Here is a 56,771-nt window from a genome sequence, read left to right on the forward strand (position 1 = left end):
ACTGTCAAGTGATTATTTTCAGAAGTTTTTTGAAGATTTCTTCAACAACTTCAACCACTTGCGCTTCCGATCTCTCGTTAGCGGGAGGCGAATTCTACAGCGTTACACGCTGCTGTCAACACCTCTTTTTCTCCGCTTTCGACCGAGAAGATCGAACCGTCAAAAGAGCCAAACATCTCTGCCCTTTCAACTCCTTCCAGGCTTCGATGAACTGAAGCAAGCCGCTGTCGAAAACTGCGTAACTCATTGAATCTCAAGGAGTTTTCCGTTTCGACTGCGCCGGAAGTGGGGCGAATTATAGACTTCCTGAATCTGCCGTCAACCGTTAATTTCAGTTTTATTGCAAAACCTGCTTTTTAGTCAGCAAACGCGGGATGCGACGCGCGACGGCAGGCACACGCAGCAGCAACAGCACTGCACCTATAAAGGCGTAGATCGCCCACTCCTTGAGATCAGCACGCACGATCCACAGCATATGCAGCAATCCCAACCCCAGAATCACGTACACCAACCGATGCAGTTTCTTCCAGCGCACACCCAAACGGCGCTGACTGTAGCGATTGGACGTTACTGCCAACGCCAACAGACCGAGAAAGCCCAGCGTACCGACAATAATGTATGGCCGCTTACGCAATTCCATACCCAACTGCGACCAGTCGAAACCAAGGATGAACGCCATATAGCTGAACAGGTGCAGAACCACATAAGCAAAACACCAGAGTCCCAACTGACGGCGCACAGCAATCCACCCCGCCCACCCCGTCAATTTCTGCAACGGCGTCATGCTCAATGTGATCAACAGCAATACCAGCGTCCCCAGCCCCCACCGATCAACCAGCACCTTGCCCGGATCCGGGCCGAGCAAATCGGCAAACGCCTGATAAAACCAAAGCAATGGCCAGATCGCTGCTGCAATGAAAACGCCTACACGCCAGAACGGATATCGCATCAATAGTTCTTCCGCAGATCGAGCCCTGTATATAAGGAAGCAACTTCATCCGCGTAGCCGTTGAACATCTGCGTATCACGCACATTCGGCTTGAACAGGCTGTTCGGCAGACGCCGTTCCCGCGCCTGAGTCCAGCGCGGATGATCGACCGTCGGATTCACATTGGCATAAAACCCGTATTCATCTGCCGCGATGCTCTGCCAAGTGGTCTTGGGCTGCTCACTGACCAGACTGATCCGCACAATGGACTTCACACTTTTGAAGCCATACTTCCACGGCACCACCAGGCGCAGCGGCGCACCGTTCTGATTCGGCAATTCGCGTCCATACATACCAACCGCCATAATCGCCAACGGGTTCATCGCCTCATCCAGACGCAAGCCTTCTACATAAGGCCAATCGATCAGGGCGAACCCCGAACGCTGGCCTGACATGGTCTTGGGATCCTGCAGCGTTTCGAAGCGAATGTATTTGGCCTTAGAAGTCGGTTCGACCTGCTTGAGTAGCGCAGAAATCGGAAAACCGATCCACGGGATGACCATCGACCACGCCTCAACACAGCGAAGGCGATAGATACGCTCCTCCAATTGGTACGGTTTCATGAAGTCTTCCAGCGCGTAACGCCCGGGCTTGCCCACTTCCCCATCGACGACAACGCTCCACGGCTCGGTTTTCAGCGAACCGGCATTGGCCGCCGGATCGCCCTTGTCGGTGCCGAACTCATAGAAGTTGTTGTAATGAGTCGCGTCTTTATAAGGCGTAATCGCCTCATCCTTGACGTTGACTGCGCCCCACTTGATAGAAGGGAGTTTCTCGGCAAACCAGGCAGGCGCCTTGCTTGGCTCGACATCGGCATAACGCACCGCGTTTTCGGCGCTGGCCCAACGCGGCAGGCTGCTCACGGCGATACCGGCCGCGGTAGCTCCGAGCAATTGGCGACGGGAGAGATAGATGGATTCAGGCGTGACGTCCGACTCATGGCAGTCGGACGCTTTGGGGATTTTGATCAGCATGGCAACTCCGCAGCTTTGGAGGACAGATGCACCCATAGACTGCGGAGTATGCGGGAAATTACATCACTCGACGTTTTTGCGCCGACGAAGATGCAACAGGTACTGCACCGGGCCAGAAGCTGCATAGGCAAGGAACACCAGCAGCAGAATGCGCGGTGGATCACTGAACACTACGGCGAACACCAGAACCACGGCGAGGATCGCCACGAAAGGCACACGACCCTTCAAATCCAGCTCCTTGAAGCTGTTGTACTTGATGTTGCTGACCATCAGCATGCCGGCAGCCGCCACCATCAGCGCGACCAGGAACGACATCTTCGAACCCTGAATGCCGTAATCGCTGAAGGCCCAGACGATACCCGCGACCACGCCGGCAGCTGCCGGGCTGGCCAGACCGATGAAGTAGCGCTTGTCAGCCGTACCGACCTGAGTATTGAAACGCGCCAGACGCAATGCCGCGCCGGCTACATAGATGAAGGCAACCATCCAGCCGACCTTGCCCATGTCGCCCAATGCCCAGCCAAAGGCCAGCAGCGCCGGTGCGACACCGAAAGCGACCATGTCGGATAGCGAGTCATACTCGGCGCCAAAGGCACTTTGCGTATTGGTCATGCGTGCAACACGGCCATCGAGACCGTCGAGCACCATGGCTACGAAGATCGCGATCGCGGCGAAGGCGAAATACTTGCTCGCATTCGCAGAGTCACCAGCGCTCAACGCAGCCTGGGCGCTCATCGAGTTGATGATGGAATAAAACCCTGCAAACAGGTTCGCAGTGGTGAACAGATTCGGCAGCAGATAGATACCACGATGCCGGACTTTACGACCTTCTGCGTCGTGCCCTTCCTCGACATGTTCATCGATGGGCAGCAGGCTTTCGGCGTCAGAAGCCTGGTTCGGCTCTTCGGGACGTTCGCTCATGGACATTACCTTGCAACGGTTTGGAAAAAATTCGACAGGTGCCTGTGACGACGGTTCGGCCACAAACGATGCAGCTTTATACCAGAACCATCGGTTTCAAACGAAAAAACGCGGCCGAGGCCGCGTTTTTCGTACAAGGATGACGACTTAGTTTTTGGCTTTGTCGACGATCTTGTTGGCACCGATCCACGGCATCATGGAGCGCAGTTGCTCGCCGATGATTTCGATACCGTGAGCGGCGTTGTTACGACGCTTGGCGGTCATCGAAGGGTAGCCGGTTGCGCCTTCGCTGATGAACATTTTGGCATATTCGCCGTCCTGAATGCGTTTCAGGGCATTGCGCATGGCCTGACGGGATTCGGCGTTGATCACTTCCGGACCGGTCACGTACTCGCCGTATTCAGCGTTGTTGGAGATCGAGTAGTTCATGTTGGCGATACCGCCTTCGTACATGAGGTCAACGATCAGTTTCAGTTCGTGCAGGCACTCGAAGTAGGCCATTTCCGGCGCGTAGCCAGCTTCAACCAGGGTTTCGAAACCGGCTTTGACCAGTTCGACGGTACCGCCGCACAGTACGGCTTGCTCGCCGAACAGGTCGGTTTCGGTCTCGTCCTTGAAGGTGGTTTCGATGATGCCGGTACGACCGCCACCGACACCAGCTGCGTAGGACAGCGCAACGTTTTTGGCGTTGCCCGAGGCGTCCTGGTAGATCGCGATCAGGTCAGGAATACCGCCGCCCTTCACGAACTCGGAACGCACGGTGTGGCCCGGAGCTTTCGGCGCGATCATGATCACGTCGAGGTCGGCACGCGGAACAACCTGGTTGTAGTGGATCGCGAAGCCGTGGGAGAAGGCCAGGGTGGCGCCTTTCTTGATGTTCGGCTCGATTTCGTTCTTGTACAGCTGGGACTGGAATTCGTCCGGGGTCAGGATCATGACCAGGTCGGCGCCGGCAACAGCCGCGGCCACGTCGGTCACCTTCAGGCCGTGGGCTTCGGCTTTGGCAACGGTAGCCGAACCTTTACGCAGACCGACGGTAACGTCGACACCGGAGTCTTTCAGGTTGCACGCCTGGGCGTGGCCCTGGGAACCGTAACCGATGATGGCAACTTTCTTGCCCTGGATGATCGACAGGTCGCAGTCTTTATCGTAGAAAACTTTCATGAATTTCCCCTATATATCCAGGCCGTTCAGGCCATTCGCTAATTTGGTTTAGATGCTGAGTACTTTGTCGCCGCGGGCAATCCCGGTCACGCCGCTACGGACGGTTTCCAGAATCGATGCGGTGCCGATGGACTGAATGAAGCTGTCGAGCTTGTCGCTGGTACCGGTCAGTTGAACGGTATACACGCTGGCACTGACATCGACGATCTGTCCACGGTAAATATCGGTGGTGCGTTTGATCTCGGCGCGCTGGGCGCCAGTGGCCTTGACCTTGACCAGCATCAGCTCGCGCTCGATGTGAGCGCTTTCCGACAGGTCCACCAGCTTGACCACTTCGATCAGCTTGTTCAGGTTTTTGGTGATCTGCTCGATGATTTCATCGTGGCCCACGGTGGTCAGCGTCAGACGCGACAGTGTCGGGTCTTCGGTTGGCGCCACGGTCAGGCTTTCAATGTTGTAGTTGCGCTGCGAGAACAGGCCGACTACGCGAGACAAAGCGCCGGGTTCGTTTTCCAGAAGCAGGGAAATAATGTGCCGCATGATTAAGTACGCTCCGTCTTGCTCAGCCACATATCGCGCATGGAGCCGTCTTTGATCTGCATCGGATAGACGTGCTCGCTGGTATCGACCGAAATATCGATCACCACCAGACGATCTTTCATGGCGAACGCTTCTTCCATCTTCGACTTCAAATCTTTCGAATCGGTGATGCGCACGCCGACGTGACCGTAGGCTTCAGCCAGTTTGACGAAGTCAGGCAGCGACTCCATATACGAGTGCGAGTGACGGCTGCCGTAGCTCATGTCCTGCCACTGACGCACCATCCCCAGTACACCGTTGTTGAGGATGACGATTTTCACTGGCAAGCCATATTGCAGGCAGGTCGACAGCTCCTGGATGTTCATCTGGATGCTGCCTTCGCCGGTGACGCAGGCAACGTCGTCATCCGGGAAGCTCAACTTGATGCCCATGGCCGCCGGGAAACCGAAGCCCATGGTGCCCAGACCACCGGAGTTGATCCAGCGGTTCGGCTTGTTGAACGTGTAGTACTGCGCCGCGAACATCTGGTGCTGGCCCACGTCGGAGGTGATGAAGGCATCGCCCTTGGTCACTTCGCACAGGGTCTCGATCACGGTCTGCGGCTTGATCAGGCTGCCGTCGCCCTTTTCATAAGGGAACAGGCCGCGATCACCGCGCCATTCATCGACTTGCTTCCACCAGCTGGCAACGGACTCCTTGTTCGGGGTCTCGCCGATTTCCTTGAGGATCGCGACCATTTCGGTCAGGACGCTCTCCACCGGACCAACGATTGGCACGTCGGCCTTGATGGTCTTGGAGATCGAAGCCGGGTCGATGTCGATGTGGATGATCTTGGCGTTCGGGCAGAACTTCGCCGCGCCGTTGATCACACGGTCATCGAAACGCGCACCGACAGCCAGAATCACGTCAGCATGGTGCATCGCCAGGTTGGCGGTGTAGCTGCCGTGCATACCCAGCATGCCGATGAACTGCCGGTCGGTGCCAGGGAAACCGCCCAGGCCCATCAAGGTGTTGGTCACTGGCAGGTTGAGCATTTTCGCCAGTTCGGTCAGCGGTGCGGAACCGTTGCCCAGAATCACCCCACCACCGGAATAGAGCACAGGGCGCTTGGCCGCCAGGAGCATTTCTGCCGCCTTGCGGATCTGCCCGGAGTGACCGCGAACGGCCGGGCTGTAGGAACGCAGCTTGGCTTTTTTCGGGAAAACGTATTCGAACTTCTCGGCCGGGTTGGTCATGTCTTTCGGGATATCGACCACGACCGGACCCGGACGACCGGATTGCGCCAGGTAGAAAGCCTTCTTCATGACTTCCGGGATTTCCGAGGCGTGCTTGATCATGAAGCTGTGCTTCACGATCGGCCGGGAGATACCGATCATGTCGGTTTCCTGGAACGCGTCGGTGCCGACCATGGTGCTTGGCACCTGACCGGAAATGATCACCATTGGAATCGAATCCATATAGGCGGTGGCGATACCGGTGATGGCGTTTGTGGCGCCAGGACCGGAAGTCACCAATACCACGCCGGCTTTACCGGTGGCACGGGCGTAGCCGTCAGCCATATGGGTTGCCGCTTGTTCGTGACGAACCAGGATGTGAGTCACTTCCGGTTCTTTGAACAGGGCATCGTAAACATGAAGGAGAGCACCACCCGGGTACCCGTAGATATATTTGACGCCTTCGTCACGCAAGAAGCGGACGAGCATCTCACCGCCAGATAAAAGCTCCACGTTGTTCACCTCTAAAACGCCAGAATACCGTCCACAAAAAAAGGGGCGGGTCTTAATAGGTTTACTTCTCGGCAGAGCATGAGCGACGGTGGTCGCCGACTACGTCAGCACTGACTGAGCAAGTATTGGGATCGTCCCAAGTGTTGCGGGCCTTTCCCACCCAGCGCGAGGTAACGCGTTGCGGGTGTAACAGGTCGACGCGGATATGCGCCTCATGATCTACCGAGTGGGTCTGCTTCTGGCAGTCCCTCTACAGCGGACTTTGGATTCTTCTGTTTCGCCCTCTCCAAGTCAAGCCGTCAATGTGCTTAATTGTGGGTAAGCACATGAGAACGCAAGAAAAAACCTGAAAACAGCTACTCTGTTAGCGTCAATTGCGCAATTTTGCCAAGGAATCAGCATGCGAACGCTTCTGTTAACTCTGCTGATCGGCCTCAGTCCATGGTGCATGGCCGGTCAGATCTACAAATGGGTCGATGCCCAGGGCGTCACTCACTTCGATGCGCAGCCACCGCGAGGTTTGCCCGCAACGACCGTGCAGACACCCTCCTCACCCCCACCGAAACCTGCAGCCATGCCTGGCAGCGGCGCGCTGGGCGATCAGAAAGCCATCGACGACAAGGTCAAGAAACAGGTAGCCGAACAGCAGTCGCAGCTCAAGGCGTTTTGCGAACAGGCACGAACGAATCTGGCGCAGTTGCAGAACAATCCGCGGTTGAGGGAGGAAGTGGATGGGCAATTGCGGCGACTGGATGATGCGCAGCGTCAGGAGCGCATTGTCGAAGCACAGAAGCAGATTGCGCAGAACTGCGAATAAGCACCTGTAGGAGCTGCCGCAGGCTCGGGCCGCGATCGGACGATCTTTTGATCTTTGAAAGCAAGATCAAAAGATCGCAGCCTGCGGCAGCTCCTACAGGGAGATCGGCGCTAGCGGGAAGCGGTGATCAGCAGGTCGAACTCTTTGAGCAGTACCTGCAACTGTCGATCCTTGCCTTGCAGATTGCGCTGGGCGAAGACCATTTCGGCCATTTCCTGAATGCCCGAAGCATTGGGCAGCGGCAAGTCCTGCTCGAGGATCATCTTCATCCGTGGCAGGAAGATCCATTGCAGCCACTGCTCGAAATCCAGCGTGTCGACCGAAAACGGTTCGACACTGCTCAAGGCCTCGGCCGACGGCTGAACTTCATCCCACCAGCCCTGCGTGCGCAATTCACGCTCGATCAGCAGCAACTGATCGGCGATTTTCGGGAAACGGGAATCCATCACAGCGAAACCTTGGCCTTCTGACGAGCTAAAGCGGCGCCGGCGGAATCGCCCTGCTTCTCACGGGACTGCGCGATGATTTCCCACAGGTTGGCCTGCAAATCCGGGCGGCCGTTGGCCATGGTCAGCGCACGACGGGCGAACTGCTCGGCCTGCGGTGCATCACCTTGCGCCATGCGCACTTGCGCCAGACGATAAAGCACTTGCGGCTCACGCGGGGCTACGCGCTGCGCGCGCTCCAGGCTGGAGGACGCGCCATTGAGGTCGCCACCGGCCTGTTGCTGTTGCGCGGTGGTCAGCAAGGCGAGCACCGGGCCATCCAGTTGCTCATCCGCCGACAGACCACCGCCATTGCTGGCCGAAGGAATCCCGCTTGGCGTCGAAGGCATGCTGTAGCTGCCGGTGTTGACCGGTGCCGACTCGACCGGCGAAGGATTGTACGGACCCGCCGTAATCCCGCCGGAGGCCGGACCAGGAACGATCGGCGAGGAGCTGATCGGCGCCGATGTTGTGGCGCCACCACCCGGCACCATCACCACCACACCGGTATCGCCTTGCGGGATGGCCTGGGACTGCGCCTGGCCCTGGACTGGGCGTTTGACTGTCGTCTTGCGGAAACCGCCGTTGGCCGACAGACGTTCGCTATTGGACACGGCCGTGCCGGAGTCCACCACCGGGATCGAACCACGCTGTACGGTAGAGCAGCCACTGAGCAAAGCCACGGCAGTCACCGCTGGAATCAACCACTTGTTCACTTGAAACCCTCTTTGCTTAATTCATCCAGCCCTTGACCCAATCCATCACCGACTCCGGCGAGGCAGGCGTTTCGCTTGCACACGCGGCGCCGGGTGGCGGTTCGCTGCCGCGAATATACGGCATCTGCACCGCCCCCGGACAGTTGGCATCGGAGCCTTGCCCGGTACGCGAATCGACCCACGCCTGCACGATGTTGTCCGGCTGCGGCATGTCCAGCGGCAGCGGATCGGCCTTGCGCATGAAACTGGTCCAGACCTGCAGCGCACCGGTCGCCCCGGTGAACGGGGTCTTGCCGTTGTCGTCACGACCCAGCCAGACCACCGCCAGCAGGTCCTGACTGAAACCGGCGAACCAGCTGTCACGCGAATCGTTACTGGTACCGGTCTTGCCGGCCAGCGTCAGGGTCTTGGGCAGCACGTTGTAAACCGAGCTGCCGGTACCTTCACGCATCACCCGCTGCATGGCGTTCTGGATCAGGTAGATGGACGCCGGATCAAATCGCTGCTCGATCTGGAACGGATAACGCTTGAGCGGTTCGCCCTCGGCGGTCAGCACACTGCGAATCCCGCGCATCGGCGTATTGAAACCACCGTTGGCAAGGGTCTGATACATAGTTGCCACTTCGATCGGGGTCATGCCACCAGCACCCAGCAACATCGACGGGAACGCCGGGAATTCTCGGGTCACGCCCAGACGCGCAAGGGTCTTGAGCACATTCGGCACACCGACTTCCAGCCCCAGACGCGAGGTCGACAGGTTGTACGAATGCGCCAGTCCTTGATAAAGGAACACTGTGCCATGGGAGCGACGGTCGTAGTTCTGCGGCTTCCACACCTGGCCGTCCGCGCCCTTGATCGACAGCGGATCATCCGACAGCCAACTGGTCAGTGTGTAATGGCTCGGTTTTTCCAGCGCAGTCAGATACACCGCTGGCTTGACCAGGGAACCGATCGGCCGCACGGCGTCCAGCGCCCGGTTGAAACCGGCGTAACTGGCCTGACGGCTACCGATCATCGCCTGCACTTCGCCGGTTTCCGGATTGGTCACGACCATCGCCGCTTCCACATCATCGGAGCCCTTGCGTCCAGCCAGGCGTTTAAAGGTGTCGTTGACCGACGCCTCGGCTTTCATCTGCAGAATCGGGTCGAAACTGGTGAAGATGCGCAGGCCTTCTTCGGTCAAGTCTTCGTCGCGATAGTCTTCACGCAACTGGCGTTTGACCAGATCGATGAAGCCCGGGAACGAGCTGTCGGCGAGCTTGCCGCGCGTGGTTACACCCAGGGGCATTTTCTTCGCCGCTTCGACCTGTTCGGCAGTTGCCACGCCTTGCTGTTCAAGCACGTCGAGCACCAGGTTACGCCGCTCCAGCGCACGCTCGGGATTGCGGCGCGGGTTGTAGTAGGACGGACCTTTGACCATGCCGACCAGCAACGCAACCTGATGCAGTTTCAGCTCGGACAATGGCTGGCCGAAGAAGAACTGGCTGGCCAGACCGAAACCGTGCACCGCACGCTGGCCGTCCTGCCCGACGAAGACTTCGTTGAGGTAGGCCTCAAGGATTTCCTTCTTGTCGTAATGCAACTCCAGCAACATCGCCATCATCGCTTCGGTGAGCTTGCGACTCAGGCTGCGTTCGTTGGTGAGGTAGAAGTTCTTCACCAACTGCTGGGTCAGCGTACTGCCGCCCTGGGTCATCTTGCCGCCAGAGGTGTTGACCCAGATCGCCCGGGCAATCGATTTCGGCGACACGCCCCAGTGGCTGTAATAGTCGCGGTCTTCAACCGCGACCAGGGTGTCGAGCAGATACGGTGGCACCTGATCGAGCTTGATCAGGATGCGGTCTTCAAGATTTTTCGGGTAAATGCCGCCGATCATCAGCGGCTCGAGGCGCACCACGGACAACTTCCCGCCGTTGAGCCCGGAGAGTTCGGCCACATAGTCGCCAGAAAAACGCACGCGCACCGGCTGCGGTTTCTCCAGGCCTTCATAGAACTGGAAGCCGCGAGTATTCAGATCGACGGTATTGCCGTTGACGGCGGCGGCACCGGGGCCATTGCTCACGGCTTCACGGCGATAGCCCAAGGCATCGAGTTCGGTGAGGAAATCGTCCTTGCTCAGCTTTTGTCCGACGAACAGCTCCAGCGGGCGCGCGTATACCTTGGCCGGGATGGTCCAGCGCTTGCCGGAGAACTTCTCCTGCACCACGGCATCGAGGTAAACAGCGAAGCCGGCCAACACCACAAGGCCGACCAGGCTGAGTTTAATGGCCCAGCTCAACCATGGGCTGAGGCCCTTGGAGACTGGTTTTTTCTTGGTACGGGGGGATCGAGTTCGAGTCATGGCGGCGGATTATACGCACTTTATTCATACTCAACAGGAGCGCTCCGAGGTTTGCGTCAGGCTGGCGAGCGGCCATAATGACGACCTCGAATTTCCCAGTCTCTGAAGGATCGCCCGTGAGCCAGTCCCTGATCGCTGCCCTGCAAAACCCGGCCCTCTACCCGCACCCCGTCGAAGGGTTCCAGGTCATCGAAACCCATATCTCGTGGGTGATCCTCACCGGCCCGTTTGCCTATAAAGTGAAGAAGCCGGTGAATTTCGGCTTTCTCGACTTCACGGGCCTCGAATCCCGCGCACATTTCTGTGCTGAAGAGCTGCGCCTGAACCAGCGTCTGACCGACGATTTGTATCTGGACGTGTTGCCGGTGACCGGCAGCGTCGAGGCGCCACAACTGGGCGGCGACGGCCCGGTGATCGACTATGTGCTGAAAATGCGTCAATTCCCGCAGACCGGCCTGCTCAGCACCCTGCAGGCCAACGGTGAGCTGACCACCCAGCACATTGATGAAATGGCCGAGCAGATCGCCAGATTCCACCTCAGTGCGCCAAAAGTCCCGGCCGAACACGAGGCCGGTACCCCGGACAGCGTGATGGCCCCGGTGCGCCAGAACTTCGAACAGATTCTGCCGTTCCTTAGCGACAAAAACGACCTGCTGCAACTCGAGGCACTGAAAGCCTGGGCCGAGAGCAGCTACGATCGTCTCAAGCCACTGTTCGCCCAGCGCAAGGCCGAGGGTTTCACCCGCGAATGCCACGGCGACATCCACCTGGGCAACGCCACCGTCATCGACGGCAAAGTGGTGATCTTCGACTGCATCGAGTTCAACGAACCATTCCGCTTCACTGACGTCTGGGCCGACACCGGTTTCCTGGCGATGGACCTGGAAGACCGCGGCCTGAAATCCCTGGCCCGTCGTTTCATCAGTCAATACCTGGAACTGACCGGCGACTATCAAGGCCTGGAAGTGCTGAATTTCTACAAAGCCTACCGCGCCCTGGTTCGCGCCAAAGTTGCACTGTTCAGCATGCCGGCGGACGCCACCCCGGTGCAGCGCGCCACCACCCTGCGCCAGTACCGCAACTACGCCAACCTGGCGGAAAGCTACAGCACCATTCCTTCGCGCTTCATGGCCATCACCCACGGCGTATCGGCTGTCGGCAAGAGCCACGTGGCCATGCGTCTGGTCGAGGCGCTGGGCGCGATTCGCCTACGTTCCGATGTCGAGCGCAAGCGCCTGTTCGGTGAGCAGACCGTAGCCAACGACGTGCAGGCCGGGATTTACAGCGCCGACGCCAGCGCTGCCACCTATGCCCGTCTGCATGAGATTGCCGGCGTGATCCTGCACGCCGGTTTCCCGGTAGTGATCGATGCGACTTACCTCAAGCGCGATCAGCGCGACAACGCCGCTCAAGTGGCCGAAGCCACCGGCACGCCGTTCCTGATCCTCGACTGCAACGCACCGCAAGCCGTGATCGAAAGCTGGCTAGCGATTCGTCAGGCTGACAAGAAGGATCCTTCCGACGCCACGCTGGCGGTCATCGAGGCCCAGCAGGCCAGCCGCGAAGCACTGACGCCAGAAGAGATTCTGCGCAGCAAACGCGTGCAGACCAATGAAAGCGGGACCCTCGACACCGTAGTCGCACAGATCCGTCAGCGCCTGCCAGGCCTGTAAGAAACTATTTCGGCCGTGAAGCCCTCGCTGGCTTCACGGCCGTCAAATAGTGGCACTATACTGGCGTCATAAAACCAACAGGTGATGTGACATGAGCCAGCCGAAACTTCTCGACACCCCTCTTTATGCCTTGCTGCACAAAGACGACATCGCAGGCTTCAACAAGGAACGCCCGAACGACGGCCCGATCGACATGGTCGGTGGCGACTTCCGTGGTCTCGACTTGCGTGAACTGAACGCCGATGGCGTGGATTTCCGGGACGCCTACTTCCGCTCTGCCGATTTGCGTGGCATCGATTTCCGTAATTCATCGCTCGAAGGCGCAAGCCTGGCGCATGCACAGATTTCCGGAGCGTACTTCCCGCCGGAACTGAGTGCCGACGAGATCCTGATGTCGATGAATTTTGGCACCCGCCTGCGCTATCGCACTCGCTGATACTTTTTATCTTTCTCTGACCCGACGCCTTTCCCCTGTGGGAGCAAGCTCGCTCCCACATTGTTTCAGCGTTTCTTCCCTCCTTTCTGCGCTCGCAGCCCCTTTCTTAGAAGCGTTTGCGTCTAATCCGACCAAACAACCACGCTTTTCCTACTGATGGCTACACTCCTGAGAAGATCGCCCACGCACCATTCGGCCGTCGCAAGGAGGCTTGATGAATGATGAACTGCAACACCTGAAGAATCTTGGCAAGACGTCGGCGCAATGGCTGCATGCCGTGGGTATCCACAGCGCCTCGGACTTGCGTCGCCTGGGGGCGGTGGACGCCTATCGGGCGGTGCGTACCCGCGGGTTTCGCGCATCGAAGGTGTTGTTGTATGCGATCGAGGGGGCGCTGATGGATGTGCACTGGAACGACATCCCGGCCGAACGCAAAGACGCCTTGAACAAGCAGCTCGAAGCCATCTCCTCGCGTCACAAGAACTGAACGGGCGCTGACTGCCATGTATCTGCTCGGGGAACAAACGGCACAGGTCGATGCACTGATCAATCGCTTGCAGAGTTTGCCTGAGCGCTGGCTGGAAGGCCTTGCGCCGTGCGGGCCAGCCTTTGAGCCAGAAATCTCTGACGACCTGATGGTACAGCTCCCACACGATCAGCTGTTTCTGCTGACAGAGGGCGTGATCCACGGCCATATCGGCGGTCGTGCGCTGTTTTACTGGCAGGAGGGCGATCTGATCGGTCTGCTGCAAGGTGACGCCTGGGCCGATTGCCAACTGCACAACGACGGGCCAGTGCGCTTGCTGCCCTATCGGCGAACCGAGCTGTTCCAGCATTTGTATGCCGAGCCTGACCGCGCCGAGCAATGGCTTGAGTATCTGCTGGGGCAAATGGCGCTGCTGGCCCACGCGGTGGCCGAACTGAAGCCACGGGAGTTTCGCAGCACCAATGGCTTTAAACGCGTCGAGAGCGGTGAGGTGTTGATCCAGCAGGGCGATGCCGCCGATCACGTCTTCGTGATCATCGATGGACATGCCGAAGCCTTTGTTGATGGACACAAGGTTGGCGAAGTGCCCAAGGACGAGATTTTCGGCGCCATGGCCGTGTTCACAGGTGAGCCGCGTAACGCTACGGTCATCGCGCGCGAGCCGAGCACGGTGATGCTGATTCCCGGCGAGCAGTTTCTGAACATGACCCGCAACAATCCAAAGATTGCCCACAGCCTGATTGAGAGCATGGCCCGGCGCATCGGCCAGCTCAATCAAAAGATCACGCAACTCAGCGCTGTGAAAGCTGCGCGTTAAGCCCCATTTTTCCGGGGCATTCCGGCCATTTACCCGACTAAATCAGGCGAATGGAAAAACAGTGGTTGACTCGCTAATGAGAATCGCTATGATTATCACAACTGATCGCGAGATCAGTCGATATTCTGAAAAGCCCTTGGTTCGGACTCTCAGATTATCTCCTCATCAGGCTAATCACGGTTATTTGACCCGGTTTTTTACCGGGTCTTTTTTTGCCTGTGGAAAAGTCATTGGCCGAACTGTTTGCGCATCTCGGCGCAGTAATCCGGTTTCCGTGTGGCCGGCGTGAACCAGACATAATCGGCCATGGCCGCCGTGACCTCGCTGCCCTGCTCCGCCAGCATCAGCACCGTCGGCGCTTCGGGCGCGCCCAGATCCATCACATGCAGCGGCACACCAACATCCTTGCGCGCATGGAACGCACCAGCGAACAACAACGCCGGCGCAGGCGCCGCCATCAATCGTGCAGCCATCCGCCGATCCCGTTGCTGCTGCACCGCCAGCATCGCCGGCATTTGCGATTGGGGCAGCAAGCCGCAGTGAGAATCGTTGATCTGCCCGGCCAGCTCGTTTTTCACCGACTCGGCGTTGCTGCGATCCCCCTTCAATACCGGAGGGTCGCGATAGAACGCACGAATTTCAATGTTATCGAGATTGGCCGCCAACAGTGGATACGGTTGCGTGAAAGCAAACCGCACAATCGGCCCGTAGAGTTTCCAGTCCCAACCGTCCTGCCACGCCAGCTCGACCGGAAGATCAACAGGAGGCTTTTGGGAATGGTGTACGTCATCAACCCGCGATTGTTGATCGGGTGTCAGCATTTCAAGCAGGAGACTGCCTTGGGGACGCTCTTCGCCCAGCGTCTGCAACAGCCACAATTGCACGGCATGATGATCGGCGTTGTCATGTTGCTCACCGACGATCACCCGTGCCGGCTTGCCCAGACGCGTCAGCAATTCGTGCGGGGTAATCAGTGTTCCGCTGCGCAAGTCGCGAATCTCGCCAGTGACCGGTGGCGGAGTGACATGTTGGCAACCGCCAAGCAACAACACCGCAAACAGCAAAATCCCACGCATGCTTTCACCTCGATGACGAAATCAGCGGGCGATGATCAGCGGATGCCCGCGCTCCGGGTGCGGCTGCACCAGTACTTCGAGACCGAAAACGGCTTTGAGCGTATCCGGTCGCAATACTTGCTGCGGGGTATCCAGCGCCACCGGACGCCCGCCTTCGAGCAGCAACACCCGATCACAATAGCGCGCCGCCAGATTCAGATCATGCAGGATGACCAGCACTGCCGCGCCACGGTCGGCAAATTCGCGCACCGCTTGCAGCGTCGTATGTTGATGCAGCGGATCGAGCATCGAGGTCGGCTCGTCCAGCAACAGGGTTTGCCCGGCCTGCCCCGGCCACAACTGCGCCAGCACCCGCGCCAGATGCACGCGCTGACGCTCGCCACCCGACAGCGCCAGATAACTGCGCCCGCCCAGGTGCCCGGCATCCGCCGCGTCCAGCGCCGCAGCGACGATCTCGTCATCGCGCACGCGGCCGCTCTGATACGGCAACCGGCCCATGCCGACCACTTCTTCGACACGAAAGGCAAAATCCAGCGTCGAGACCTGCGGCAACACCGCCAGACGCTGAGCGCGCTGCGTACCTGTCCAGTGATTCAGCGCCTTGTCGTCGAGCAACACCTCGCCTTCACTGGCCGCCAGCTCACCGCACAAGGCCCCGAGCAAGGTACTTTTGCCGGCACCGTTCGGCCCGAGTACACCCAGCACCTCGCCGGGTTCAAGTTGCAACGTGACGTCGCTGAGGACGGTCTTGCGCCCGCGACGGATCTGCAGATTGTGCGCACGCAACATCAGGCACGTCCTCGCAGCAGCAGATAAAGGAAGAACGGCGCGCCGATAAATGCAGTGACAATGCCAATCGGCAACTCTGCCGGCGCCAGCGCCAGCCGCGCCACCAGATCCGCCAGCAATAACAGACTGGCACCCGCCAGTACCGACGCTGGCAGCAACACCCGGTGATCAGGCCCGGCCAATAAACGCACCAGATGCGGCACCACCAGCCCGACGAAACCGATCATACCCGCCGCCGCCACGGCCGCACCGACGCCCAGCGCAGTGCAAAACACCAATTCGCGCTTGAGCCGCTCGACATCGATCCCCAGGTGCCCGGCTTCGGACTCCCCGAGCAACAACGCATTTAGTGCCTTGGCGCGTCTCGGTAACCACAGCGCAACGCCAGTGCTGATAATCAGCAACGGCCACAAACGCGCGTAACTGGCACCATTGAGGCTGCCCAGATTCCAGAACGTCAGCGTGCGCAAAGTCGCGTCATCTGCCAGATAGGTGAACAACCCGACTGCCGAGCTGGCCAGCGCCGTCAGGGCAATCCCTGCCAGCAGCATGGTCGCGACATTGGTCTGGCCGTTGCGTCGCCCGAGTCGATAGACCAGCGCCGTCACCCCCAGCCCACCGAGAAATGCGCACGCCGACAACAGATACGGCCCGAACCACTCTGGCAAACCGCCAAAAAACGAACCGCCGACAATCGCAATCGCTGCGCCAAGTGCCGCACCGCTGGACACCCCGACCAGCCCGGGATCGGCCAGCGGGTTGCGAAACAAGCCCTGCATCGCCACACCGGACAACGCCAGCACGCCGCCCACGGCCAGACCGAGCAAGGTGCGCGGCAAGCGAATCTGCCCGAGGATCAGTTCAGCCTGCTCCAGACCATCCGGCGCCAGCGGCACGCCGAGCATGCGCAGAGCCGCGCGCAACGTATCGAACAGCGGCAGACTCACCGGCCCCAGCGCCAACGAAAGCCAGATGGCCAGCAAACACAGGAGCGTCAGGCCGATAAACAGGCTTCGTGGTTTGACCAGCGTGGTCATTGGCTGCTCGTAGTCGGGTAGAAACCGTCGGACAAACTTTTCATTGCCACCGGCAGGCGCGGCCCGAGTCCACCGACCAGCAGCGTCGGATCCAGCTCCAGCACTCGGCCGGACTTGGCCGCGCGGCTGGATTGGAGAATCGGGTTTTCCTTGAACAGCGCAGCTTTCGCCGCCTCGCCGGTCAACGCTCGATCAGCAAATACCAGCACTTCAGGATCCAGCCCCGCCAGCGACTCCACGGAAAACGGCTTGTAGCCGGTGTGCGTCGCCAGGTTTTGCCCGCCGGCCTGTTGCAGCAACCAGTCGGCGGCGGTGTCCTTGCCGGCAATCAACGGCTTGCCGCCAGCATGCCCGATCAGCACCAGCACACCGGGCGCCTTTTGTTTGGTCTGCAACTCGACGACTCGGGCTTTCTGCGCGGTGAGCTGCTGTTGATAACTTTCCAGCAACTGCGCCGCCTGCGCTTGCGCGCCCAGCAACTGCCCCAGATGCGTGACGTTTTTTTCCAGGGTCGGCAGATCCGACTGTGCCGAGAACAGTTCGACCCGCACCTTCGCGCTCTTCACCTGGGCGATGACCGGCGGCGGGCCCATTTCCTCGCTGCCGATGAGGATATCCGGGCGCAGACTGAGAATGCCTTCCGCCGAAAGGCTGCGTTGATAGCCGATGCTGGGCAGCTTCTTCAGCGATTGCGGATGCTGGCTGGTGGTGTCGACGCCCACCAGTTTGGATTCGCCGCCCAACGCGCTCACCCACTCCGATAGCGCGCCACCGGCACTGACCCAACGTTGTGGCAAATCAGCCGCTACCGCTTGCAGGCTCGCAAGCAGTCCGACACACAGCACAACAACGCGGGTACTCAGGCGCATACGCAGCTTTCCTTGAACAGGTTTCCCAGGCAGCGAACCGGCAGGCCAAGTATCCTTGGCGGCGGTTGCGCACAGTGGGCGAAGGCGGCCATTTGATAATTGTTTGCATTTAAACGTCAAGCTCGGACATTTCCTGAAACGAGCCGACACTTGAGGATAGCCATGAAGTTTTTATGCGCCGGCACCGATCTCACTGAGGCCAGCAGCCGTGGATTCGACATTGACGGCAACAAACTGTTTGCCGTGCGCCGCAATGGCCAGGCCTATGTTTATCTCAACCGTTGCCCGCATCGTGGCGTCAGCCTGGAATGGCACCCCGACCAGTTTCTAGACCCGAGCAACAGCCTGATCCAGTGCGCCACCCACGGCGCACTGTTTCTGATCGAGGACGGCGAATGCGTCGCCGGGCCCTGCGCCGGGCAATCCCTGACCGCCATTCCCTGCCGCGAAGACGCACAGGGGCTGTGGATAGATGTTTAACCGTTGAGCAAAACGTCCAGCCGCCGGTCGATCACCATCTCTTCGTGGTTCAAACGCACGCCGTAGGCCAACACCTCGACCCCGCACGCCACCGCTTCGTGCAGGGCATCCGCGTAGGCCGAATCGATTTCCTCGGCCGGACGCACCGCCTCGATCCCGCTGAGATTGACGCAATACAGCTGCACCGCACGAATACCGTCACGGGCGAGGTGTGCCAGCTCCCGCAGATGCTTGGCGCCACGCTGGGTGACCGCGTCGGGAAACGCCGCGACGTTCGTCCCGTCGAACCCCAAAGTGACACTCTTCACTTCCACATAAGCCGGCCCGCTCGGGTATTCAAGGCGGAAATCGATACGGCTTTTTTCCTGACCGTATGCCACTTCGCGTTTAAGCGCCGTGAAGCCGTTCAACTCGCTGATGACACCGGCCTGCAGCGCCTCTTCAACGAGGGCGTTGGCGCGGCCGGTGTTCACGCAGAACAGTCGACCCTGCGGCGTTTCCCCGATTTCCCAAGTGCCGGGCAGTTTGCGCTTCGGGTCGTTTGAGCGACTGAACCACACTTGCCCGCCTTCAACCTGACAGTTGAGCATCGAACCGGTGTTCGGACAGTGTAGGGTCAACAACTCGCCGTTGACCGTTTCAACATCTGCCAAAAAACGTTTGTAGCGACGGATCAGCCGCGCCTCTTCCAGAGCCGGATAAAAGCGCATCAGCCTTGCCAGCTCTTCAGGCCGCGAGCGATACGCTCCACCGCTTCCTGTAAGCGAGGGAGGTTTTGCGTGTAGGCAAAACGCACATGGTGGCTGGCCTGATAACGGCCGAAATCCAGACCCGGGGTGAAGGCTACGTGCTCGGTTTCGAGGAAATGTCGGCAGAACGCGAAGGCATCACCGCCGAACTGGCTGATATCGGCGTACAAATAGAACGCCCCTTCCGGCTCGACGGCGATGTTGAAACCCAACTCGCGCAACGCCGGCAGGAGGAAGTCGCGACGGCGGCCAAATTCGGCGCGGCGCTCTTCGAGAATGCTGATGGTGTCCGGCTCGAAACAGGCCAATGCGGCGTACTGCGCCATGCTCGGGGCGCTGATATAGAGGTTCTGCGCAAGCTTTTCCAGCTCACTGACCGCCGCATCCGGCGCCACCAGCCAGCCGAGGCGCCAACCGGTCATGCCGAAATACTTGGAGAAACTGTTGAGGACAAAAGCGCTGTCATCGACTTCCAGCACGCTGGCGGCATCGGTGCCGTAAGTCAGGCCGTGGTAGATCTCGTCCACCACCAGATGCCCGTGGCGCGCCTTGATCGCGGTGGATAACCCGGCCATTTCGTCACGGGTCAGGATGGTGCCGGTCGGGTTGGCCGGCGACGCCACCAACGCTCCCACGCTATCGTGATCCCAGTGACGCGCCACCAGATCCGGGGTCAGTTGATAACGCACCTCCGGCCCGACCGGCACCAGTTGCGCCGCGCCTTCGACCAGACGCAGGAAGTGCCGGTTGCACGGGTAACCCGGGTCGGCCAGCAGCCAGTGCTTACCCGGATCGACCAGCAAGGCACTGGCCAGCAACAGCGCGCCGGAGCCACCCGGCGTGATCAGGATCCGTCGCGGATCGATGTTCAGGCCATAACGCGCCTGATAGAACCCGGAAATCGCCTCGCGCAGTTCAGGAATACCGCGCGCCGCGGTGTAGCGGGTCTTGCCCGCCGTCAGCGCCGCTTGCCCGGCCCGGATGATCGGCTCGGCCGTGGTGAAGTCCGGCTCGCCGATTTCCAGGTGGATCACGTCGTGGCCTTCGGCCTGCAGTTCGTTGGCCCGCGCCAGCAGCGCCATCACATGGAACGGTTCGATCGCACGACTGCGCGCACTGTAAGGCTGAGCCATTGGTTTTCCTTCGACGGGGAAAAAGAGACGATTCTACCCATCTGCCGGAACGAGCGAGAACCCGTCGCGGTCACAGCCTCAAGAACGCTGGACTGTAACGATATGAGCGTACGCTCCAGGATTGACTAAAATCAGTGATTGTACAGGCTTTCATCAGCGCCAGACACGGCTTGCCAAACATCTGCAAGCGCCACCCGCCGGGGCCTCGACATCCGGGAGTAGCGCGGGCCGAATTGATCTGGTAAGTTCGCCCGCTTGCAGCCGCAGGGCCGGCAGGTGTCGGTGATGGAGCAATCCTGCGCAATGGATTACAAGAGTAGAGGCGGTCCATTTCATGCCCACCCAAGCAAAGCAACAGCAGCAAGCGACGATCAGCGGCTTCGAACCTTATGTTCCGAAGGCCGGCGAAGAGTACATGGGCGCCCCCATGCGCGCGCACTTCACCAAGATCCTGAACAAGTGGAAACAGGACTTGATGCAGGAAGTCGACCGTACTGTTGATCACATGAAAGACGAAGCGGCCAACTTCCCTGATCCGGCCGACCGTGCCAGCCAGGAAGAAGAATTCGCCCTCGAGCTGCGCGCCCGCGACCGCGAGCGCAAGTTGATCAAGAAGATCGACAAGACCCTCGAACTGATCCAGGACGAAGAGTACGGCTGGTGCGAGTCCTGCGGCATCGAGATCGGCGTCAAGCGCCTCGAGGCCCGTCCTACCGCCGATCTGTGCATCGACTGCAAGACCCTGGCGGAAATCAAGGAAAAGCAGGTCGGCAAGTAATCTCGACCTGAACGAAAAACGGAGCGTGCGAACGCTCCGTTTTTGTTTCTGCCTTTTGCTTTTGTGTAGGAGTGAGCCTGCTCGCGATAGCGGTTTGATATTCAATATCAATGATGACTGACTCACCCCCATCGCGAGCAGGCTCACTCCTACAAGTTGACCTGCGCACGCCCTGAAAAGTAGTTTGACCCATGACTGCCAAAACTGCCCCCGCCTACATCGGCCGCTTCGCCCCCACTCCCAGTGGCCACCTGCACTTCGGTTCGCTGGTCGCCGCGCTCGCCTCTTACCTCGACGCGCGCGCGGTCGGCGGACGCTGGCTGGTGCGCATGGAAGACCTCGATCCGCCTCGGGAAGAACCCGGCGCACAGGCGGCGATTCTCAAGGCGCTGGAAAGCTACGGTTTCGAATGGGACGGCGAGATGGTGCGCCAGAGTGACCGGCACGCTGCCTACGCCGAAGTCCTCAACAGTCTGTTCAATCACGGCCTCGCTTATGCGTGCACCTGTTCGCGCAAGCAGCTGGAGCCGTATCACGGGATATATCCGGGGCTGTGCCGCAATGCCGGGCATGAACAGCAAGGCGCGGCGATCCGCCTGCGCGTGCCGGAACTGGAATACCACTTCATCGACCGGGTGCAAGGCGAATTTCGCCAGCACCTGGGGCGTGATGTCGGCGATTTCGTGATTCGCCGCCGCGACGGCCTCTACGCCTATCAACTGGCCGTGGTACTGGATGACGCCTGGCAAGGCATCACTGACATCGTGCGCGGCGCCGACTTGCTCGACTCCACCCCGCGCCAGCTCTACCTGCAGGAATTGTTGGGCTTGCGTCAGCCGCGCTACCTGCACCTGCCGCTGATCACGCAACCGGACGGCAACAAACTCGGCAAATCCTACCGCTCGCCACCGCTTGAGGCCGACCAGGCCACGCCGCTGCTGTTGCGAGCCCTGCGTTCACTGGGCCAAAACCCCGGCGCCCAACTGGCCCACGCTTCACCGCAGGAATTGCTCAAATGGGGCGCAGCCCACTGGGATGCGACAAAGATCCCGCGCACACTGAGCCTGCCCGAAGCGCAACTGCAATGACGGCACTTGCAGTGGCGCGCCCATCCGTTACCATCGCCGCACGTTTTCGGGCACGCGCATAAAAAAGAGAGGCCGGGATGTACATCTATCGCTTGGTCCTGCTTCTGGTCGTGGGAATCTATCTGTTTTCGCCAGCCATCATGGATTGGTGGATCGACGCCACGGGCGCCTGGTATCGGCCGTATCTGCTCTGGTTGATCCTGATTGTCGTGACCTTCATCCTGCAGAGCCAAAAAGATGCCGATGAGCTTTAGCCTGACCCAGATGATCCTGATCAGCGCCGCGTACCTGGCGGTGCTGTTCGGCGTCGCCTGGATCAGCGAACGGGGCATGATCCCGCGGGCGATCATTCGCCACCCGCTGACCTACACCCTGTCGCTGGGGGTCTACGCCAGTGCCTGGGCGTTTTATGGCACGGTGGGCCTGGCCTATCAGTACGGCTACGGGTTTCTGTCCAGTTATCTCGGGGTGTCTGGAGCGTTTTTGCTGGCGCCGGTGCTGCTGTACCCGATCCTGAAAATCACTCGCACTTATCAACTGTCGTCGCTGGCGGACCTGTTCGCTTTCCGCTTTCGCAGCACCTGGGCCGGCGCGCTGACCACGATCTTCATGCTGATCGGCGTACTGCCGCTGCTGGCGTTGCAGATTCAGGCGGTGGCCGACTCCATCGGCATCCTCACCGGCGAGCCGATCCAGAGCCGCGTCGCGCTGGCGTTCTGCGCATTGATCATCCTGTTCACGATTTTCTTCGGTTCCCGACATATCGCCACCCGCGAGAAACACGAAGGGCTGGTGTTCGCGATTGCCTTCGAGTCGGTGATCAAGTTGATCGCCCTCGGCGGCGTCGGCCTCTATGCGCTGTACGGCGTGTTCGACGGCCCGCAACAGCTGGAGTTATGGCTACTGCAGAACCAGACCGCCCTCGCCGCGCTGCATACGCCGCTGCAGGAAGGCCCGTGGCGCACGCTGTTGCTGGTGTTCTTCGCCTCGGCGATCGTGATGCCGCACATGTATCACATGACCTTCACCGAAAACCTCAATCCGCGCTCGCTGGTCAGCGCCAGTTGGGGCCTGCCGCTGTTCCTGCTGCTGATGAGCCTGGCGGTGCCGCTGATTCTCTGGGCCGGCCTGAAGCTCGGCGCCACCACTGACCCGGAATATTTCACCCTCGGCATCGGCATCGCTGCCAACAGCAAACCGCTGGCCTTGCTGGCGTACGTCGGTGGATTATCGGCGGCCAGTGGCCTGATCATCGTCACCACCCTGGCACTGTCGGGCATGGCGCTGAACCACTTGGTGCTGCCGCTCTATCAGCCACCGGCTGAAGGCAACATCTATCGCTGGCTGAAGTGGACCCGCCGGGCGCTGATCGTCGCGATCATCATGGCCGGTTTCTGCTTTTACCTGATGCTCGGCGCCGGACAGGATCTGGCCAACCTCGGCATCGTCGCCTTCGTCGCCACCCTGCAATTCCTGCCCGGCGTGCTCTCGGTGCTGTACTGGCCGACCGCCAACCGTCGCGGGTTTATCGCCGGCTTGCTGGCGGGGATTCTGGTTTGGGTGGTGACCATGCTGTTGCCGCTGGTCGGCAACCTGCAGGGTTTCTACATTCCCCTGTTGAACATGATTTACGTGCTGGACGACACCAGTTGGCACATGGCGGCCATCGCCTCGCTGGCGGCCAACGTATTGATGTTCACCCTGATCTCGCTGTTCACCAACGCCAGCCCTGAAGAAGCCAGCGCCGCCGAAGCCTGCGCGGTGGATAACGTGCGTCGCCCGCAACGCCGTGAACTGCATGCGGCCTCGCCCCAGGAGTTCGCCACGCAACTGGCCAAACCGCTGGGCGCCAAGGCGGCACAGAAAGAAGTCGAGCAGGCGCTGCGCGATCTCTATCTGCCGTTCGACGAACGCCGTCCTTATGCATTGCGTCGTCTACGCGATCGCATTGAAGCCAACCTCTCCGGCCTGATGGGCCCGAGCGTGGCGCAGGACATGGTCGAAACCTTCCTGCCGTACAAGGCCGGTGGCGAAAACTACGTCACCGAAGACATCCACTTCATCGAAAGCCGTCTCGAGGATTACCACTCGCGCCTCACCGGGCTGGCCGCCGAACTCGATGCCCTGCGCCGCTACCACCGCCAGACCTTGCAGGAATTGCCGATGGGCGTCTGCTCGCTGGCCAAGGACCAGGAGATTCTGATGTGGAACAAGGCCATGGAAGAACTCACCGGCATCGCCGCGCAACGGGTGGTGGGTTCGCGCCTGAGCACCATCGCCAATCCGTGGAAGCAATTGCTGCAAGGCTTCATCAACCTGCCCGACGAACACTTGCACAAACAGCACCTGGCCCTCGACGGCCAGACCCGCTGGCTCAATCTGCACAAAGCAGCGATCGACGAACCGTTGGCACCGGGCAACAGCGGCCTGGTGCTGCTAGTGGAAGACCTGACCGAAACGCAGATGCTCGAAGACAAACTGGTGCATTCCGAACGCCTGGCGAGCATCGGCCGTCTCGCGGCAGGCGTAGCCCATGAAATCGGCAATCCGATCACCGGCATCGCCTGTCTGGCGCAGAACCTGCGCGAAGAGCGCGAAGAAGACGGTGAACTGACGGAAATCAGCGGGCAGATTCTCGAACAGACCAAGCGAGTGTCACGCATCGTGCAGTCGCTGATGAGCTTCGCCCACGCCGGCAGCCATCAGCACAGCGACGAACCGGTTTGTCTGGCGGAAGTGGCGCAGGACGCCATCGGCCTGCTGGCGCTGAACCGGCGCAATTTCGAAGTGCAGTTCTACAACCTGTGCGATCCGGATCACTGGGTCGAAGGCGATCCGCAGCGGCTCGCCCAGGTGTTGATCAATCTGCTCTCCAACGCCCGTGATGCCTCGCCTGCGGGCAGTGCGGTGCGGGTCAAGAGTGAAGCCGGCGAACACACGGTCGATCTGATCGTCGAAGACGAAGGCAGTGGTATTCCGCAGAACATCATGGACCGATTGTTCGAACCTTTCTTCACCACCAAGGACCCTGGCGAAGGTACCGGTCTGGGCCTTGCACTGGTCTATTCCATCGTTGAAGAGCATTATGGACAAATCACCATCGACAGCCCGGCTGATGTTCAAAGCCAGCGCGGCACCCGTATCCGGGTGACCTTACCGCGTCATGTCGAAGCGACGTCCGCTGTGAACTGAGACCGTCGAGAGTATCGAATCAATGCCGCACATTTTGATCGTCGAAGACGAAACCATTATCCGCTCCGCCTTGCGCCGCCTGCTGGAACGTAACCAGTATCAGGTCAGCGAAGCCGGTTCTGTGCAGGAAGCACAAGAACGCTTCAGTATTCCCACATTCGATCTGATCGTCAGCGACCTGCGCCTGCCTGGCGCCCCCGGCACCGAGCTGATCAAGCTTGGCCAGGGCAAACCGGTGCTGATCATGACCAGCTACGCCAGTCTGCGCTCGGCGGTCGACTCGATGAAGATGGGCGCGGTGGACTACATCGCCAAGCCTTTCGATCACGATGAAATGCTTCAGGCCGTCGCGCGGATCCTGCGTGATCACCAGTCGGCACCTGCCGCCGGCGAAGTGCCTGCCGGCAAAGCAGCCAATGGCAGCGGCAAACCGTCTGTCGACAACAGCAACGGCGAAATCGGCATCATTGGCTCGTGCCCGCCGATGCAGGATCTGTACAGCAAGATCCGCAAAGTCGCACCGACCGATTCCAATGTCCTGATCCAGGGCGAGTCCGGCACCGGTAAAGAGCTGGTGGCCCGCGCTCTGCACAACCTGTCCAAGCGCGCCAAGGCACCGATGATTTCGGTGAACTGCGCGGCCATTCCGGAAAGCCTGATCGAGTCCGAACTGTTCGGCCACGAAAAAGGCGCGTTCACTGGCGCCAGCGCCGGTCGCGCCGGTCTGGTGGAAGCGGCGGACGGCGGCACGCTGTTCCTCGACGAGATTGGCGAATTGCCGCTGGAAGCCCAGGCCCGACTGCTGCGCGTGCTGCAGGAAGGCGAGATTCGCCGCGTGGGTTCGGTGCAGTCGCAAAAGGTCGATGTGCGCCTGATCGCCGCGACCCACCGCGACCTCAAGAGCCTGGCGAAAATCGGCCAGTTCCGTGAAGACTTGTATTACCGACTGCACGTGATTGCCCTGAAACTGCCGGCGTTGCGCGAACGTGGCGCCGACGTCAACGAAATCGCCACCGCGTTCCTCGCCCGTCAAAGTGCGCGCATCAACCGTACCGACCTGAAATTTGCCGCCGATGCCGAACAGGCCATCCGGCATTATTCCTGGCCGGGTAACGTGCGCGAGCTGGAAAACGCGGTGGAGCGCGCAGTGATCCTGAGCGAAAGCCCGGAAATCTCTGCCGATTTGCTGGGCATCGACATCGAGCTGAGCGACCTGGAAGACGACGAGTTCATCGGTCTGCCGCCACAAACGCCGGGTAACGCCAGCAACAGCAGTCATGAACCGACTGAAGACCTGTCGCTGGAAGACTACTTCCAGCACTTCGTTCTCGAGCATCAGGACCACATGACCGAGACCGAACTGGCGCGCAAACTGGGCGTCAGCCGCAAGTGCCTGTGGGAACGCCGTCAGCGCCTGGGCATTCCACGGCGCAAGACCGGGGTGACCAGCGAGAGCTGAACGTTACCTGTCGAGTGCGCGGGTAACGCTTGAAGACGTGAAAAAACTGTTACCTCAGTCCTTTCACGTAACAGAAGCCGGGGTTATCGGTAACGAAACCCCGGCTTTTTTTGGCCCCGAGAAAACGGTTATAACGACCTAACCCCTTGTTTTATTGGGCCTCGCAAAAGTTGGCACGGCACCTGCTATATGTTTGGTACAAGAACAATAACAAGCAATGCACAAGACAATAAAAATAAGACGAATCGACTCACGCACAATAAAAACAAGACGGCGAGAGGCGCAGCTAACTGATTCTTTTGGAGAGGCGTTGTATTTGGGGCTAGCCCCACGACCAGGCCGAGAACAACAAAAACTGTCCTAAGACAGAGCCTGTACTGGTTGGATCGCAAGATCACTGCAACACAGCGACCAAAGCAATCCGTTTGCTCTTGGCTCCCGATTGGGAGGGTCATGAAGGAAAAGCTTCATGGCGAGGGCACTCAACAAAAACAAGAAGCCCGAATCAATAATAAAAAGAGCACGCAACTACTTCTTGGGGAGCTTCGGCTCCCCTTGTAGTTTCTCCCGTTCGGAAAATCCTGCTGTTTTACCCTCCTCGACCCTTGCAGCTTGCGGCTTACAGCGCAAATCTGCTGCGTCCTACACCATCCCCCGACTAAATGCTAGAATCTGCGCCCATCATGCGGTCATTCTTTGGTATGGCCGAACATTCCTTCAAACAGTGCATCCCATGCTGAAGAAGCTGTTCCAGTCATTCCGAACTCCTGTGCGTCGTACGCAACACATCCGCAGCACCCCTGAAGTGCTCAACAGCGGCCAACATTCGCTGCAAAAGGGGCAATTCAGCCGCTATGCGGTGAATATCGTCGAACGCCTGCAAGGTGCCGGTTACCAGGCCTATCTGGTCGGTGGTTGCGTGCGTGACATGCTCCTGGGCATCACGCCCAAGGATTTCGACGTCGCCACCAGCGCCACCCCCGAGCAAGTCCGGGCCGAATTCCGCAATGCGCGGATCATCGGGCGCCGCTTCAAACTGGTGCATATCCATTTCGGTCGCGAAATCATCGAAGTCGCGACCTTCCGCGCCAATCACCCGGTCAATGAAGACGACGAAGACAGCAACCAGTCTTCGCGTAACGAGAGCGGGCGGATTCTGCGTGACAACGTCTACGGCACCCTGGAAGAAGACGCGCAACGCCGCGACTTCACCATCAACGCCTTGTATTACGATCCGGTCAGCGAGCGCATTCTCGATTACGCCAACGGCGTGCACGACATCCGCAATCACCTGATCCGCCTGATCGGCGATCCGAAGCAGCGTTACCAGGAAGACCCGGTGCGCATGCTGCGGGCCGTGCGTTTCGCCGCCAAGTTGAATTTCGGCATCGAGAAGCACACCGTGCAGCCGATCCGCGAACTGGCGCCGATGCTGCGCGAGATCCCGTCGGCCCGTCTGTTCGAGGAAGTGCTCAAGCTGTTCCTCTCCGGCCACGGCGCGATCACTTTCGAGATGCTGGTCGATCTGCAACTGTTCGCCCCGCTGTTCCCGGCCAGTGCCGACGCACTCGAACACAACCCGGAATACACCCACACGCTGATCAGCGAAGCGCTGACCAACACCGACCTGCGCATCAAGCAGAACAAACCGGTAACGCCGGCGTTCCTGTTTGCCGCGCTGCTGTGGCCTGCCCTGCCGGCGCGCGTGCTGCGTCTGCAGGAACGTGGCATGCCGCCAATTCCGGCCATGCAGGAAGGTGCACACGAGCTGATCGCCGAACAGTGCCAGCGCATCGCCATTCCAAAGCGTTTCACCATGCCGATCCGCGAGATCTGGGACATGCAGGAACGCCTGCCACGCCGCAGCGGCAAACGCGCCGACCTGCTGCTGGACAATCCACGCTTCCGCGCCGGCTACGACTTCCTGCTGCTTCGTGAAAGCGCTGGTGAGCAGACCGACGGTCTGGGTGAATGGTGGACGGACTATCAGGACGCCAACGACAGCGAGCGTCGCGAGATGATTCGCGAACTCAGCGGCAAGGGTGATGACGCCAGTGGCGCACCGCGCAAACGTCGCCGCAGCAGCGGTTCCAAGCGCAAGCGCGCCGGGGCGCCGAGCGCATCGGGCGAATAAGGCATGGAGCGCATCTATATCGGCCTGGGCAGCAACCTCGCTGACCCGGCCGAACAATTGCGCAGCGCGCTCGACGCGCTGGAGCAATTGCCGCAAACCACCCTCGCCGGCGTCTCGGCGTTCTATCAAAGCGACTCGCTGCTGCCGGGGCAACCGCGTTACACCAACGCAGTTGCTGCCCTCGACAGCGACCTCGCGCCGCTGGACTTGCTCAATGCGCTGCAAGCCATCGAGAACGATCAGGGTCGCGAGCGCCTCGAACGCTGGGGCCCACGCACGCTCGATCTGGACATTCTGTTGTTCGGCGATCGCCTGATCGACGAACCGCGTCTGAAAGTCCCGCACTACCAGATTCAGGAACGAGCGTTCGTGCTCTATCCTCTTGCCGAACTGGCCCCGCAGGATTTGCGTCTCGCCGACGGCCGCAGCCTGCCCGACCTGCTCGCTGCCTGCCCGTTTGTCGGCCTCGAACGCCTTCCCCACGCCTGACAAAAATCTCTCTGTGGATGGGGCCTCTGTGGCGAGGGGATTCATCCCCTCGCCACAAAGCTCTGCCACTACAAGGTTTTTTGTCGGACAAAAACGCCCCGATCAAGCCCTGCCGCAGCGCTGAATCGCATCAGTAACGCCGGTAACACTCCCCTCGTAACAATGCGGTAACACACGCAATTGACTTCCTAGGTTCTCCTCACGACTATAGGCGTCCCGCTGCCGCCAACCCGGCACATACGGGCGCAATCCAGGCCTTATAAGCACGACAAAAGAGCGTGCGCCTGAGTAGACGAAGAATCACGCGCGTTACTCGCAGTAGTTTCCAGAGCGCCTGAACGAGGATTTTTTACATGCCAGCCATCACCCTGACCACGCTCCAGAGCCTCAAGCAGAAAGGTGAAAAGATCACCATGCTGACCTGCTATGACGCGACCTTCGCCCACGCCTGCAACGAGGCCGGTGTCGAAGTGCTGCTGGTGGGCGACTCCCTCGGCATGGTTCTGCAAGGGCACGACAGCACCTTGCCGGTGACCATTGCAGAAATGGCCTATCACACCGCCTGCGTCAAACGCGGCAACAGCGACGCCCTGATCCTGGCTGACCTGCCGTTCATGGCCAACGCTACGATCGAGCAAACCCTGACCAACAGCGCGATGCTGATGCAGGCCGGCGCGCACATGATCAAGGTCGAAGGTGCGCTGTGGCTGGCGGAGTCGATCCGCCTGCTGGCCGAGCGCGGTGTGCCGGTCTGCGCACACATGGGCTTGACCCCACAAGCCGTGAACATTCTTGGCGGCTATAAAGTGCAGGGCCGCAACGAGAACCAGGCGCGGCAGATGCGTGCCGACGCGATCTCGCTCGAGCAGGCTGGCGCCGCCATGCTGCTGCTCGAATGCGTGCCGAGCGAACTGGCCGCCGAAATCAGTCAGGCCGTGAAGATTCCGGTCATCGGCATCGGCGCCGGTAGCGAGACCGACGGTCAGGTACTGGTGCTGCACGACATGCTCGGCCTGTCGATCACCGGCCGCGTACCGAAGTTCGTCAAGAACTTCATGCAGGGTCAGGACAGCATCCAGTCCGCACTGAAGGCCTACGTCAACGAAGTCAAAGGCGTTACTTTCCCTGGGATCGAACACGGATTCTCTGCATGAACACTGTTAAAACCGTACGCGAATTGCGCGCCGCCGTGGCGCGCGCCCGCAGTGAAGGCAAGCGCATCGGCTTCGTGCCGACCATGGGCAACCTGCACAGCGGCCATATCGCGCTGATCACCAAAGCCACTCAGCGCGTGGACTTCGTGGTCGCGAGCATTTTCGTCAACCCGCTGCAGTTCGGCGCCGGCGAAGACCTCGACAAGTACCCGCGCACCCTGGCGGCAGATCAGGAAAAACTGCTGCAAGCCGGCTGTCATTTGCTGTTCGCTCCGACCGTCGAAGAGATGTACCCCGACGGCATGGCCGGGCAGACTCGGGTCAGCGTGCCGCAACTGTCTGAAGGCCTCTGTGGCGCCAGCCGTCCGGGGCACTTCGAAGGTGTGGCGACGGTGGTCAGCAAGCTGTTCAACATGGTCCAGCCGGATCTGGCGATCTTCGGCCAGAAAGATTTCCAGCAACTGGCGGTGATCCGCGCGCTGGTGCATGACCTGAACATGCCGATCCAGATCATCGGCGAACCGACTGTGCGTGCGGCCGACGGCCTGGCGCTGTCGTCGCGCAATGGCTTCCTCAGCGAAGATCAACGTGCGGTGGCGCCGGTGGTCTATCGCACCCTGAGTACGATTGCCGAGTCGATCAAACAAGGCGAGCGAGATTTTCCGGCGCTGATCGCAGCCCAGGTGCAACAGCTGGAAGCCGCCGGCCTGCGTCCGGATTACCTGGAAATCCGGCATGCCCTGACCTTGCGTCCGGCGACCGCAGAAGACCGCGATCTGGTGATTCTGGTGGCCGCGTTTCTCGGCACCACGCGGTTGATCGACAACCTGCATCTGAACCTCGATAGCCCGGCTTAAAAAACAGCGCAATACCCCTGTAGGAGTGAGCTTGCTCGCTCCCACATTGGTTTCTGGTGTCCACATAGACCATATTGCCGCCCCCAAAGCCTTCGGGCACACTGCCCGCCGTTTGCTTCCAACCCTGGAAATCCCTCATGCACGCCATCATGCTCAAGGCCAAACTGCACCGCGCCGAAGTCACTCACGCGGTCCTCGATTACGAAGGTTCCTGCGCCATCGATGGCGAATGGCTGGACTTGTCCGGCATCCGTGAGTACGAGCAGATCCAGATCTATAACGTCGACAACGGCGAGCGTTTCACCACCTACGCGATTCGTGGCGAAGAAGGTTCGCGGATGATTTCGGTGAATGGCGCAGCCGCGCATAAAGCCAAGGTCGGCGACCGCGTGATCATTTGCGCCTACGCCCATTACAGCGAAGCGGAACTGGTCAATTTCAAGCCGCGCATGCTGTACATGGCCCCGGGCAACGAGCTCAGCCACACCAGCAACGCCATTCCGGTTCAGGTGGCCTGAGCCGCTTCGAGGCGCCACTCCCCTTCCGTTGGTCGGCCCGTTCCCGGTATTGATGTTAAAAAAGTACAGGGAACAGGTCAGAAGAAGTCAAGACAGATCGCAGCGCGAGGTTTACTGTATTCGCCCTGCGTTGAAAAATCGTGTCGACGCATTTGACCCTCGCCCAAACATGGCGTATCGGTCTGTTCTGTGTTCAAAAGGCCGTTCAAGTAAAAAGGAAAACCGCAGCGATGGCGTACTACCGCACTCCTCATGACGTTACCGCTCTGCCTGCCTGGCAAGCGTTGAAAGATCACCGCCAAGCCATGCAGGATTTCAGCATGCGCGAAGCCTTCAACGCCGATCCGCAGCGCTTCAATCAATTCACGCTCAGCAGCTGCGGCCTGTTTCTCGACTATTCGAAAAACCTGATCAACGCCGAGACCCGCAACCTGCTGGTGGGCCTGGCCAATGAAGTCGATCTGAAAGGCGCGATCAATGCGCTGTTCGACGGCGAAATCGTCAACGCCTCCGAAGGCCGCCCGGCACTGCACACCGCCCTGCGCCGCCCGGTGGGCGACAAGCTGTCGGTCAACGGCGTCAACGTGATGCCGGAAGTGCACAAGGTGCTGAACCAGATCACCGATCTGGTCGGCCGCATCCACGACGGTCTGTGGCGTGGTTACACCGAGAAGCCGATCACTGACGTGGTCAACATCGGCATCGGTGGTTCGTTCCTCGGCCCGGAGCTGGTCTCCGAAGCGCTGTTGTCCTACGCGCAGAAAGGCGTGCGTTGCCATTATCTGGCGAACATCGACGGCAGTGAGTTCCACGAACTGACACAAAAGCTGCGCGCCGAAACCACCCTGTTCATCGTTTCGTCGAAATCCTTCAACACCCTCGAAACCCTGAAGAACGCTCAGGCCGCCCGCGCCTGGTATCTGGCTCAGGGTGGTTCGGAAGCCGAGCTGTATCGCCACTTCATCGCGGTATCGAGCAACAACGCTGCGGCAGTCGCGTTCGGTATCCGTGAAGAAAACATCTTCCCGATGTGGGACTGGGTCGGCGGCCGATACTCGCTGTGGTCGGCCATCGGTCTGCCGATTGCCCTGGCCATCGGCATGTCCAACTTCAAGGAATTGCTGTCCGGTGCCTACACCATGGACCAGCATTTCCAGAGCGCACCGTTCGAACAGAACATGCCAGTACTGCTGGCCCTGCTCGGCGTGTGGTATGGCAACTTCTGGGGCGCACAGAGCCACGCGATCCTGCCGTACGACCACTACCTGCGCAACATCACCAAGCACTTGCAACAGCTGGACATGGAATCCAACGGCAAGAGCGTGCGTCAGGACGGCACCTCGGTGTCGACCGATACCGGCCCGGTGATCTGGGGTGGCGTCGGCTGCAACGGTCAACACGCGTATCACCAGTTGCTGCACCAGGGCACCCAACTGATCCCGGCCGATTTCATCGTGCCGATCGTCAGCTTCAACCCGGTCTCCGATCACCATCAGTGGCTGTACGCCAACTGCCTGTCGCAGAGCCAGGCGCTGATGCTCGGCAAGACCCTGCCGGAAGCCGAAGCCGAACTGCGCGAAAAAGGCATGAGCGAAGAGCAGGTGCACAAACTCGCACCGCACAAGGTGATCCCGGGCAACCGTCCGAGCAACACCATTGTGGTCGAGCGCATCAGCCCGCGGCGTCTCGGCGCGCTGGTCGCCATGTATGAGCACAAAGTGTTCGTGCAAAGCGTGGTCTGGGGCATCAACGCCTTCGACCAGTGGGGCGTGGAACTGGGCAAGGAACTGGGCAAAGGCGTTTACAACCGGCTGGTCGGCAGCGATGAAACCGTTGCTGACGATGCCTCCACCCAAGGCCTGATCAACTACTTCCGCGGTCGTCACCGCGGGTGATTTGAAAGCAAAACCCACAGGATTTGGATCAACCAGAATCCTGTGGGCAAGCAAATTCCCTTGTAGGAGTGAGCCTGCTCGCGATAGCGGTATGTCTTTAAGCATTGATGTTGACTGACACACCGCTATCGCGAGCAGGCTCACTCCTACAGTTGTTTTACGTACACCTGAATTCGATACCAGCCATCAGATTCCTGATGCGGCTTGAACCCTTGGCCCTCTCGGCGCATCTTTATTCTTCGCACAACAAGAATAAGGAACCGTCATGTTCGATATCAGCACGTTCCCCAAAGCCGATGCCGTCCGCCGGGCTGCGCAGTTGAGTCAGGACGACTATAAGCGCCTGTACCGCGAATCGATTGAACACCCCAGCACCTTCTGGGCCGAACAGGCCACGCGCTTCCTCGACTGGAGCACCCCGTGGCAGACCGTCCAGCGCTACGACCTGAAAACCGGTGAAGCGTCCTGGTTTACCGGCGGCCAACTGAACGTCAGTTACAACTGCATCGACCGTCACCTTGCCCAGCGCGGCGAGCAGACCGCGATTCTCTGGGAAGGCGACGACCCTGCCGAATCGGCGCAGATCACCTACAAAAAACTCCACCATCACGTCTGCCGCCTGGCCAATGTGCTGAAAAGCCGTGGTGTGAAAAAAGGCGACCGGGTGTGCATCTACATGCCGATGATTCCCGAGGCGGCCTACGCCATGCTCGCCTGCGCGCGGATCGGCGCGATTCACTCGGTAGTGTTCGGCGGCTTCTCCCCGGACTCCTTGCGCGACCGCATTCTCGACGCTGACTGCCGCACGGTGATCACCGCCGATGAAGGCGTGCGCGGCGGCAAATTTGTCCCGCTCAAGCACAACGTCGACAAGGCGCTGCAAAGTTGCCCGGATGTCAGCACCGTCATCGTCGTCGAACGCACTCAGGGCAAGGTCGACTGGGTCGAGGGCCGCGACCTCTGGTATCACCAGGCCGTGCGTGACGTCAGCGATGACTGCCCGCCAGAGCCGATGGACGCCGAGGATCCGCTGTTCATCCTTTACACCTCCGGCAGCACCGGCAAACCCAAAGGCGTGCTGCACACCACCGGTGGCTACCTGCTGCAGGCGGCGATGACCTTCAAATACGTGCTCGATTACCGCGACGGCGAAGTGTTCTGGTGCACCGCCGACGTCGGCTGGGTCACCGGCCACAGTTACATCGTCTACGGCCCGTTGGCCAACGGCGCGACCACCCTGATCTTCGAAGGCGTGCCGAGCTACCCGAGCACTTCGCGCTTCTGGCAGGTGATCGACAAACACCACGTCAACATCTTCTACACCGCGCCCACCGCCCTGCGCGCGCTGATGCGCGAAGGTGCCGGGCCGTTGCAGGAAACGTCGCGCGCAAGCCTCAGACTGCTCGGCAGTGTCGGTGAGCCGATCAACCCGGAAGCGTGGGAATGGTATTTCAATGTGGTCGGCGAGCAGCGCTGCCCGATTGTTGATACCTGGTGGCAGACCGAAACCGGCGGCATCATGCTCAGCCCGCTGGTCAGCGCACAGCGGATCAAACCGGGTTGCGCCACACAGCCGATGTTTGGCGTGCAACCGGTGCTGCTCGACGAGCACGGCAAGGAAATCAAAGGCGCCGGCAGCGGCGTGCTGGCGATCAAGTCGAGTTGGCCGGCGCAGATCCGCAGCGTCTACGGCGACCCGCAACGGATGGTCGACACCTATTTCAAACCCTACCCCGGCTATTACTTCACCGGTGACGGCGCACGCCGCGACGAGGACGGCGATTACTGGATCACCGGGCGCATCGACGACGTGATCAACGTCTCCGGCCACCGCATCGGCACCGCCGAAGTGGAAAGCGCGCTGGTGCTGCACGACAGCATCGCCGAAGCCGCCGTGGTCGGTTACCCGCACGATGTCAAAGGCCAGGGCATCTACGCCTTCGTTACACCCATGAACGGCGCCGAGCCGAGCGATGAGCTGAAGAAGGAACTGCTGGCCCACGTCAGCAAGGAGATCGGCAGCTTTGCCAAACCGGACCTGATCCAATGGGCGCCGGCCTTGCCGAAAACCCGTTCAGGCAAGATCATGCGGCGCATCTTGCGCAAGATCGCCTGCAACGAACTCGACAGCCTCGGCGACACCTCGACCCTGGCCGACCCGAGCGTAGTCCAGGGTTTGATCGACAAGCGCCTCAATCAGTAACATCCGTGGCGCGGTCAACCGGCCGCGCCCGTCCACCACCAATGAGTTGTCATGGAATTCATCCGCAGCCGTATCGAAAACCAACTCATGAGCCTGACCGGGCTGTCCCTCGGTCAACTCGACCTGGAAAACCCCAAGGGCGATCCTGGGCTGTTCGGCCCGGACTCGATCAGCTGGCAAGTCCATGGCGATTTCAGCAGCATGCTGATCGGCGGCATCAGCGCGTTGTTGCTGCAAGCCCTGCATCCGTTGGCGCTGGCCGGGGTCTGGGATCATTCGAATTTTCGTCAGGACATGCTCGGCCGTCTGCGTCGCACCAGCCAGTTTGTCTCCGGCACCACGTTTGGCTCACGCCGCGACGCCGAATGGCTGATCGAAAAAGTGCGCACCATTCACCTGCAAGTGGTCGGCACCGCGCCGGATGGCCGACCGTATGCGGCCAGCGATCCGGACCTGCTGACGTGGGTGCATGTGGCCGAGGTCAGTCACTTTCTTGCCGCGCATCTGCGTTACCGCAACCCGAATTTGTCTGGGGCGGATCAGGATCGCTATTACGCGGAAATCGCCGTGGTCGCCGAGCGCCTGGGTGCGCGGGATGTGCCGAAATCGCGGCAAGCCGTGGCCGACTATCTGCAACGCATGCGCCCGCAATTGCTCTGTGATGAGCGCAGCCGCGAAGTTCTGCGCCTGCTGCTCGACGCCCCGGCACCGAGCGTGCTGGCCCGTCCGTTTGGCGACCTGATGATGAAGGCCGGCATCGATCTGCTGCCGGATTGGGCCAGCGACCTGTTCGGCATACGACAGAATCCGCTGCAACGCCAGCTGATCCGCGCCAGCGTCAAACGCAGTGCGCCGATGCTGCGCTGGGCGATGCGCAACGGTTCGGTGCAGCGGGCAAAGCGGCGGATGGGTTTGCTCACCTGATCCATACACAGAACCCTGTGGCGAGGGAGCTTGCTCCCGCTGGGTTGCGCAGCGACCCTCGGAATGTTGCGAGCGCTTCGCACTCGAGCGGGAGCAAGCTCCCTCGCCACAGATCTGCGCAATGCCTCAGGGCATCGGTAACTGCTAAACTCCCGCGCCTCAATTCTCACCAGCAAGGCGCACGCATGTCTTCCTTGAATCAGGCGCTGCGCGCCGCCCTCGATAAACGCCAGGATCTGCTCGCCGAGCTGCACAGCCAGGGCACTGATTGCTATCGGCTGTTCCACGGCAGCCAGGAAGGCGCCGGTGGTCTGACCGTCGACCGCTATGGCCCGCAACTGCTGGTGCAAAGTTTTCATCAGACGCTGGAGCGTGACGACCTGCTGCAACTGCACGCCATGGTCAATCAGACCCTGGGCTTTGACACCCTGCTGGTCTACAACGACCGCTCCCGGGGCAACTCGCGCATCGACCGCGAAGACAATGTCTACAAAGCCGACGACGCCGCGCTGGCGGATCTGGTCGGTCACGAATGGGGCCTGAACTATCGCGTGCGCGGGCGGCATGCCGGGCAGGATCCGCTGCTGTTCCTCGACCTGCGCAACACTCGCGGCTGGGTCAAGGATCACGCCAAGGGTAAAAGTGTGCTCAACCTCTTTGCCTACACCTGCGGTGTCGGCCTGAGTGCTGCTGCCGGTGGCGCGCGCGAGGTGTGCAATCTGGATTTCGCTGAAGGCAATCTGGCGGTCGGCCGGGAAAACGGTCTGCTCAATCCGCAGTTGCCCGAGATGCAATTTATCCAGTCCGATTACTTCCCGGCGATCCGTCAGCTCGCCGGGCTGCCGATCAGCCAACGGCGCGGGCAGAAACTGCCGAGCTATCAGCGCCTCGAACAGCGCCAATACGATCTGGTGCTGCTTGACCCGCCGGCCTGGGCCAAGAGCGCTTTCGGCACCGTCGATCTGCTGCGCGACTATCAGAGCCTGCTCAAACCGGCGCTGCTGACCACCGCTGACAACGGCGTGCTGATCTGCTGCAACAACCTGGCAAAAGTCAGCATGGACGACTGGCGTGAACAGGTTCTGCGTTGCGCCGAGAAAGCCGGGCGACCGGTGCGCGAATGGAGCGTGATGACCCCGGGCGCGGACTTCCCGTCGCTGGATCAACAGCCACCGCTGAAAACCCTGATCCTGCAGCTGTAACCCCCCCTGCGGGACTCAATGTGGGAGCGAGCTTGCTCGCGAAGGCGGCGTGTCAGTCAGCATATTTCTCGACTGATCCACCGCTTTCGCGAGCAAGCTCGCTCCCACAGTGTCTTGGTCCTACAGAACAATCTGAACAATCCTGCCCCCCACGATGTACTTCGGAACCAGAATCGCGTGCCATACTCCAAGGCACTCCGATTCAGACAGATGAAGCCGCACATGCCCAAAGGATTGATTCGCGCGATTGGCGCCTTGTTGACTGCTCTGGCCCTCTACAGCCTGCTGGGGTTTCTGATTTTGCCGGGCATCGCCCTGCGTATCGCCAACCAGCAACTGGCGAACTACGCCACGGTGCCTGCGCATATCCAGCGCATCGAACTCAATCCGTTCAGCCTTGAAGTTAGCCTGTGGGGGCTGGTCGTCGGTGAGCCGGGCAAGGAGCAAGTCGGCTTCGAGCGGCTGTACGCCAATCTGCAACTCGACAGCCTGTGGACCAAGGCGCTGCATCTGGCTGATATCGAGCTGGACAAGCCCAAGACCGAAATCCTCTTTGCCAAGGACGGCCAGCTCAATCTGCTGGGCCTGTTCAAGATTCCCGCCAGCGAGCCGACCCCGGCCGATCCGAATGCCAAGCCGTTCCCGCTGCGCATCGACCGCATTCAACTGGCCGGCGGCAACGTGCATTTCCAGGACGCCCGGCCGAGCGAGCCCATCGAGTTTCTCTACGACAAGCTCGATTTCGAGCTGAAAAACCTCAGCACTCTGCCCGAAGACAATGCCGACATGACCCTGGTGGCTGCCGGCCCGGCCGGTGGGCAGATCGACTGGAAGGGCAACTTCAGCCTGATCCCGTTCACCTCCGAAGGCACACTGAAAGTCACCGACGGCAAGATGAAGTCATTCTGGCCCTACGTGCGTGACGCCGTGCCGCTGGTGCTCGAAGACGGTGTGATCAATCTCAGCACCGAATACAAACTCAATCTGTCGAAAGAAACCGAGCTGCTGCTGAACAACATCGCAGTGAGTGTCGCGCCGTTCGCGATCAAGGCGCCGGACGGCCGCCCGCTGGCAAAACTTGAACGCCTCGACGTCAGCGAGACGTCGCTGGACCTGGCCAAACAGCAAGTGGTGGTCGGCAAGATCCGCAGCAACAAACTGGAAACCTGGGCCGCGCTCGAAGCCGATGGTCAGCTCGACTGGCAGAAACTGTTCGCCAGCCAGCCATCGAAACCTGCCGCCAAGGCCGCCGCCGAACCCAAGACCACTCCGGCCGCCGCCGACTCGCCGAAAGAACCGGCGGCGCCGAGCAAGCCCTGGCAAGTGCTGCTCAAAGACGTACAGCTACGCAACTACACCGTGCATCTCGCCGACCGTTCGGCCAACCCGCCCGTGGCACTGGATGTCACCCCGCTGAATATCGACCTGCAGGATTTCGACAGCCTCAACGGCTCGCCTTTCAAGGTCAGGCTCGACAGCGGTCTGGGCAAACAAGGCAAGATCAACGCCGATGGCGTGGTCAACCTCGCGCCGGTCACCGCCCAACTCAACGTGAAAACCCAGGACATCGACCTGCGCGTCGCGCAGTCCTACATCAATCCGTTCATTCGCCTTGAGCTGCGCAGCGGCATGCTCGGCAGTGATCTCAAGGTCAACCTCAAGAGCACCGCCCCCCTGGCACTCGGCGTGACCGGCCGTGCGCAGATCGATCAACTGCACACCCTCGACACCCTGAAAACCCGCGACTTCCTCAAGTGGCAGCAGGTGGTGGTTGAAGGCATCAACTATCAACACGGTGACAGCCTGTCGATCGACAAGGTCAACCTGTTCCAGCCGTATGCGCGCTTCATGATCAACGATGACCGCACCACCAACATCGACGATCTGCTCATCCCGCAGCCCGCTGACAATGGCGCGAAACCCGCAGCGGCGAAACCGGCCAGCAAAGACAAGCCGCTGGGCATTCACATCGGCGCGATTGCGATCAACGACGGTTCGGCCAACTTCGCCGATTTCAGCCTGACGCCAAACTTCGCCACCGCGATCCAACAGCTCAACGGCCAGATCGGCACCATCGACAGCCGTCAGGCGAAACCGGCCAGCGTCGACATCAAGGGCAAGGTCGACCGCTATGCCCCGGTGACCATCAAAGGTGCGGTCAACCCGTTCGACCCGATGGCCAGCCTCGATATCGCCACCAGTTTCAAACGCGTCGAGCTGACCACTCTTACTCCGTATTCCGGCAAGTTCGCCGGTTACCGCATCCGAAAGGGCCGGCTCAACCTCGACCTGCATTACCTGATCACCAAGGGCCAGTTGAAGGCTGAAAACAAAGTGGTGGTCGAGCAACTGCAACTCGGTGAGAAAGTCGACAGCCCGGATGCCGTGAGCTTGCCGTTGAAACTGGCGATTGCCCTGCTCAAGGACGTCGATGGCAAGATCTCCATCGAGCTGCCGGTGACCGGCGACCTCAACAACCCGCAGTTCAGCGTGATGCCGATTGTCTGGCAGACCTTGCGCAACCTGATCGTCAAGGCTGCCGCCGCACCGTTCAAGATGATTGGCGGGCTGATCAACGGTGGCGGCTCTGAAGACCTCGGTACCGTGTCCTTTGCTGCGGGCTCCAGTGACCTGAGCAAGGACGCCGAGTCGGCGCTGGACAAACTGTCCAAGGCCCTAAAGGAACGTCCGGCCCTGCGTCTGGAAATCGAAGGCACTGCCGCACAGAGCAGCGACGGTCCGTTGATCGCCGAACAGCGTCTGGAGCGCGAATACCAGTACAACTACTACAAGATGCTCCAGCGTCGGGGCGACAAGGTGCCGGCGCAAGCGTCCCTGCTGCAAGTGCCGGAGAGCGAGAAAGGCCCGCTGCTTGAAGGCATCTACCGTACCCGTCTGAAAACCCAGCCACCGGCCGAATGGAAAGATCTGGGCAAGGAAGAACGCACGGCGAAAATGCGTGATGGTGTGATCAAGTTCTGGAGTTCCAGCGATGTGCTGCTGCGGCAGTTGGGTCAGGAACGCGCCAGCAGCATCAAGGACTATCTGGTCGACAAAGGTCAGTTGGCGGATGACCGGGTGTACTTCATCGATGCCAATCTGGGCGAAGCCGAGAGCGATGGCCGGGTCGTGACGCAAATGCACCTGGACGCCGAATGATGAACCGCAAATGGCTGGTTGCGCTGACACTGCTGCTCGCCGCCAGCCCGACACTGGCCTCCGATACGCTGCGCTGTGGCAGCCAACTGGTCAGCCTCGGCGACCGCGCCAGTGAGGTGCTGCAAAAGTGTGGCGAACCGGTCAGCCGCGACGTCCTCGGCTACAAGCGCAGCGCCAACCGCCGCGAAGAATTTCACGTCGAGGAATGGACCTACGGCCCGAGCAACGGCATGTACCAGTACCTACGCTTTGAAGGCAATCGCCTGCGGCAGATCAACAGCAAACGCGGTAATTAATTCCCCCCTGTAGGAGTGAGCCTGCTCGCGATAGCGGTGTGTCAGTCAGCAGATTTCTCCATCTGACACACCGCTATCGCGAGCAGGCTCACTCCTACAATTGTTTTGTGGTGCCCCTGAAATAGAACAGGCCCCGACACAAGTGCCGGGGCCTGTAATGGTCACATCCGTGTGACCGTTCGCATGAACTCTAAAGTTGCGGCAGACGTATTGCTCGGCCCGTCTGTCGCGTCTTCTCCCGGTCCAAGCGAGAAGTCATGCCTTACTCGGCTTTCAGGCCGTCAGCGGAAACCGCTTTGACGCCTTTGATTTTCTTGGTGATGTTCACCGCGGTGGTTTTCTGAGCTTCGGTGACAGCGACGTCAGAAGACAGGGAAACCACACCTTTGTTGGTTTCGACTTTGATGTCGGTACCAGGAATGCCTTTTTCGGTTACCAGGTCGCTTTTGACTTTGGTAGTGATCCAGGTATCGGAAGTAGCTTCTTTAGCCTTGGTCATTTCACCAGCAGCCAGAGTCATTGGAGCCTGAGTAGCCTGGGTGGATTGTGCAAAGGCACCGGAAGCCATGGTCAGGGTCAGCGCGGTAGCAGCAGCGGCAGTGATAGCGAACTTCTTCATACGAGTAACTCCTGTTTTTCTGGAAAGTCTGCTGGATTACTTGTCAGCAGGGTTACCGAGGTAGTTGCGAACGTTGTGCCAACTTTTTAAAAGATACAAAATCTATATAAATCAACATCTTACAGATAATGGAAAATTCCGGATTCATGCAAAATGCATGATTCGGGGAATATTCACTTGCAAGTTGCGGTTTTTTGGAAAGTTCCTAAGGCGCTGAAATTATTGAGACTTTTATTTTCACCGAATAAAGAAAAATGCCCTGCGTGGCAGGGCATTCGTACATCACGCGCTAGCGATCAAGTACCGCTGGCGGTACAGCCTTTTGGCGAATAATCCGCATTAACAGTAGTGGCACAGGTCCACACACCAGAGGTATTACCCGTAGCAGCGCCCGAACGGGTAAGCGTGATGGTTTTGCCCAGTACCGGACCCGGAGCGTTGAGCAGCGTGCAGCTGATGCTGCCCGCCCCCGTCGCCGCTGTGCCTGTAACCGCGACCGTACAGTTGGAGGTGGTGGCTGTACCGCCATTCACAGCATTTATATCCGGAGCGGTACCTTGATTGATGGTGTCCTCGAACGGCACCTTCATCGCACTGATCTCCGCCAGCCCCGCAGTCACTTTTGACCGCGCCTGATACTTCGAATACTGCGGCAAGGCGATGGTTGCCAGGATGCCGATGATCGCGACGACGATCAGCAGCTCGATCAGAGTGAAACCTTGTTGTTTTTTCATAGACACGCTCCATGCATGAGTCGAAATCTCATGATCTGAAAGAGACGCAGCATAGGCCATGCCAATGCCTTCCAGGCCCCGTCCATTGGGCGCAAAGCGTGTGCGATGTCATTTCCTACAACCTGCAACCGCACTATCTGACACTTTTTGTCACCTGTACCGGGGGTGTTTGGCGCTGTCACTTGACTAGGCTATAAGTCATGAACTGTCAGCATCCGGAATCCCCATGAATGACATCGCTCTGAGCGGTCTGGCCAAGCAATTGGTGCAGGCCGAACTGCTTACGGAAAAAAGCGCCCAGCAGGCCTGGCAACAGGCGCAGCGCAATCGGCTGTCGCTGGTCAGCTACCTGGTGCAGAACAAACTGGTGAAGAGCTCACAGGTGGCCGAGATCGCTTCCGAGCATTTCGGCATGGCCTTCATGGACCTCAATTGCCTCGACAAGGAAACCCAGCCCAAAGGCCTGGTCAGTGAAAAACTGGTGCGCCAGCACCACGCCCTGCCCTTGTGGCGGCGTGGCAACAAACTGTTCGTGGGTATTTCCGACCCGAGCAATCATCAGGCGATCAATGACATTCAGTTCAGCACCGGACTGAGCACCGAAGCCATTCTGGTGGAGGACGACAAGCTCACTGATGCCATCGAGAAATTCTTCGACACTCACGCCAGTGGTCTCGAAGACATGGCCGACGTCGATCTCGACGGCGTGGATGTCGAGTCCGTCGACGACAGCCGCCAGGATGCCATTGGCGGCCTCGACGCCGACGACGCGCCGGTCGTGCGCTTCGTGCACAAGATGCTGCTCGACGCGATCAAGAGTGGCTCTTCCGACCTGCACTTCGAACCTTACGAGAAAAATTTCCGGGTGCGGGTGCGCACCGACGGCATCCTGCGCGAGGTGGCCAAACCGCCGATCCAGTTGGCCGGGCGAATCGCCGCACGCCTGAAAGTCATGGCCAGCCTGGATATCTCGGAACGGCGCAAACCGCAGGACGGGCGGATCAAGATGCGCCTGTCGAAGACCAAGTCGATCGACTTTCGGGTCAACACCCTGCCGACCTTGTGGGGCGAGAAAGTGGTGATCCGGATTCTCGACCCGTCCAGCGCGCAGATCGGCATCGATGCATTGGGTTACGAGCCGGCGCAGAAAGAGCTGTACATGGCAGCACTCAAGCAGCCGCAGGGCATGATTCTGGTGACCGGGCCTACCGGGTCGGGGAAAACTGTATCGCTGTACACCGGCCTGAATATCCTCAACACCGTCGACATCAACATTTCCACTGCCGAAGACCCGGTGGAAATCAACATGGAAGGCATCAACCAGGTCAACGTCAATCCGAAACAGGGGCTGGATTTTGCTCAGGCCCTGCGTTCGTTTCTGCGGCAGGACCCGGACGTGATCATGGTCGGGGAAATCCGCGACCTGGAAACCGCCGAGATCGCGATCAAGGCCGCGCAGACCGGCCACCTGGTGCTGTCCACGCTGCACACCAACAGCGCCGCAGAAACCCTGACCCGTCTGCACAACATGGGTATTCCCGGGTTCAACATCGCCACCTCGGTGAGCCTGATCATTGCCCAGCGCCTGGCGCGCAAGCTGTGCAGCCACTGCAAGAAACCGATCGAAATCCCTCGCGAGACATTGATCAGGGAAGGTTTCCCGCCGGAACAGATCGGCAGTTTCACGATCTATGAGCCGGTCGGTTGCGACCTCTGCAACGGCGGCTACAAGGGCCGCGTGGGGATTTATGAAGTGGTGAAGAACACCCCCGAGCTGCAACGGCTGATCATGGCCGAAGGCAACTCGCTGGAAATCGACAGCCAGATGCGTCGCGACGGCTTCGACGACCTGCGCACCTCCGGCCTGCACAAGGCCATGCAAGGCATCACCAGCCTGGAAGAAATCAACCGGGTCACCAAGGACTGAACATGGCGGTCAAGGCAGCGAAAATCAGCATCTACGCCTGGGAAGGCACGGATCGCAAAGGCAGCAAGGTCACGGGCGAGTTGAGCGGGCAGAACCCCGCGCTTATCAAGGCCCAACTGCGCAAGCAGGGGATCAACCCGGGCAAGGTGCGCAAGAAATCCACCTCTTTGCTCAGCCTCGGCAAACGCATCAAAGCCCAGGACATCGCCCTGTTCACCCGGCAGATGGCAACCATGATGAAGGCCGGCGTACCACTGCTGCAGTCGTTCGACATCATCGGCGAAGGCTTCGACAACCCGGCGATGCGCAAACTGGTGGACGAGGTGAAGCAAGAGGTGGCGGCCGGCAACAGCTTCGCCGCGGCCCTGCGCAAGAAGCCGCAGTATTTCGATGAGCTGTATTGCAACCTGGTGGATGCCGGCGAGCAATCCGGCGCCCTCGATACGTTGCTTGAGCGGGTCGCGACCTATAAGGAAAAGAGCGAAGCACTCAAGGCCAAGATCAAGAAAGCCCTGACCTACCCCAGCGCCGTGGTGCTGGTGGCAATGGTCATTACCGGGATTCTGCTGGTAAAAGTGGTGCCGCAGTTTCAGTCGGTATTTTCCGGTTTCGGTGCTGAACTGCCGGCCTTTACCCTGATGGTAATCAGTATCTCGGAGTTCATGCAGCAATGGTGGTGGGCGGTGCTTGGAGCACTGATTGCAGCGGTGTTCGGCATCCGTCATGCGTTGAAGAAATCCCAGGCATTGCGCGACCGCAAAGACACCTGGCTGCTGAAACTGCCGCTGGTGGGGACGCTGATGTACAAGTCGGCGGTGGCGCGATTCGCTCGCACCCTGTCGACCACCTTCGCCGCAGGCGTGCCATTGGTGGAGGCACTGGATTCGGTGGCAGGCGCCACCGGCAACGTGGTGTTCAAACGTGCCGTGCTGCGTATCCGCCAGGACGTCGCCACCGGCATGCAGCTGAATTTCTCGATGCGCAGCACCGGCGTCTTCCCCAACATGGCGGTGCAGATGACCGCCATCGGTGAGGAGTCGGGTGCGCTGGACGACATGCTCGACAAGGTCGCCGGTTTTTATGAGGAGGAAGTGGATAACATGGTCGACAACCTCACCAGCCTGATGGAGCCGTTCGTCATGGTGGTGCTCGGGGTCATCGTCGGCGGGCTGGTCGTGGCCATGTACCTGCCGATCTTCCAACTCGGCTCAGCGATCTGACATGCCTATCGACGAACTTTTCAGTCTGTATCCGCTGGCCTTTGTGTGCACTGCCCTGTTGCTGGGTCTGGTGGTCGGCAGTTTTCTCAACGTGCTGGTCTGGCGTCTGCCGAAAATGCTCGAGCGCGACTGGCGCCAGCAGGCCCAGGACGTCCTCGGCCTGCCGAGCGAAACCCCACTGCCGACCTACAACCTGATGCTGCCGCACTCCGAATGCCCGCATTGCGGCCACCGGATTCGGGCGTGGGAAAACATTCCGCTGCTCAGCTACCTGTTGCTGCGCGGGCGCTGCTCCGCGTGTGCCGCACCGATCAGCAAACGCTATCCCCTGACCGAACTGGCCTGCGGCCTGCTTTCGGCATTTGTCGCCTGGCATCTGGGGTTCGGCTGGTCGGCCGGCCTGTTGATCGTCCTCACCTGGGGGCTGCTGGCGATGAGCCTGATCGACACCGAACATCAGCTGCTACCCGATGTGCTGGTGTTGCCGTTGTTGTGGCTGGGGCTGATCGTCAACAGCTTCGGGCTGTTTGTCTCGCTGCACGCGGCGCTGTGGGGCGCGGTGGCCGGCTACATGGCGCTGTGGTCGGTGTTCTGGCTGTTCAAGCTGCTGACCGGCAAGGACGGCATCGGTCATGGCGATTTCAAGCTGCTGGCGCTGCTCGGCGCCTGGGGTGGCTGGCAGATTCTGCCGCTGACGATCCTGCTGTCGTCGCTGGTGGGGGCGATTGTCGGGGTGATTCTGCTGCGCCTGCGTGAGCAGAAAACCTCGACGCCGATCCCCTTCGGCCCGTATCTGGCAATTGCCGGCTGGATTGCCTTGCTCTGGGGTGGTCAAATAACCGACTTCTATTGGCAGTTTGTCGGTTTGAAATGAATACCCCTGTGGAAAAACCCTGGATTCTCGGCCTGACCGGCGGCATCGGCAGCGGTAAAAGCGCCGCTGCCCAGCACTTCATCGATCTCGGGATCCATGTGGTCGACGCCGATCACGCAGCGCGCTGGGTGGTCGAGCCGGGGCGTCCGGCACTGGCGAAGATTGCCGAACACTTCGGGCCCGGCGTCCTGCAAGCCAATGGCACGCTGGACCGTGCGGCCCTGCGCAAATTGATCTTTGAAGTGCCGGAGGAACGCCGCTGGCTCGAAGCCTTGCTGCATCCGTTGATCGCCGAGGAAATCGCTCACCATCTGGCGCTGGCAAAATCGCCTTATGCGATTCTGGTGTCGCCGCTGCTGATCGAATCCGGGCAATACGCGATGACCCAGCGCATCCTGGTGATCGACGCCCCGCAACAACTGCAGATCGAACGCACCTTGCAGCGTGATCAGACCAGCGAACAGCAGGTCCAGGCGATCCTCAAGGCCCAGTCGAGCCGCGAAGACCGCGTGAGCCGTGCCGATGATGTGGTGGTCAACGACCGCGACCTCGCCTGGCTGCACAGCGAGGTCGAGCGCCTGCATCACTTTTACCTGACTTTATCCGGAGGCCAAGCATGAGCCCAATCCCAACCGTTGACTGCCCAACCTGCGGCGCCCCCGTGGAATTCACCCCAGAGAACAAATTCCGCCCATTCTGCTCCGATCGCTGCAAGCTGATCGACCTCGGCGCCTGGGCGTCCGAAGAGCACAAGATTCCGGTCGCCCCGGATGCCGAAGACGAAATGTTCTCCGGCGATTTCGACCCGCGTCACTGAACGGGATCAGGGCCGCATGAAGCCGTAGTCCTGATCGTCGTCGAGGTTTTCCGCGAGAAAGCGCAACTCGTCGGCCAGGTCTTCGGCGTTGCGCACCGTCTTGCTCTGCTGCACCACCGCGCTGAGCAAGGCGCGCAGACTCAGGCCCGGATCGAAACCGACCTCCAGCGCCATGTCCAGACTCTGCCGCGTCTCCTGCCTCGCCCACTCGTACACACTCATGCCGCTGCTCCTGAAGGAATTTGGCCGAGCATGAAATGCCGCGCGGGTAGCGGATTTGATGTGGATCAAGACTTGGGATCGTCGTCCTTCCACGGCGCCGAAAGGTAGCGGGTGCGGTTGAAGGTTTCCAGCCACTCGGGGCTGAACACCACCAGCGCGCTGATCACCATGCCGTTGATGAACGCTTCGGGAAAGATCAGCAGCCACAGGTAGCCGACAAAATCTTCCAGCCATTCCGGCATGGCGAACAGACCGTCGTACCATAGCAGGCCCAGACTCAGCGTCAGACACAGCAATGCGGACAACGCCGCCGCGAAGAACCCGGAACAGAAGATATACACGAACGGATTACGCGGCTGCGCGCGCTCGACGAGGATCGCCACGCATTCGGTGATCAACACCGGCAACAGGATCAGCAGCGTACCGTTGACTCCGACTGCCGCCAGATCCTGACGCCCGAGCAGCACCAGCCCAAGTTGCGCCACCAGCCCGCCGATGATTGCCAGCGGCCAGTCAAGCAACAACGTCACCGCGGTCATGCCGATGAAGTGATAGGAAACCCCGGTGTCGAAATCCCTGCGCACCAGCCACAGCAGAAACAAGGCGAACACGGTGCCGAACAGCAGATGCTGACGACGACTGTCGCTGAACAACTCGACCCACGGCGCACGACAGATCGCCCACAACAGCACCGGCAGGTAAATCAGCCAGCCGAGTGTCAGGCTCGTCGAGGACAGCAGTTCTGCACCGATCATGAATCCCTTACCTTCTCCATGGGTTTGATTCCTTCATCGGAGTCTACACCGCCCTCTTCCGGGCATCAGCCGATGCAAAGCTTTCTGCTTGTCGCATTTGAACGCTAAGCTTGGCCTATGGATGACTCAGATTACCTACGCCTGCTGACCATTGCGGCCGAGCAAGCCAACGCGTTCCTGTCCAATGCCCGCAAATGGGAGCGTGAGCGTTGGGTCTGCCAGCGCCTGCTGCAAGGCTTGAACATCCCTTACCGCGCCGATGAGTTCGCCCCCGCCGGCGAACCGCCGGACGTGCTGTTTCGTGATGCCAATTTCGAAGTGTTCTTCGTTCTCGATGAAGGTCGCCGGCTCAACGACGAATGGCGCGACGAACTGCAGCGCCGGCGCAGTGCGTTTTCCCTCAGCCAGTTGGTGCGGCGTGAAGCCAAGCCACGGCGGATCCCGGCCAATGAGTTCTTGCTGCGACTGGCGCCGACCTTGCGCAAAAAAGCACACAACTACAAGGAACGCGGCATGGATCTGGGCGAACTGGACATCATCGCCTTCGCCAGTCTCAAGCGCGAGGTGCTGGACCTCAACAGCCATTTTCCACCGCCGACCGAGTATCTGCGTCAGGGCTGGCGCTCGCTGTCGCTGGTCGGCCCGACGTTCGCCCGGGTGCTGTTCGCCCATCCCGATGCGCCGGACTTTCTGCGCAGCAACCTCGGTCGCAGCATCGTCTTCGATGTCGGGATCAGCCTGTGACGCCGCTGCAGCAGTTGATCGCCGACGTGCCGCAGAGCGGCCGCGTTCGCTGGATCGGCGTGCGCCCCGAGTCTCGCGGGCCGATGATCGAGCTTGACGCCGTCGAGGCACGGCTCGAAGCGGGATTGACCGGCGATCACGCCCGCCCGGGTGTACGCAACGCGCGGCAAGTGACGTTGATTCAGTTCGAACACCTGGCCGTGATCAACGCACTGATGGGCCGACCTGCCGATCAACCCGTGAGGCCTGAAGACCTGCGGCGCAATCTGGTCATCAGCGGTATCAATCTGTTTAGTCTCAAAGGTCGGCGCTTTCGCATCGGTCAGGCAATATTCGAGACCACCGGCTGGTGTCAGCCCTGTGCGCGCCTGCAAAACAACCTTGGCCCCGGCACCTTTCAAGCCGTGCGCGGGCATGGCGGAATTACCGCGCGGGTGTTACAAAGCGGGATCATTCGCCTCGACGACGGTGTTTCTGTCGAACCGGTTCCGGCCAGTGGCTATGCTGCATTCAACCCGGGTTAAAAACCGCTGTAGCTTCCCCACCTTCAGCAACGTCTACCTGACGAGGCCTTTATGACCAGCCGCCTGAACCCCGAAGACCAGAAGCATGTCGAAGAGTACCTGCAGTTGTCCCAACACCGTGTCGAGCGCCGGCCTTTCCGGCCGTGGATGCTCCTGGTGCTGGTGCTGGCAGTGACCATTGGTCTGGGCTTGCTGAGCCGACTTATCAGTTACCTGACGCTATGAGCAGCATTGCGCTCGCGAAGGTGATTGCACCGATTTCCTTTAAAAACCTTGCGAGTTATCCCCATGTCCCATCGTATTGTTATTGTAGGCGGCGGCGCCGGCGGTCTGGAGTTGGCTACCCGTCTGGGTAAGACCCTGGGCAAGCGTGGCACGGCCAGTGTGATGCTGGTCGACGCGAACCTCACGCACATCTGGAAGCCCCTGCTGCACGAAGTGGCCGCCGGATCGCTGAACTCTTCCGAAGACGAACTCAACTATGTTGCCCAGGCGAAATGGAACCACTTCGAGTTCCAGCTGGGGCGCATGAGCGGGCTTGATCGCGCGCAGAAGAAAATCCAGCTGGCGGCCACCTACGACGAAAACGGCGTGGAACTGGTTCCCGCCCGTGAAGTGCAGTACGACACGCTGGTAATCAGCGTCGGCAGCACCACCAACGATTTCGGCACCCAGGGCGCAGCGCAGCACTGCCTGTTCCTCGACACCCGCAAACAGGCCGAGCGCTTCCACCAGCAGTTGCTCAACCATTACCTGCGCGCGCATGCCGGGCAGACCGATGTGGTCGAACAGATCAGCGTGGCGATCGTCGGTGCCGGCGCCACGGGCGTCGAGCTGGCCGCAGAACTGCACAACGCGGCGCACGAGCTGGCGGCCTATGGCCTGGACCGGATCAAACCGGAAAACATGCACATCACCTTGATCGAAGCCGGCCCACGGGTGTTGCCAGCCCTGCCGGAGCGCATCAGTGGCCCGGTGCACAAGACTCTGGAGAAACTCGGGGTCAATGTGATGACCAACGCATCTGTCAGCGAAGTGACCGCCGACAGCCTGATCACTGCCGACGGCAACGAGATCAAGGCCAGCCTGAAAGTCTGGGCAGCGGGGATTCGCGCACCGGGTTTCCTCAAGGACATCGACGGTCTGGAAACCAACCGCATCAATCAACTGCAAGTGCTGCCGACGTTGCAGACCACCCGCGACGAAAACATTTTCGCCTTCGGTGACTGCGCCGCCTGCCCGCAGCCGGGTTCGGATCGCAACGTGCCGCCGCGTGCACAAGCCGCGCACCAACAGGCATCGCTGCTGGCCAAGTCACTGAAGCTGCGCATCGAGGGCAAAACCCTGCCGGAGTACAAATACACCGACTACGGCTCGCTGATTTCGCTGTCGCGTTTTTCGGCTGTGGGTAACTTGATGGGTAACCTGACCGGCAGCGTGATGCTGGAGGGCTGGCTGGCGCGGATGTTCTACGTGTCGCTGTATCGCATGCACCAGATGGCGCTGTACGGGCCGTTCCGTACGGCAATGCTGATGCTGGGCAGCAAGATCGGTCGCGGCACCGAGCCACGCCTGAAGCTGCATTGATTTAAAAACGGTGGGAGCGGGCTTGCTCGCGAAGGGGTCGTATCATTCAACATTCATGTCGACTGATACACCGCTTTCGCGAGCAAGCTCGCTCCCACATTTTTTTCTGCGGTGCGGCGAAGTTTTTCATGGGCAAAAAAAATCCCCGTATCTTTCGATACGAGGATTTTCAATATGGTCGGGGTAAGGGGATTCGAACTCCTGACATCCTGCTCCCAAAGCAGGCGCGCTACCGGACTGCGCTATACCCCGGTAAAAAAAGGCGACCTTTCAAAGATCGCCTTCTTCGATCAGCGCTTTTGGCCTCTGATCTTAAGATTCGATCCCAGCGCTAACTGGTTTCAAAAATGGTGGGTCGTGTGGGATTCGAACCTACGACCAATTGGTTAAAAGCCAACTGCTCTACCAACTGAGCTAACGACCCAAAAATGGTCGGGGTAAGGGGATTCGAACTCCTGACATCCTGCTCCCAAAGCAGGCGCGCTACCGGACTGCGCTATACCCCGGCTTGAAATTGGCTCCGTGACCAGGACTCGAACCTGGGACCCAATGATTAACAGTCATTTGCTCTACCGACTGAGCTATCACGGAACTACATATTTCAATTTACAACGGTGAAACTTGAAGCTTCTCGACACCGTTTTCGCATCGCTGCGTTCGTGTGTCTGAGGCGCGCTATTCTACAACCTAGAACACCTCTGTCAACCCCCTAAATTGCTTTCAAGTTAATGATTTGCAACTTATTTCAGTTTTCAACCCAGTGGGTTGAAACGCTGCCGGTGACTGACTGCGGGGCGCACTTTACAAGCCTTTTCCTTAGAGTTCAACAGCCTAACGAAAAAAAGGCCTCGCAAAGCGAGGCCTTCCTTATTTCATTGGCGTTTCGGCTCAGTCGAAAACGATTTCGTCGTTCACCACTTTGCCGGTTGCCGTATCGCCTGGCAGGAAATGCCCCGACAGGATCAACTGCGCCAACGGGTTTTCGATCCAGCGCTGGATCGCACGTTTGAGTGGACGTGCGCCATAGACCGGGTCGTAACCGACGGCAATCAGCTTGTCCATCGCTTCCGGGCTCAGTTCCAGCTTCAGCTCGCGCTCGGCCAGACGACTACGCAGACGGCCCAGCTGGATCTCGGTAATGCCCGCAATCTGATCCCGCGCCAATGGCTCGAAGATCACCACTTCGTCGACCCGGTTGATGAACTCCGGACGGAAGTGCGACGTCAGCGCGTCCATCACCGCTGCACGCTGCGCCTCACGGTCACCGACCAGTTCCTGGATCTGCGACGAACCGAGGTTCGAGGTCATGACGATCACGGTATTGCGGAAATCCACCGTACGCCCGTGGCTGTCGGTCAGACGGCCATCCTCCAGCACCTGCAGCAGAATGTTGAACACGTCCGGATGCGCCTTCTCGACCTCGTCCAGCAGGATCACCGAGTAAGGCTTGCGGCGTACCGCTTCGGTCAGGTAACCGCCCTCCTCGTAGCCCACGTAGCCTGGTGGTGCACCGATCAGCCGCGCCACGGAATGTTTCTCCATGAACTCGGACATGTCGATCCGCACCATCGCCTCTTCAGTATCAAAGAGGAACTCGGCCAATGCCTTGCACAGCTCGGTTTTACCGACACCGGTCGGGCCGAGGAACATGAACGAGCCACTTGGACGATTCGGATCCGCCAGCCCGGCACGCGAGCGCCGTACTGCGTTAGCGACCGCAACCACCGCTTCGTCCTGACCGATCACACGCTGGTGCAACAGGCTTTCCATCTTCATCAGCTTGTCGCGCTCGCCTTCGAGCATTTTCGACACCGGAATACCGGTCCACTTCGAAACGACTTCGGCGATTTCCTCTTCGGTCACCTTGCTGCGCAGCAACTGGTTTTCGCTCTTGCCGTGCTGGTCGACCATTTGCAGGCTGCGCTCCAGATCCGGGATCACCCCGTACTGCAATTCGGCCATGCGGTTGAGATCGCCTTTACGGCGCGCCGCTTCCAGTTCCTGACGCGACTGCTCGATCTTTTGCTGAATCTGCGCCGAACCCTGTACCTCGGCTTTTTCCGAGTTCCAGATTTCTTCCAGATCCGAGTACTCACGCTCGAGGCGGACGATTTCTTCCTGGAGTTTTTCCAGGCGCTTCATCGCCGCTTCATCGCTTTCTTTCTTCAGTGCCTGAGATTCAACCTTGAGCTGAATCAAGCGACGCTCCAGACGGTCCAGCACTTCCGGCTTGGAATCGATCTCCATGCGAATACGGCTGGCGGCCTCGTCGATCAGGTCGATGGCCTTGTCCGGCAACTGCCGGTCAGTGATGTAGCGATGGCTGAGCTTGGCCGCGGCGATGATCGCGCCGTCGGTGATCGCCACTTTGTGGTGAACCTCATAACGCTCTTTGAGGCCACGCAGAATGGCGATGGTGTCTTCCTCGCTCGGCTCGTCCACCAACACTTTCTGGAAGCGCCGCTCAAGCGCCGCATCCTTCTCTATATATTGGCGATACTCGTTGAGCGTGGTTGCGCCGACGCAGTGCAGCTCGCCGCGGGCCAGCGCCGGTTTGAGCATGTTGCCGGCATCCATCGAACCTTCGCCCTTGCCGGCGCCGACCATGGTGTGCAGCTCGTCGATGAACAGAATGATCTGCCCTTCCTGCTTCGACAGCTCATTGAGCAGCGCTTTGAGGCGTTCTTCGAACTCACCGCGATACTTGGCACCGGCAATCAGTGCGCCCATGTCCAGCGACAGCAGACGCTTGCCCTTGAGGCCGTCCGGCACTTCGCCGTTGATGATGCGCTGGGCCAGACCTTCGGCAATCGCGGTTTTACCCACACCAGGTTCGCCGATCAGCACCGGGTTGTTCTTGGTGCGACGCTGCAGTACCTGAATGGTGCGGCGGATTTCGTCGTCACGGCCGATCACCGGATCGAGCTTGCCGTCTTCGGCACGCTTGGTCAGGTCGACGGTGTATTTGTCCAGCGCCTGACGCGACTCTTCGTGGTTGGCGTCATTCACCGCCTCACCACCGCGCAGGTTGTTGATGGCGTTCTCCAGGGCTTTCTTGCTCACACCCTGGCCAAGCAGCAGCTTGCCGAGCTTGCTGTTCTCGTCCATCGCGGCGAGCAGCACCAGCTCACTGGAAATGAACTGGTCGCCCTTCTGCTGGGCCAGACGATCGGCCTGGTTGAGCAGACGCGCCAGATCCTGCGACATGTTGACGTCGCCGGTCGGGTTCTGGATTTTCGGTAATTGGTCGAGCTCTTTGGTCAGCTCTTTACGCAGGCTGTTGACGTCGAAGCCTACCTGCATCAGCAGAGGCTTGATCGAACCACCCTGCTGTTCAAGCATGGCTTGCATCAAGTGCGCCGGCTCGATGGCCGGATGATCGTGGCCAACGGCCAGGGATTGGGCGTCGGACAACGCCAATTGAAGCTTGCTGGTTAAACGGTCTATACGCATGGGGTCACCTTCCTTTTGAGCAGGCCGGACCTGAAACCATCCTGAATAAAGAAACCTGCCAGATACCACTGTAGATGCGGTCGATTCTGGAAGATTCAAGCGTCGGAGCGTTGATGCAAGTCAGACAAGTCTAGCGGGTGAGCCAGACCAGGGAGGCGAATCGACCAGTGCGCGACGCACGGCGGTAAGAAAAGAAGCGTGGATCGGTCACGGTGCAGAAACCGCCGCCATAAACCGCAGTGACACCGCGCTCAGCCAGGCGCAGGCGCGCCAGCAGGTAGATGTCGGCCATGAACTTGCCAGCATTGTGGCTAGGGACGAAGGCGGAGGCTGCTTCCGGCAATTGATTGACGAAGACTTCGCGTACCTCCGGGCCGACTTCGAAGGCTTTCGGGCCGATGGCCGGGCCGAGCCAGACCAGCATATCCGCAGGTGCGGTGTCAAAATGATCGAGCGTGGCTTCCAGTACGCCCGCCGCCAAACCGCGCCAACCGGCGTGAGCCGCCGCGACGCGAGTACCGGCACGATCACAGAACAACGCGGGCAGACAGTCTGCCGTCATGGCTGCGCAGGCAATGCCCGGCGTTGAAGTCCAGCTGGCGTCCGCCGTCGCGACGACGGACGGATCCGCAGCGGCCACGGCAATCCCGTGCACTTGCTGCAACCAGGCAGGCTTTATCGAGAAGTGTTCGGTCAGACGCCGACGATTCTCGGCGACTGCGTTCGGGCGATCATCGACATGATCGCCCAGATTGAGGCTGTCGAACGGCGCCTCGCTGACACCTCCCTCGCGGGTGGTGACACAGGCCCTGACGCTGGCCGGCGCAGGCCAGTCCGGCGTCAGCCAGTTCATCCGACGAATGCCTCGCGATCCTGCTTGAGCAGGGTCAGCAGCCAGACGAAGTCTTCCGGCAGCGGCGATTCCCAGCTCATGCGCTCACCGGTGGTCGGATGATCCAGCTCAAGGAAGCGCGCATGCAGCGCCTGGCGCGGGAAGTGCTTGAGGGATTCGACCATGGTCGGGTTCGCGGCCGGCGGAATGCGGAAACGCCCGCCGTACGCCGGGTCACCGACCAACGGGAAGTTGATGTGCGACATGTGCACGCGGATCTGGTGGGTGCGGCCGGTTTCCAGTTTGACCCGCACATGCGTGTGCGAACGGAAACGCTCCAGCACGCGGTAGTGACTGACGGCGGGCTTGCCACCCTCCATCACTGCCATGCGCTGGCGCTGCTGACCATGACGGCCGATCGGAGCGTTGATCTTGCCCCCGGCGGTCACGACACCGATCACGATGCACTCGTAGATCCGGCTGACGCTGCGGCTTTGCAGCTGGGCAACCAGTTTGGTCTGCGCCTGAATGGTCTTGGCCACCACCATCAGACCGGTGGTGTCCTTGTCCAGACGATGCACGATACCGGCGCGCGGGACATTGATGATGTCCGGCACGTGGTGCAGCAAGGCGTTGAGCAAGGTGCCATCGGCGTGACCGGCAGCCGGGTGCACCACCAGGCCCGCAGGCTTGTTGATCACCAGGATGTCGTCGTCTTCATAGACGATGTCGAGCTCGATGTCCTGGGCGATCCACTCGCCCTGGGCTTCCTGCTCGGCAGTCAGCTCAAGGATGGCACCGCCGTGCACGATGTCGCGCGGGCGGATGACCGCCCCGTCCACAGTCAGGCGACCTTCTTTGATCCAGGCGGAAAGGCGCGAGCGTGAGTGCTCAGC

Annotated in this window: 54 protein-coding genes and 4 tRNA genes (1 of these 58 running past the window's edge); 32 read left to right on the forward strand and 26 right to left on the reverse strand. The window is 60.0% G+C overall.

Features of this window, described 5'->3' with window-relative positions; translation table 11 throughout:
* Positions 1-250, forward strand: a 250-nt coding sequence (locus tag PMI25_RS29650; RefSeq protein WP_238547079.1) for a hypothetical protein, incomplete at its 5' end; no start/stop codon positions are given.
* 87 nt (positions 251-337) lie between these two features.
* Here the strand turns inward: PMI25_RS29650 and msrQ are convergent.
* The 6 genes from msrQ to PMI25_RS11150 all read right to left on the reverse strand — a co-directional run bounded on the left by msrQ (position 338) and on the right by PMI25_RS11150 (position 6,314).
* Complete coding sequence (gene msrQ / locus PMI25_RS11125) at positions 338-949, reverse strand: protein-methionine-sulfoxide reductase heme-binding subunit MsrQ (protein ID WP_007963931.1); 612 nt, start codon at positions 947-949, stop codon at positions 338-340.
* On the reverse strand, positions 949-1,962 hold the full coding sequence (gene msrP / locus PMI25_RS11130; protein WP_007963929.1) for a protein-methionine-sulfoxide reductase catalytic subunit MsrP: 1,014 nt from the start codon (positions 1,960-1,962) through the stop codon (positions 949-951). Before msrP ends, msrQ begins: the two co-directional genes overlap by 1 nt.
* A gap of 63 nt (positions 1,963-2,025) precedes the next feature.
* Positions 2,026-2,883: a CDP-diacylglycerol--serine O-phosphatidyltransferase gene (gene pssA, locus PMI25_RS11135; protein WP_007963928.1), complete on the reverse strand. Its 858-nt coding sequence runs from the start codon at positions 2,881-2,883 to the stop codon at positions 2,026-2,028.
* Positions 2,884-3,030: 147 nt separating this feature from the next.
* On the reverse strand, positions 3,031-4,047 hold the full coding sequence (gene ilvC / locus PMI25_RS11140; RefSeq protein ID WP_007959661.1) for a ketol-acid reductoisomerase: 1,017 nt from the start codon (positions 4,045-4,047) through the stop codon (positions 3,031-3,033).
* Between the two features lie 48 nt (positions 4,048-4,095).
* Positions 4,096-4,587: an acetolactate synthase small subunit gene (ilvN, locus tag PMI25_RS11145; RefSeq protein ID WP_003205610.1), complete on the reverse strand. Its 492-nt coding sequence runs from the start codon at positions 4,585-4,587 to the stop codon at positions 4,096-4,098.
* Positions 4,588-4,589: 2 nt separating this feature from the next.
* Positions 4,590-6,314, reverse strand: a complete 1,725-nt coding sequence (locus PMI25_RS11150) for an acetolactate synthase 3 large subunit (RefSeq protein ID WP_007963927.1) — start codon at positions 6,312-6,314, stop codon at positions 4,590-4,592.
* A 400-nt stretch (positions 6,315-6,714) separates the two neighbouring features.
* Here PMI25_RS11150 and PMI25_RS11155 point away from each other — a divergent pair, with 400 nt between their 5' ends.
* A complete protein-coding gene (locus PMI25_RS11155) occupies positions 6,715-7,131 on the forward strand; it encodes a DUF4124 domain-containing protein (RefSeq protein WP_007963924.1) in 417 nt (138 codons plus the stop codon).
* A 110-nt stretch (positions 7,132-7,241) separates the two neighbouring features.
* Here PMI25_RS11155 and PMI25_RS11160 read toward each other — a convergent pair whose 3' ends face one another.
* From PMI25_RS11160 to mrcB, 3 genes are read right to left on the reverse strand one after another with little or no spacing between them, the layout of a single operon-like run.
* The gene (locus PMI25_RS11160; protein WP_007963922.1) at positions 7,242-7,577 is read right to left on the reverse strand and encodes a YqcC family protein; all 336 of its coding nucleotides are present in this window, start codon (positions 7,575-7,577) and stop codon (positions 7,242-7,244) included.
* A complete protein-coding gene (locus PMI25_RS11165; RefSeq protein ID WP_007963920.1) occupies positions 7,577-8,332 on the reverse strand; it encodes a tetratricopeptide repeat protein in 756 nt (251 codons plus the stop codon). Before PMI25_RS11165 ends, PMI25_RS11160 begins: the two co-directional genes overlap by 1 nt.
* A gap of 16 nt (positions 8,333-8,348) precedes the next feature.
* Complete coding sequence (gene mrcB / locus PMI25_RS11170) at positions 8,349-10,673, reverse strand: penicillin-binding protein 1B (RefSeq protein ID WP_007963918.1); 2,325 nt, start codon at positions 10,671-10,673, stop codon at positions 8,349-8,351.
* 116 nt (positions 10,674-10,789) lie between these two features.
* Between mrcB and PMI25_RS11175 the strand changes: the two genes are divergently transcribed.
* From PMI25_RS11175 to PMI25_RS11190, 4 genes are all read left to right on the forward strand, one after another.
* Positions 10,790-12,346 (forward strand): bifunctional aminoglycoside phosphotransferase/ATP-binding protein, encoded by a 1,557-nt coding sequence (locus PMI25_RS11175; protein ID WP_007963916.1) that lies wholly within the window; start codon positions 10,790-10,792, stop codon positions 12,344-12,346.
* 91 nt (positions 12,347-12,437) lie between these two features.
* Entirely contained in the window at positions 12,438-12,782 is a 345-nt protein-coding gene (locus PMI25_RS11180; protein WP_007963914.1) for a pentapeptide repeat-containing protein, read from the forward strand.
* Between the two features lie 214 nt (positions 12,783-12,996).
* Positions 12,997-13,269 carry a TfoX/Sxy family protein gene (locus PMI25_RS11185; RefSeq protein WP_003228231.1) on the forward strand — a complete coding sequence of 91 codons (273 nt, stop codon included), beginning with the start codon at positions 12,997-12,999 and terminating at the stop codon, positions 13,267-13,269.
* 16 nt (positions 13,270-13,285) lie between these two features.
* The gene (locus tag PMI25_RS11190; protein ID WP_007963913.1) at positions 13,286-14,086 is read left to right on the forward strand and encodes a Crp/Fnr family transcriptional regulator; all 801 of its coding nucleotides are present in this window, start codon (positions 13,286-13,288) and stop codon (positions 14,084-14,086) included.
* A 227-nt stretch (positions 14,087-14,313) separates the two neighbouring features.
* On the opposite strand, the gene PMI25_RS11195 is transcribed toward PMI25_RS11190, so the two are convergent.
* The 4 genes from PMI25_RS11195 to PMI25_RS11210 are packed head-to-tail and all read right to left on the reverse strand — an operon-like array spanning position 14,314 to position 17,857.
* A complete protein-coding gene (locus PMI25_RS11195; RefSeq protein ID WP_007963912.1) occupies positions 14,314-15,162 on the reverse strand; it encodes a ChaN family lipoprotein in 849 nt (282 codons plus the stop codon).
* Positions 15,163-15,183: 21 nt separating this feature from the next.
* Positions 15,184-15,951, reverse strand: a complete 768-nt coding sequence (locus PMI25_RS11200) for a heme ABC transporter ATP-binding protein (protein ID WP_007963911.1) — start codon at positions 15,949-15,951, stop codon at positions 15,184-15,186.
* Positions 15,951-16,934, reverse strand: coding sequence for a FecCD family ABC transporter permease (locus tag PMI25_RS11205; protein WP_177325717.1), 984 nt, complete (start codon positions 16,932-16,934; stop codon positions 15,951-15,953). Before PMI25_RS11205 ends, PMI25_RS11200 begins: the two co-directional genes overlap by 1 nt.
* A gap of 50 nt (positions 16,935-16,984) precedes the next feature.
* The gene (locus tag PMI25_RS11210; protein WP_007963905.1) at positions 16,985-17,857 is read right to left on the reverse strand and encodes a heme/hemin ABC transporter substrate-binding protein; all 873 of its coding nucleotides are present in this window, start codon (positions 17,855-17,857) and stop codon (positions 16,985-16,987) included.
* A gap of 162 nt (positions 17,858-18,019) precedes the next feature.
* On the opposite strand from PMI25_RS11210, the gene PMI25_RS11215 reads away from it, so the two are divergent.
* Positions 18,020-18,337 (forward strand): Rieske (2Fe-2S) protein, encoded by a 318-nt coding sequence (locus PMI25_RS11215; RefSeq protein ID WP_007963904.1) that lies wholly within the window; start codon positions 18,020-18,022, stop codon positions 18,335-18,337.
* Here PMI25_RS11215 and sfsA read toward each other — a convergent pair.
* Together sfsA and PMI25_RS11225 are read right to left on the reverse strand one after the other, a co-directional pair.
* On the reverse strand, positions 18,334-19,047 hold the full coding sequence (sfsA, locus tag PMI25_RS11220) for a DNA/RNA nuclease SfsA (protein ID WP_007963903.1): 714 nt from the start codon (positions 19,045-19,047) through the stop codon (positions 18,334-18,336). The two genes, PMI25_RS11215 and sfsA, sit on opposite strands and share 4 nt — an antisense overlap.
* Complete coding sequence (locus PMI25_RS11225; protein ID WP_007963902.1) at positions 19,047-20,219, reverse strand: pyridoxal phosphate-dependent aminotransferase; 1,173 nt, start codon at positions 20,217-20,219, stop codon at positions 19,047-19,049. Before PMI25_RS11225 ends, sfsA begins: the two co-directional genes overlap by 1 nt.
* Positions 20,220-20,553: 334 nt before the next feature.
* On the opposite strand from PMI25_RS11225, the gene dksA reads away from it, so the two are divergent.
* From dksA to PMI25_RS11305, 16 genes are all read left to right on the forward strand, one after another.
* Positions 20,554-20,997, forward strand: coding sequence for an RNA polymerase-binding protein DksA (dksA, locus tag PMI25_RS11230; RefSeq protein ID WP_003228250.1), 444 nt, complete (start codon positions 20,554-20,556; stop codon positions 20,995-20,997).
* 191 nt (positions 20,998-21,188) lie between these two features.
* Positions 21,189-22,085, forward strand: coding sequence for a tRNA glutamyl-Q(34) synthetase GluQRS (gluQRS, locus tag PMI25_RS11235; protein WP_007963901.1), 897 nt, complete (start codon positions 21,189-21,191; stop codon positions 22,083-22,085).
* Positions 22,086-22,162: 77 nt separating this feature from the next.
* Positions 22,163-22,339 (forward strand): hypothetical protein, encoded by a 177-nt coding sequence (locus PMI25_RS28785; RefSeq protein ID WP_003176118.1) that lies wholly within the window; start codon positions 22,163-22,165, stop codon positions 22,337-22,339.
* On the forward strand, positions 22,323-25,277 hold the full coding sequence (locus PMI25_RS11245; RefSeq protein ID WP_007963899.1) for a sensor histidine kinase: 2,955 nt from the start codon (positions 22,323-22,325) through the stop codon (positions 25,275-25,277). Before PMI25_RS28785 ends, PMI25_RS11245 begins: the two co-directional genes overlap by 17 nt.
* 22 nt (positions 25,278-25,299) lie before the next feature.
* Positions 25,300-26,736, forward strand: coding sequence for a sigma-54-dependent transcriptional regulator (locus tag PMI25_RS11250; RefSeq protein WP_007963897.1), 1,437 nt, complete (start codon positions 25,300-25,302; stop codon positions 26,734-26,736).
* Positions 26,737-27,469: 733 nt separating this feature from the next.
* The gene (locus PMI25_RS11255) at positions 27,470-28,870 is read left to right on the forward strand and encodes a polynucleotide adenylyltransferase PcnB (protein ID WP_007963895.1); all 1,401 of its coding nucleotides are present in this window, start codon (positions 27,470-27,472) and stop codon (positions 28,868-28,870) included.
* Positions 28,871-28,873: 3 nt separating this feature from the next.
* Positions 28,874-29,359 carry a 2-amino-4-hydroxy-6-hydroxymethyldihydropteridine diphosphokinase gene (gene folK / locus PMI25_RS11260; protein ID WP_007963894.1) on the forward strand — a complete coding sequence of 162 codons (486 nt, stop codon included), beginning with the start codon at positions 28,874-28,876 and terminating at the stop codon, positions 29,357-29,359.
* Positions 29,360-29,712: 353 nt separating this feature from the next.
* Positions 29,713-30,513: a 3-methyl-2-oxobutanoate hydroxymethyltransferase gene (gene panB, locus PMI25_RS11265; protein ID WP_007963890.1), complete on the forward strand. Its 801-nt coding sequence runs from the start codon at positions 29,713-29,715 to the stop codon at positions 30,511-30,513.
* Positions 30,510-31,370 carry a pantoate--beta-alanine ligase gene (panC, locus tag PMI25_RS11270; protein WP_007963889.1) on the forward strand — a complete coding sequence of 287 codons (861 nt, stop codon included), beginning with the start codon at positions 30,510-30,512 and terminating at the stop codon, positions 31,368-31,370. Before panB ends, panC begins: the two co-directional genes overlap by 4 nt.
* Positions 31,371-31,507: 137 nt before the next feature.
* Entirely contained in the window at positions 31,508-31,888 is a 381-nt protein-coding gene (panD, locus tag PMI25_RS11275) for an aspartate 1-decarboxylase (protein WP_007963888.1), read from the forward strand.
* 230 nt (positions 31,889-32,118) lie between these two features.
* On the forward strand, positions 32,119-33,783 hold the full coding sequence (gene pgi, locus PMI25_RS11280; protein WP_007963887.1) for a glucose-6-phosphate isomerase: 1,665 nt from the start codon (positions 32,119-32,121) through the stop codon (positions 33,781-33,783).
* Positions 33,784-34,048: 265 nt separating this feature from the next.
* On the forward strand, positions 34,049-35,986 hold the full coding sequence (gene acs, locus PMI25_RS11285; protein ID WP_007963886.1) for an acetate--CoA ligase: 1,938 nt from the start codon (positions 34,049-34,051) through the stop codon (positions 35,984-35,986).
* A 51-nt stretch (positions 35,987-36,037) separates the two neighbouring features.
* Entirely contained in the window at positions 36,038-36,910 is an 873-nt protein-coding gene (locus PMI25_RS11290) for an oxygenase MpaB family protein (RefSeq protein WP_007963885.1), read from the forward strand.
* Positions 36,911-37,095: 185 nt separating this feature from the next.
* Complete coding sequence (locus PMI25_RS11295; protein ID WP_007963882.1) at positions 37,096-38,112, forward strand: class I SAM-dependent rRNA methyltransferase; 1,017 nt, start codon at positions 37,096-37,098, stop codon at positions 38,110-38,112.
* A gap of 210 nt (positions 38,113-38,322) precedes the next feature.
* Entirely contained in the window at positions 38,323-41,271 is a 2,949-nt protein-coding gene (locus tag PMI25_RS11300; RefSeq protein WP_007963880.1) for a DUF748 domain-containing protein, read from the forward strand.
* The gene (locus PMI25_RS11305) at positions 41,271-41,567 is read left to right on the forward strand and encodes a DUF2845 domain-containing protein (RefSeq protein WP_045122040.1); all 297 of its coding nucleotides are present in this window, start codon (positions 41,271-41,273) and stop codon (positions 41,565-41,567) included. The genes PMI25_RS11300 and PMI25_RS11305 overlap by 1 nt, the downstream gene beginning before the upstream one ends.
* Before the next feature lie 262 nt (positions 41,568-41,829).
* On the opposite strand, the gene PMI25_RS11310 is transcribed toward PMI25_RS11305, so the two are convergent.
* Both PMI25_RS11310 and PMI25_RS11315 read right to left on the reverse strand, forming a co-directional pair.
* Positions 41,830-42,186, reverse strand: a complete 357-nt coding sequence (locus tag PMI25_RS11310) for a BON domain-containing protein (RefSeq protein WP_007963876.1) — start codon at positions 42,184-42,186, stop codon at positions 41,830-41,832.
* Positions 42,187-42,482: 296 nt separating this feature from the next.
* Positions 42,483-42,920 carry a pilin gene (locus tag PMI25_RS11315; RefSeq protein ID WP_007963874.1) on the reverse strand — a complete coding sequence of 146 codons (438 nt, stop codon included), beginning with the start codon at positions 42,918-42,920 and terminating at the stop codon, positions 42,483-42,485.
* A 226-nt stretch (positions 42,921-43,146) separates the two neighbouring features.
* On the opposite strand from PMI25_RS11315, the gene pilB reads away from it, so the two are divergent.
* Genes pilB through yacG form a run of 5 tightly spaced genes read left to right on the forward strand, consistent with a single transcriptional unit; the run spans position 43,147 to position 47,758 of the window.
* Positions 43,147-44,847, forward strand: a complete 1,701-nt coding sequence (gene pilB / locus PMI25_RS11320; protein ID WP_007963869.1) for a type IV-A pilus assembly ATPase PilB — start codon at positions 43,147-43,149, stop codon at positions 44,845-44,847.
* A 2-nt stretch (positions 44,848-44,849) separates the two neighbouring features.
* A complete protein-coding gene (locus tag PMI25_RS11325; protein ID WP_007963867.1) occupies positions 44,850-46,067 on the forward strand; it encodes a type II secretion system F family protein in 1,218 nt (405 codons plus the stop codon).
* 1 nt (position 46,068) lies between these two features.
* Positions 46,069-46,941, forward strand: coding sequence for a prepilin peptidase (locus tag PMI25_RS11330; RefSeq protein WP_007963866.1), 873 nt, complete (start codon positions 46,069-46,071; stop codon positions 46,939-46,941).
* Complete coding sequence (coaE, locus tag PMI25_RS11335; RefSeq protein ID WP_007963864.1) at positions 46,938-47,561, forward strand: dephospho-CoA kinase; 624 nt, start codon at positions 46,938-46,940, stop codon at positions 47,559-47,561. The genes PMI25_RS11330 and coaE overlap by 4 nt, the downstream gene beginning before the upstream one ends.
* Positions 47,558-47,758, forward strand: coding sequence for a DNA gyrase inhibitor YacG (gene yacG / locus PMI25_RS11340; RefSeq protein WP_007963861.1), 201 nt, complete (start codon positions 47,558-47,560; stop codon positions 47,756-47,758). Before coaE ends, yacG begins: the two co-directional genes overlap by 4 nt.
* A 6-nt stretch (positions 47,759-47,764) precedes the next feature.
* On the opposite strand, the gene PMI25_RS11345 is transcribed toward yacG, so the two are convergent.
* Together PMI25_RS11345 and PMI25_RS11350 are read right to left on the reverse strand one after the other, a co-directional pair.
* Positions 47,765-47,980 carry a hypothetical protein gene (locus PMI25_RS11345; RefSeq protein WP_003228298.1) on the reverse strand — a complete coding sequence of 72 codons (216 nt, stop codon included), beginning with the start codon at positions 47,978-47,980 and terminating at the stop codon, positions 47,765-47,767.
* 65 nt (positions 47,981-48,045) lie between these two features.
* Positions 48,046-48,735 carry an energy-coupling factor ABC transporter permease gene (locus PMI25_RS11350; RefSeq protein ID WP_007963860.1) on the reverse strand — a complete coding sequence of 230 codons (690 nt, stop codon included), beginning with the start codon at positions 48,733-48,735 and terminating at the stop codon, positions 48,046-48,048.
* A 117-nt stretch (positions 48,736-48,852) separates the two neighbouring features.
* Here PMI25_RS11350 and PMI25_RS11355 point away from each other — a divergent pair, with 117 nt between their 5' ends.
* The 4 genes from PMI25_RS11355 (at position 48,853) to PMI25_RS11370 (ending at position 51,590) form a co-directional block, all read left to right on the forward strand.
* Positions 48,853-49,479, forward strand: a complete 627-nt coding sequence (locus tag PMI25_RS11355; protein ID WP_003228301.1) for a DUF1780 domain-containing protein — start codon at positions 48,853-48,855, stop codon at positions 49,477-49,479.
* A complete protein-coding gene (locus PMI25_RS11360; RefSeq protein ID WP_007963858.1) occupies positions 49,476-50,003 on the forward strand; it encodes an MOSC domain-containing protein in 528 nt (175 codons plus the stop codon). The genes PMI25_RS11355 and PMI25_RS11360 overlap by 4 nt, the downstream gene beginning before the upstream one ends.
* A gap of 51 nt (positions 50,004-50,054) precedes the next feature.
* Positions 50,055-50,228, forward strand: coding sequence for a DUF3094 family protein (locus tag PMI25_RS11365; RefSeq protein ID WP_003228304.1), 174 nt, complete (start codon positions 50,055-50,057; stop codon positions 50,226-50,228).
* A gap of 63 nt (positions 50,229-50,291) precedes the next feature.
* A complete protein-coding gene (locus tag PMI25_RS11370) occupies positions 50,292-51,590 on the forward strand; it encodes an NAD(P)/FAD-dependent oxidoreductase (protein WP_007963857.1) in 1,299 nt (432 codons plus the stop codon).
* Positions 51,591-51,765: 175 nt separating this feature from the next.
* Here PMI25_RS11370 and PMI25_RS11375 read toward each other — a convergent pair.
* From PMI25_RS11375 to rluD, 7 genes are all read right to left on the reverse strand, one after another.
* Positions 51,766-51,842 (reverse strand) — tRNA-Pro (locus PMI25_RS11375).
* A 96-nt stretch (positions 51,843-51,938) separates the two neighbouring features.
* Positions 51,939-52,014: transfer RNA gene (locus PMI25_RS11380), tRNA-Lys, on the reverse strand.
* A gap of 5 nt (positions 52,015-52,019) precedes the next feature.
* A tRNA-Pro gene (locus PMI25_RS11385) sits at positions 52,020-52,096 on the reverse strand.
* Positions 52,097-52,105: 9 nt separating this feature from the next.
* A tRNA-Asn gene (locus tag PMI25_RS11390) sits at positions 52,106-52,181 on the reverse strand.
* A gap of 297 nt (positions 52,182-52,478) precedes the next feature.
* The gene (gene clpB, locus PMI25_RS11395; protein WP_007963856.1) at positions 52,479-55,043 is read right to left on the reverse strand and encodes an ATP-dependent chaperone ClpB; all 2,565 of its coding nucleotides are present in this window, start codon (positions 55,041-55,043) and stop codon (positions 52,479-52,481) included.
* Positions 55,044-55,173: 130 nt separating this feature from the next.
* Complete coding sequence (gene pgeF, locus PMI25_RS11400; protein WP_007963854.1) at positions 55,174-55,896, reverse strand: peptidoglycan editing factor PgeF; 723 nt, start codon at positions 55,894-55,896, stop codon at positions 55,174-55,176.
* Positions 55,893-56,771, reverse strand: partial view of a 23S rRNA pseudouridine(1911/1915/1917) synthase RluD gene (rluD, locus tag PMI25_RS11405; protein WP_007963852.1) — the 3' portion only. Its footprint extends 84 nt past the window's final position; 879 of the gene's 963 nt are visible here — the last part of the coding sequence; its start codon lies beyond the right edge, outside the window; the stop codon is at positions 55,893-55,895. Before rluD ends, pgeF begins: the two co-directional genes overlap by 4 nt.

Source organism: Pseudomonas sp. GM30 (assembly GCF_000282275.2).
GTDB lineage: Bacteria > Pseudomonadota > Gammaproteobacteria > Pseudomonadales > Pseudomonadaceae > Aquipseudomonas.

Bases quoted from the DNA above. Each gene is read 5' to 3' on its own strand.
- msrQ (WP_007963931.1), bottom strand. From the start codon at position 949: ATGCGATATCCGTTCTGGCGTGTAGGCGTTTTCATTGCAGCAGCGATC.
- msrP (WP_007963929.1), bottom strand. From the start codon at position 1,962: ATGCTGATCAAAATCCCCAAAGCGTCCGACTGCCATGAGTCGGACGTC.
- pssA (WP_007963928.1), bottom strand. From the start codon at position 2,883: ATGAGCGAACGTCCCGAAGAGCCGAACCAGGCTTCTGACGCCGAAAGC.
- ilvC (WP_007959661.1), bottom strand. From the start codon at position 4,047: ATGAAAGTTTTCTACGATAAAGACTGCGACCTGTCGATCATCCAGGGC.
- ilvN (WP_003205610.1), bottom strand. From the start codon at position 4,587: ATGCGGCACATTATTTCCCTGCTTCTGGAAAACGAACCCGGCGCTTTG.
- PMI25_RS11155 (WP_007963924.1), top strand. From the start codon at position 6,715: ATGCGAACGCTTCTGTTAACTCTGCTGATCGGCCTCAGTCCATGGTGC.
- PMI25_RS11160 (WP_007963922.1), bottom strand. From the start codon at position 7,577: ATGGATTCCCGTTTCCCGAAAATCGCCGATCAGTTGCTGCTGATCGAG.
- mrcB (WP_007963918.1), bottom strand. From the start codon at position 10,673: ATGACTCGAACTCGATCCCCCCGTACCAAGAAAAAACCAGTCTCCAAG.
- PMI25_RS11180 (WP_007963914.1), top strand. From the start codon at position 12,438: ATGAGCCAGCCGAAACTTCTCGACACCCCTCTTTATGCCTTGCTGCAC.
- PMI25_RS11185 (WP_003228231.1), top strand. From the start codon at position 12,997: ATGAATGATGAACTGCAACACCTGAAGAATCTTGGCAAGACGTCGGCG.
- PMI25_RS11190 (WP_007963913.1), top strand. From the start codon at position 13,286: ATGTATCTGCTCGGGGAACAAACGGCACAGGTCGATGCACTGATCAAT.
- PMI25_RS11195 (WP_007963912.1), bottom strand. From the start codon at position 15,162: ATGCGTGGGATTTTGCTGTTTGCGGTGTTGTTGCTTGGCGGTTGCCAA.
- PMI25_RS11200 (WP_007963911.1), bottom strand. From the start codon at position 15,951: ATGTTGCGTGCGCACAATCTGCAGATCCGTCGCGGGCGCAAGACCGTC.
- PMI25_RS11210 (WP_007963905.1), bottom strand. From the start codon at position 17,857: ATGCGCCTGAGTACCCGCGTTGTTGTGCTGTGTGTCGGACTGCTTGCG.
- PMI25_RS11215 (WP_007963904.1), top strand. From the start codon at position 18,020: ATGAAGTTTTTATGCGCCGGCACCGATCTCACTGAGGCCAGCAGCCGT.
- sfsA (WP_007963903.1), bottom strand. From the start codon at position 19,047: ATGCGCTTTTATCCGGCTCTGGAAGAGGCGCGGCTGATCCGTCGCTAC.
- PMI25_RS11225 (WP_007963902.1), bottom strand. From the start codon at position 20,219: ATGGCTCAGCCTTACAGTGCGCGCAGTCGTGCGATCGAACCGTTCCAT.
- dksA (WP_003228250.1), top strand. From the start codon at position 20,554: ATGCCCACCCAAGCAAAGCAACAGCAGCAAGCGACGATCAGCGGCTTC.
- gluQRS (WP_007963901.1), top strand. From the start codon at position 21,189: ATGACTGCCAAAACTGCCCCCGCCTACATCGGCCGCTTCGCCCCCACT.
- PMI25_RS28785 (WP_003176118.1), top strand. From the start codon at position 22,163: ATGTACATCTATCGCTTGGTCCTGCTTCTGGTCGTGGGAATCTATCTG.
- PMI25_RS11245 (WP_007963899.1), top strand. From the start codon at position 22,323: ATGCCGATGAGCTTTAGCCTGACCCAGATGATCCTGATCAGCGCCGCG.
- PMI25_RS11250 (WP_007963897.1), top strand. From the start codon at position 25,300: ATGCCGCACATTTTGATCGTCGAAGACGAAACCATTATCCGCTCCGCC.
- PMI25_RS11255 (WP_007963895.1), top strand. From the start codon at position 27,470: ATGCTGAAGAAGCTGTTCCAGTCATTCCGAACTCCTGTGCGTCGTACG.
- folK (WP_007963894.1), top strand. From the start codon at position 28,874: ATGGAGCGCATCTATATCGGCCTGGGCAGCAACCTCGCTGACCCGGCC.
- panB (WP_007963890.1), top strand. From the start codon at position 29,713: ATGCCAGCCATCACCCTGACCACGCTCCAGAGCCTCAAGCAGAAAGGT.
- panC (WP_007963889.1), top strand. From the start codon at position 30,510: ATGAACACTGTTAAAACCGTACGCGAATTGCGCGCCGCCGTGGCGCGC.
- panD (WP_007963888.1), top strand. From the start codon at position 31,508: ATGCACGCCATCATGCTCAAGGCCAAACTGCACCGCGCCGAAGTCACT.
- pgi (WP_007963887.1), top strand. From the start codon at position 32,119: ATGGCGTACTACCGCACTCCTCATGACGTTACCGCTCTGCCTGCCTGG.
- acs (WP_007963886.1), top strand. From the start codon at position 34,049: ATGTTCGATATCAGCACGTTCCCCAAAGCCGATGCCGTCCGCCGGGCT.
- PMI25_RS11290 (WP_007963885.1), top strand. From the start codon at position 36,038: ATGGAATTCATCCGCAGCCGTATCGAAAACCAACTCATGAGCCTGACC.
- PMI25_RS11295 (WP_007963882.1), top strand. From the start codon at position 37,096: ATGTCTTCCTTGAATCAGGCGCTGCGCGCCGCCCTCGATAAACGCCAG.
- PMI25_RS11300 (WP_007963880.1), top strand. From the start codon at position 38,323: ATGAAGCCGCACATGCCCAAAGGATTGATTCGCGCGATTGGCGCCTTG.
- PMI25_RS11305 (WP_045122040.1), top strand. From the start codon at position 41,271: ATGAACCGCAAATGGCTGGTTGCGCTGACACTGCTGCTCGCCGCCAGC.
- PMI25_RS11310 (WP_007963876.1), bottom strand. From the start codon at position 42,186: ATGAAGAAGTTCGCTATCACTGCCGCTGCTGCTACCGCGCTGACCCTG.
- PMI25_RS11315 (WP_007963874.1), bottom strand. From the start codon at position 42,920: ATGAAAAAACAACAAGGTTTCACTCTGATCGAGCTGCTGATCGTCGTC.
- pilB (WP_007963869.1), top strand. From the start codon at position 43,147: ATGAATGACATCGCTCTGAGCGGTCTGGCCAAGCAATTGGTGCAGGCC.
- PMI25_RS11325 (WP_007963867.1), top strand. From the start codon at position 44,850: ATGGCGGTCAAGGCAGCGAAAATCAGCATCTACGCCTGGGAAGGCACG.
- PMI25_RS11330 (WP_007963866.1), top strand. From the start codon at position 46,069: ATGCCTATCGACGAACTTTTCAGTCTGTATCCGCTGGCCTTTGTGTGC.
- coaE (WP_007963864.1), top strand. From the start codon at position 46,938: ATGAATACCCCTGTGGAAAAACCCTGGATTCTCGGCCTGACCGGCGGC.
- yacG (WP_007963861.1), top strand. From the start codon at position 47,558: ATGAGCCCAATCCCAACCGTTGACTGCCCAACCTGCGGCGCCCCCGTG.
- PMI25_RS11345 (WP_003228298.1), bottom strand. From the start codon at position 47,980: ATGAGTGTGTACGAGTGGGCGAGGCAGGAGACGCGGCAGAGTCTGGAC.
- PMI25_RS11350 (WP_007963860.1), bottom strand. From the start codon at position 48,735: ATGATCGGTGCAGAACTGCTGTCCTCGACGAGCCTGACACTCGGCTGG.
- PMI25_RS11355 (WP_003228301.1), top strand. From the start codon at position 48,853: ATGGATGACTCAGATTACCTACGCCTGCTGACCATTGCGGCCGAGCAA.
- PMI25_RS11365 (WP_003228304.1), top strand. From the start codon at position 50,055: ATGACCAGCCGCCTGAACCCCGAAGACCAGAAGCATGTCGAAGAGTAC.
- PMI25_RS11370 (WP_007963857.1), top strand. From the start codon at position 50,292: ATGTCCCATCGTATTGTTATTGTAGGCGGCGGCGCCGGCGGTCTGGAG.
- clpB (WP_007963856.1), bottom strand. From the start codon at position 55,043: ATGCGTATAGACCGTTTAACCAGCAAGCTTCAATTGGCGTTGTCCGAC.
- pgeF (WP_007963854.1), bottom strand. From the start codon at position 55,896: ATGAACTGGCTGACGCCGGACTGGCCTGCGCCGGCCAGCGTCAGGGCC.